Source organism: Stenotrophomonas humi (assembly GCF_001431415.1).
Taxonomy (GTDB): domain Bacteria; phylum Pseudomonadota; class Gammaproteobacteria; order Xanthomonadales; family Xanthomonadaceae; genus Stenotrophomonas; species Stenotrophomonas humi.
The window spans coordinates 1-57,671 of sequence record NZ_LDJI01000012.1; the positions used below are offsets into that span (position 1 = coordinate 1).

Genomic DNA, 57,671 nt, shown 5'->3' on the forward strand with positions numbered 1-57,671 from the left:
CCCCCGCATCCCCTCACCTCAATGCCGTTCCAGAACCTGCAGCACCTGCTCCACCATCGCCGGCACGCTGTCGCTGTCCGCACGCAGGTGCAGCTCCGGGGTTTCCGGGGCTTCGTAAGGCGAGTCGATGCCGGTGAAGTTGGGGATCTGCCCTGCCCGCGCCTTGCGGTACAGGCCCTTCACGTCACGGGCTTCGGCTACTTCCAGCGGCACATCGACGAATACTTCAATGAACTCACCCGGCTCGAAGCGTTCGCGCGCCATCTGCCGCTCCGCCCGGAACGGGGAGATGAAGCTGACCAGCACGATCAGTCCCGCATCGGCCATCAGCCGCGCCACTTCGGCCACGCGGCGGATGTTCTCCACACGGTCCTCGTCGGTGAAGCCCAGGTCCCGATTGAGGCCGTGGCGGACGTTGTCACCGTCCAGCAGGAAAGTATGCCGGCCCTGGGCGTGCAGGCGCTTTTCCACCTGGTTGGCGACGGTGGACTTGCCGGCACCGGACAGACCGGTGAACCACAGCACCTTGGGCTGCTGGCCCTTGATGCGCGAACGCGCGGCCTTGTCCACGTCCAGATGCTGCCAATGCACGTTGCCGGCGCGGCGCAGGGCAAAATCAAGCGTGCCGGCAGCGACCGTGGCATTGGTCTGCCGGTCGATCAGGATGAAGCCACCCAGCGCCCGGTTCTGCGCATACGGGGCGAAGGCTACCGGCTCGTCCAACGCCAGGTTGCAGTAACCCACTTCGTTCAATTCCAGGCGCTTGGCCGCCAACCGCTCCTGCGTGTTCACGTCCACGCGGTGCTTGATCTCGCTGATGCTGGCGGACACGGTGCGGCTGCCGATCTGCAGCCAGTACGGGCGACCCGGCAACAACGCGGCATCGTCCATCCACAGCACATGCGCGGCGAACTGGTCAGCCACTTCCGGCGGATCGTCGGCCGCGGCAATCACGTCACCACGGCTGACATCCACTTCGTCCGCCAGTGTCAGCGTCACCGCCTGACCGGCAGAGGCAACGTCCAACGGGCCGTCCGGCCCCAGCACCTGCTTGACCGTGGAACGACGCGCCGAAGGCAACACCACCACCGCGTCACCCGCGCGCACCTGGCCACCGGCGATGGTGCCGGCAAAGCCGCGGAAATCCTGATTGGGGCGATTGACCCACTGCACCGGCAGGCGCAGGCCGCTTTCTGCATCGCGTGCGCCGAGTTGCACCGTGTCCAGATGCTCGATCAGGCTGGGGCCGGCATACCACGGCATCAACGCCGAGCGGGTGGACAGGTTCTGCCCTTCCAGTGCCGACAACGGAATGGCCTGCACATGGGCGATGCCGAGCTGCCCGGCCAGCGTCTGGTAGTCCTCGCTGATGCGCGCGAACACATCGGCGTCATAGTCGACCAGATCCATCTTGTTCACCGCCAGCACCACCTGATCAATGCCCAGCAGGGAAATGATGTAGCTGTGGCGGCGGGTCTGCGACAGCAGGCCCTTGCGTGCATCCACCAGCACCACTGCCACATCCGCGGTGGAAGCGCCGGTGGCCATGTTGCGGGTGTACTGCTCATGCCCCGGGCAGTCGGCGACGATGTACTTGCGACGGTCGGTATCGAAATAACGATAAGCCACGTCGATGGTGATGCCCTGCTCGCGCTCGGCGGCCAGGCCATCGAGCAGCAACGCGTAATCGATGCGTTCGCCCTGCGTGCCATGGCGACGGCTGTCGGCCTCCAGCGCGGCCAGCTGGTCATCGAACAGACGCTTGCTTTCGTACAGCAGACGGCCGATCAGGGTGCTCTTGCCGTCGTCGACGCTGCCGCAGGTGATGAAGCGCAGCAGCGGCTTGGTTTCATGCTGCTGCAGGTAAGCCGAGATGTCGGAAGAAGTGGCAACCGTGCTCATCAGAAATAGCCCTCCAGCTTCTTCTTTTCCATCGAGGCGGATTGGTCGTGATCGATCAACCGGCCCTGCCGTTCGGAGCTGGTGGACACCAGCATCTCGGCGATGATTTTCTCCAGTGTGTCAGCGTCCGATTCGATGGCTCCGGTCAGCGGGTAGCAGCCCAGCGTGCGGAAGCGCACCCTGCGCAGCTGCGGCACCTCACCCGGACGCAGTGGCAGGCGTTCGTCATCGACCATGATCAGGCTGCCGTCGCGCTCGACCACCGGCCGTTCGGCCGCCAGATACAGCGGCACCACCGGGATCTTCTCGCGATAGATGTAGAGCCAGATATCCAGCTCGGTCCAGTTCGACAGTGGAAACACGCGCACGCTTTCGCCCTGGTGAATGCGGGCGTTGTAGAGATTCCACAGTTCCGGGCGCTGGTTCTTGGGGTCCCAACGGTGACGGTCGTTGCGGAACGAAAACACCCGCTCCTTGGCCCGCGACTTTTCCTCATCGCGCCGCGCACCGCCAATGGCGGCATCGAACTTCCACTTGTCCAGCGCCTGCTTCAGGCCCTGGGTCTTCATCACGTCGGTATGCACGCTGGCACCATGCGTCACCGGGCCGATGTTCTGGGCGATGCCATCCGGGTTGATATGCACCCGCAGCTCGGTGCCGGTCTCGGCCACGCGGCGGTCGCGGAAAGCGATCATCTCGCCGAACTTCCAGCGCGTATCCACATGCAGCAGCGGGATCGGCGGCACGCCGGGGGCGAAGGCCTTCATCAGCAGATGCAGCAGCACCGAGCTGTCCTTGCCCACCGAGTACAGCAACACCGGGTTGTCAAAGGCTGCGGTAACTTCCCGCAGGATGTGGATGCTTTCGGCTTCCAGCCGGTCCAGGTGCGACAGAGGTGCGTTGGCAGTCATTGCGTGGCGATATGGAGGCGGAGCCTGGATGAAGGGTAACAGCGTGGCCGGATGGACCCGGGGTAGGACGGCGAGTGTGGGCCGGTGGCCGGGGGCGTTGAAATAAACGCAGGGCATGAAGCGATAACCGCTGGTCCTTTCCGCTGGACCAAGGAGCTATCTAGCATCCTTCATCCCACCCCAGACCGGACCGGAAATGACCGCCGCCGCCAGCGTTCCACCCAGCCCCTTGCCTGAGGACCGCAAGGTCCTGCTGTCGCGACTGGTGGAAGGCCTGGATGGCAACAGTTTGTGGTGGCTGTCCGGCTTTGCCGCCGGGTTGGCCCAGGGAAACCCTCCCCCGTCCCTGGCCATCATCCCCGGCGGCCAGGCCGCCGCGCAGGCTGCCCAGTCCCGGTTGACCGTGATCTACGGCAGCCAGACCGGCAATGCCCGCCGTGCCGCCGAGCAGCTGGCCGCCGAGGTCGAGGCTACCGGCCTGCCGGTACGCCTGCTGCGCGCCGACGCCTATCCGACCCGCGAACTGGCCAACGAACGCCTGCTGTACATCGTCATCAGCACCCAGGGCGAAGGCGATCCGCCAGACGACGCGATCGGCCTGGTCGAGTTCATCGCCGGCAAGCGCGCGCCCAAGCTGCCGCAACTCAAGTACGCCGTGCTCGGCCTGGGCGATTCCAGCTACGCCGAGTTCTGCGGCATCGCCCGCAAGCTGGACACGCGCCTGGCAGAACTGGGCGCCACCCGTTTGCAGCCAGCCGGCGAAGCCGACCTGGACATCGAGACCGTGGCTGTGCCGTGGCGCAGCCAGGCACTGGCCGATGCCCGTGCCAACATCAGCGAAGCGGCGAGCCCGGCACCCAGCAATGTCACCCCGCTGCGTCACGCCAGCACCTACAACGCGCAGCATCCGTTCACTGCCGAAGTGCTGTCGCGCCAGGCCATCAGCGGTCGCGACTTCAAGGGCCCGGCGTATACGCGCCATGGCGTTGCTGACAAATGGGTGCATCACCTGGAGCTGTCGCTGGAAGGCAGCGGCCTGCATTACGAGCCGGGCGACGCATTGGGCATCATGCACCGCAATCCAGAGGAGCTGGTCGCGGCGGTGCTGAATGCCACTGGCCTGAAGGGCGATGCCGAAGTCACCCTCGATGGTCATGGCCGGCCGCTGTCGCAGTGGCTGGCCGAGCACCGCGAACTCACCCGCATCTCGCGCCCGCTGCTGATCAGCGTCGGCGAGCGCAGCGCACATGCCGAGCTGGCGCGCCTGCTGGAACCGGAACACAAGGCCGAGCTGAGCCGCGTGTTCGAGGATCACCAACTGGTCGATGTGCTGCGCCGTTGGCCGGCTGACTGGAGCGCCGAGGCGCTGATCAGCACCCTGCGTCCTGCCACCCATCGCCTGTATTCCATTGCCTCCAGCCGCAAACGTGTGGGCGAGGAAGTCCACCTCACCGTCGATGAACTGCGCTATGACGCGCATGGCAGCTCGCATCAGGGCGCTGCCAGCAGCTTCCTTGCAGCACTGGAAGAAGGCAGCCAGCTGCCGGTCTTCATCGAGGCAAACGAGCGCTTCCGTGTGCCCGCCGACAGCAGCCGCGACATCATCATGATCGGCCCCGGCACCGGCGTGGCGCCGTTCCGGGGCTTTGTGCAGGAACGTGCGGAGATCGGCGCGACCGGCCGCAACTGGCTGTTCTTCGGCGCACGCCACTTCAACAGCGATTTCCTCTATCAAACCGAATGGCAGGATGCGCTGCGCCGCAAGGAACTGCACCGCCTGGATCTGGCTTTCTCGCGCGACCAGGCCGACAAAATCTATGTACAGCAGCGCCTGCGCACGCGCGGTCGCGATCTGTACACCTGGCTGCAGAACGGCGCGCATCTTTATGTGTGCGGGGCCATCAGCATGGGCAAGGACGTGCATGCGGCATTGCTGGACGTGGTGCGCGAACACGGTGGACTGGATGAAGACGGCGCGCGCGAATACCTGACGCAGCTGCATACGGAGGGGCGCTATGGCCGGGATGTGTATTGACGGTTGAGCGGTGTTGACACCGCACCCGCTTCGCGGCTGAGGCCGCCGCTGCACACCCACCTTCCAGCGAAGAGAACATGAGCACCCACTCCGTCGAATCCATCAAAGCCGAAAGCAACCGCCTGCGTGGTTCGCTACTGGAAAGTCTGGCCGACCCGGTCACCGGCGCATTGCGCGAAGACGACCAGACCCTGATCAAGTACCACGGCAGTTATCAACAAGATGACCGTGACGTGCGCGACGAGCGCCGCCGCCAGAAGCTGGAGCCGGCCTATCAGTTCATGATCCGCACGCGCACGCCCGGCGGCGTCATCAGCCCGGCGCAATGGCTCAAGCTCGACGACATCGCCACCCGCTTCGGCAATCATTCACTGCGCGTCACCACCCGCCAGGCGTTCCAGTTCCATGGCGTGATCAAGCGCGAGCTGAAAGCGACCATGCAGGCGATCAATGCCGCGCTGATCGACACCCTGGCCGCCTGCGGCGACGTCAATCGCAACGTACTGGTGGCAGCGAACCCGCTGCTGTCCAGTGCCCACGCAACACTCTACGCCGATGCCGCGCGCACCTCCGAGCACCTGCTGCCCAATACCCGCGCCTACTACGAAATCTGGCTGGACGAAGAACGCGTGGTCGGCAGCGGCAGCGAAGAAGAGCCGATCTACGGCGAGCGTTACCTGCCGCGCAAATTCAAAATCGGCTTTGCATTGCCGCCGGTCAACGACGTGGACGTGTTCGCCAATGACCTGGGCTTCATCGGCGTGCTGGATGATGCCGGCGAACTGCTGGGCTATGACGTCAGCATCGGCGGCGGCATGGGCGCCACGCACGGTGACGCGGAAACCTATCCGCGCATCGCCAACCTCGTCGGCTTCATTCCGCGCGATGCGTTGCTGGATGTCGCCACGGCCGTGGTCACCACCCAGCGCGACCTCGGCAACCGCAAACTGCGCAAACGCGCGCGCTTCAAATACACCATCGACGACCACGGTCTTGACACGGTGATCGCCGAAATCGAGCGCCGCGCCGGCATCCGTTTCGCGCCAGGCCGCTCGCGGCCGTTCAACCATAACGGCGACCGTTATGGTTGGAACGAGGGTGACGACGGCCGTTGGCACCTGACCTTGTCGCTGCCGGCCGGGCGCATCGCCGACCTGCCGGGTGCGCCGCACCTGACCGCCCTGCGCGAAATCGCCGGCTTCCATGAAGGCGAGTTCCGCATGACCGGCAACCAGAACCTGGTCATCGCCGGCGTACCCGCCGGGCAGCGCGCCCGCGTGGATGCGCTGGTAAAGAGCGCGGGGCTGGATGCCGGCAATCAAGCACCCACGGCACTGGCACGCGCGGCGATGGCCTGCGTGGCCCTGCCCACCTGCGGGCTGGCGATGGCCGAAGCCGAGCGTTACCTGCCGGATTTCAGCGCCAAGCTGCAGCCGCTGCTCGAACAGAACGGGTTGGCCGACGCCCCGATCCTGCTGCGCATCTCCGGTTGCCCGAATGGCTGCTCGCGCCCGTACCTGGGCGAGATCGCGCTCGTCGGCAAGGCGCCCGGCCGCTACAACCTGATGCTCGGCGCCGACCATCGCGGCCAACGCCTGAACACGCTGTACCGCGAAAACATCACCGAGCCGGACATTCTTGCCGCGCTGGCGCCGCTGTTCGCGCGCTATGCCGGGGAGCGTTCGGCTGATGAAGGCTTCGGTGACTTCCTGCATCGCGCCGGCGTCATCGATCTTCCGTCTTACCCCACCCACCGCCAGATTCCCGTGGAACTGCACGCATGAGCGCCCTGCCCCGATCCTTGAACGATTCCGTTACCACGCTGCCGGATGACCTGGGCCCGCTCAACGGCGAACTGGATGCCATGGATGCCCAGGCCCGCGTGCGCTGGGCACTGCAGAACGCGCCCGGTGCGCATGTGCTGTCATCGAGTTTCGGCGCACAGTCGGCCGTGACCCTGCATCTGCTGGCCAGCCAGCACCCGGACATTCCGGTGATCCTGATCGATACCGGCTATCTGTTCCCGGAAACCTATCGCTTCGCCGACGAACTGACCGACCGCCTCAAACTCAATCTCAAGGTTTACCGCCCTCTGGTCAGCCGCGCCTGGATGGAGGCACGCCACGGCCGTCTGTGGGAACAGGGCGTGGTCGGCATCGAGCAGTACAACAACCTGCGCAAGGTCGAGCCGATGAAGCGTGCGCTCGACGAGCTGCAGGTCGGTACCTGGTTCACCGGCCTGCGCCGCAGCCAGTCAGCCAGCCGCGCCAATACGCCGGTGCTGCAGCGTCGCGGCGAGCGCTACAAGGTCAATCCGATCGCCGACTGGAATGATCGCGACGTGTGGAAGTACCTGCAGGAACACCAGCTGCCCTATCACCCGCTGTGGGAACAGGGCTACGTCTCGATCGGTGATTTCCACACCACCCGACGCTGGGAGCCGGGCATGCGCGAGGAAGACACCCGCTTCTTCGGCCTCAAGCGTGAGTGCGGGTTGCACGAGGGAATCTGAGCCGGGAGCACCGTACATCCCGGAAAACGGGCTGCAGAAAGAGCCGGGCTGCAGGAACCCGTCATCCCCGCGCAGGCGGGGTTTCAGCCGACGACAGCCGTGGCATCGCTGTTTGTCGATGATGCGCAGTCCCCCCGGCTGTTCGCTCTGCAATGCCACAGCGGGCTCGGCACGATCTTCCTCGCCCGATATCAACCCCTCGCCGTCAGCTCAATGCGGCTGCTGCTCCCAGAACGCCAGCAACTCACGCAACGCAGGCGAGGCCGCATCCTGCGCAACGTCATCCTGCAGCTGCCCCACTTCATGCTGCCATTGCTGGGTACTGATCTTCTGCAGCACGCTTCCATCGGTCAGGCTGCACCCCATGTGCCAATGGCTGAAATACAGGCTCTCGACCGGGCCGTTGTGCAGTTCCTGCAGTTGCACATGCATGCGCGAATTACGGATGCGCTCGTAGATGCGCTCCATGCCCTCTTCCGGCCCCTCGAAGTACTGGAAAAAATGCTGCCCGTCATACAGCAGCACACCGGTGACGCCGGCCAACTGATTGTGCGCGCGCGCATCCACCAGCAGATGGTCGATCTCGGCCGGGGTCAACCCGGACACGGCGTTGCTCACATAGGCCACTGCACGGTTGCTCATGTGCGGAATCACTTCTTGCCGAGGTGTGGCGAGCATGCCACAGCGCCCCGCTGGCGGTAAGCCGCAACGGGGCGCTGTGGGGAAGCCATCAGTAGCGATAGTCCAGCTTCAACCAGAACGAGCGCCCCGGCTCGTTGATTCGCACCGGGTCGGCCGGAAAACCGAAATCCGCACTACCGGCGAGATTCAGGTGCTCGGCATAGGCGCGGTCGAACAGATTGTCCACGCCGACGCTGGCGCGTAGGCCCTCATTGATGCGATAGGCACCATTGAGCGACAACGTGGCAAACCCCGGGCTCGGGCCAAGGTCGCGGGCAACCACATTGCCTTGATCCAATGCCACGCGGCCTTGCCGGGTAGCCGCCCGCAACAAGGCGCCGGCCGACCAGCGTTTACGCTCATAGCTCGTGCTCAAGCGTGCTTCCAGCGGGGGAATCTGTGGCAATGGGCGGTGCTGGTCGCGGTTCTCACCCCAGGCGTAGGCCAGCGTACTGCCCAGTTTCCAACCAGCCGAGGGCCGCCATTCCATGCCCGCTTCGGCACCGGCGATACGGGCATCGACATTGCTCGCCTGTGTGCTGCTGCCCATCATGCCGCCGCTGCGGTAGTTGAACAGGATGTAGTCCTGCAACTGCCCGGCATACGCCGACACCCACACATCCAACGTCTGGCTGCGGAACTGCAGGCCGAGATCCAGTTGCGTGGTCTTCTCCGGCTTCACTCCCGCAAAGGCATTGGCACTGCCGGTTGGGCCGGTGTCGGCGGAGAACAGCTCCCAGTAGTCGGGCATGCGTTCGCTATGGCCGAGCCCGGCATACCAGGTCCATGCCTGGCCCTGATCACGCTCGTAGCGCAGGAACCCGCTGCCCAGCGTTTCCTTTCGCGTCTGCCCCGCAGTGGGGTTGGGCATGTTCATCATGCCGGTGCGAAGGCGCAGGTCCCTGGCTTCGGCCTTGTCCAGACGCAGACCGCTGAGCCAGCGTTGCGCGGTGCCTTCCCCAAAGGTGAGTTCGGTGAACACGCCCTGCGTGCTGAAGTCGGCATCGCGGCTCCACGGTTGCTGCTGCCAGGTACCGCGACCCATGCCATTGCGCTTCCGGTGCCGGCTTTCCTGCGCATCGACACCGGCGACGATGGCCACGTCCTGCCAACGCCATTCCGACGCCACGCGACCACCGCTGGTACGCCGCTCCACATTCGACGCCATCGCCATCGGCATGCTGCTGTCGGGATTGGGCGTGCGTAACGTGTAGTTGTCCATCACGTGATCGGCGCTGTTGGAGTATAGATTGGCCTGCAGCGTGTCCCACGCGCCGGGCAGATTGTTCTTCTCGAAGCGCAGCCCGTAGCTGCTGCGCTTGAACGATGCCCCATCCATGCCACGACCCGCGTATCGCGCCAGTGCGTCGCCGGTACCGGCACTGAGTTCAAGCACCGTGTCGGCATCCGGTGTCCAACCGATGGCGGCATCGGCATTCCACTTGCGCCATCGCGACGGCACCACGTCCCCATTGCCATCGCGGTAGTCGTCGGACTCGGAACGGTTGCCGTTGACCCGTACGTAGCCCGGCGTGCTACCGAAGCTGGCGTCGAGCATCTGGTCGTTGCGGTTGTTGGAACCGGCCAAAGCGCTCGCCTTCAGCTCCATGCCCGGCGCATCGAAGCGCGGCGTTTCGCGTTCAAAACGCACGGTACCGGCCGAAGCCCCGGCGCCCCAACGCACGCTCTGTGGCCCCTTGATGATGACCAGACGGTCATAGGTTTCCGGGGCGATGTATGACAACGGATTATCCATCCGCGAGGGACAGGCGCCGATCAGATTGCCGTCGTTGCTGAGGATGTTCAGCCGCGAACCGGACATGCCACGCAACACCGGATCACCATTGGTGCCACCGTTGCGGATCGCGGCGAAGCCGGGAACGGTCTTCAGATAGTCAGCCCCATCGCTGGCCGGAACCGGTTGCCGTGGCAGCCGTGGATCGGTCTCCCAGTGCAGCGGGGAAGAAGGCGCGGCAGCCGTGACCACCAACGTGTCCAGGGTTTGCGTGGAACCGTGCTCGTCAGCGTGGGCCAGCACTGGAAACAGCGCCATACAGACGCAGACGGACAAACACGCCGGAACACCCGGCATGCGGGAAGCAAAGTACATAAGGTTCTCCAATACGACATCGTCACGCCCTGCCAATGGGCAGCGCGCGACAGAAGAAAAGATGGGTGTCTTTCAGGAGAACCGCGGTGGCCCGCGTGCCGGATGTGCCGGCCAGCGCAGGCTGGTTGGCAGGTGAACGGTGCGCGGAGAGTCGGGCGCAAGCCGATACAGCAGCGGCGCCAACACCAGCAGAACCGCCAGCCACGGCAGCAGGCGCGAGGCCATGGTGCAGTAATCGCAGGCTTCGCCATGTGCGGCATGCGGATCGGTCGGCATCCGCGGCCCGTTGGTCTCCGCCACCGCAGCCGCCATATGCCGCGCATGTTCCTCGGCACTCATGCCGTGATGACCCGCATGCCCGCTATTCGTCGCCGCAGGCGCACTTTCCATCATCGCCGCATGCTGCGCATGGCCGGCCTGCACCCAGCGGCTGACCACCGGCGCCACCGCCATCAGCAATGCAGCGACGAATGCCAGCAGGAGCAGGAACGATTGGAGACGGGCGGAACGCATGACCGCGCAATTCTATCGGGGCGAGGTCATCGCCCCGCCCCGATGAGGTGCGACCGTTTGACGCATGACGTGGAAATCGAAGCCGGCAGCACACAGGAACGCCATCTCCCTGCACGCGTCATCGCAACCAACGGTTCTCACGCGCCACACGCTTCACTATCTGCGCACAATCCACCGCAGCAGCCTGCAGCAACAGGTGCGGACCGGCGACATCAACCACGGTGCAGGACTCGATTGACGAAGCGACGGAACGGCATGCCGATGATGACAACAACCGATCGCCGACCGCTCTCAGATAGAGCGTGGGAAGCTTCACCCTAGCCAACAGCCCGGAAACATCTACTCGCATCGCGAGACCTGCACGGTGCCGCAACACCTTCGGGCTGACCCTCATCAACGCATGACGCAGGCCCTCTTCAAGCGCAGGCGAATTCCATTGTCCGAGCAGCATCCAGGTCATCATGCTCAGCGGCACGCTCCGTACCGGCAATAACGACGCCATCGGCGCGACCCATCCCGACAGGGGAACCGGCGCTTTGGCGAAAGTCGTGGAGAGAATCAGACCCACCATGTTGGCCGGCGGATCGGCCGCAATGGAGATCGCCAGCGGCCCGGAGAAGGATTCGCCCAGCACAACGACCGGGTTGGCGGCGGGAAATACATCGCGAACCCGCCGCTCCAGCGCGGCGTAGTCGAGCATCTCATCGACGGGGTAGCGCATCACGTGCACTGCATCGAATACATCACCCAGCGCAGCGATGAACGCAGCGTGCAACGTCGCTGTGCCATCCAGGCCGGGAAGAATGACGAGGTCGGTCACGGCGATCTCCCACCGCAAGCGTCTGAGCGTGCAATCACCGCGATGCATACACCTTTCATCGACATGCATGGGCCCACGGAGGTCCGGGAGAGTATGTGTATGAATGATTGCCGCGGGAATGCGAACCAATCAAACGCCGGCATCTTCCACATGTCGACTCTGGAAACCGCTTCCGCAGCAGAAAACGGCAGCGCGCAAACGCGGCCATCCTTAATCAATCATCATTCTGATAGAAGGCGTAGCAACCAGAATCGCGCTGAAAGAACTCCGCAAGGAAGCCCACCTTCCATACATCTTCAATCAGCAATCTTGGCAACGAACCCGTGTTTGCTTCTGCATAGGCTCCCCCGGGCTGCCACTCGGAAAGCACCCTCCGTTTGGCGAGAGTGCCCGCCTCTTCCACACTCCTCGCATGGACCTGCCGCGTGGTGAAGAAGCCAACGATGCTCACAGACCGGTCCTCCATCGGCAAGCAGATCCCCGAACCCGAAAGCCGTACCCGGAAACAAGCCATGCAGAGTGCCTCGACTCAGCTGGTAATCGTCTGCGTCAACGATTCCCACGTCGGCGGCACTGGCCAGTTCGCTTCCTGGTTGCCATCGAGCACGCGGCGCAGGTCGCGCTTGTCGATCTGCGGTGCCAGTACATGCACCAGTTCCAGTGCGTAGTCGCGCAGCACCCGGTCACGTGGCAGGACCGCCCAGGCGATGCACTCGGGAATCGCAGCGGGCGCCGGCCACGCACGCAGGTCGGTGTCGTTGCCGCTGACTGCCATTTCCGCCAGCAGGCCCACGCCGAGCCCCGCGCGTACATAGGTTTTGATCAGGTCCGCATCCAGCGCGGTCAGCGCCAGGTCCGGCTCCAGCTGCTGCGCGGCAAACGCGCGCCGCAGCGATGAACTCGCGCGCGTGGAGGATTCGTAACTGATCAGCGGGTGCTCGGCCAGCGCCGCCATGTCCGGGGTTTTGCCGGCGCGGTCCAGCGGGTGTCCCTTGGGCACCAGCACCAGCCGTCGCCAACGGTACAGCGGAACCGCGATGCCGGTGGTCGGCTCGCTGCCTGCGGTACTGATGATGGCGATGTCTGCATCGCCCTGGCTCAACAGATCCAGTGCATCGCTTTCGGCGGCCTGCTGCAGGTGCACGCTGACCTGCGGATACGCCAACTTGATGCGCGCCACTGCCGGCGGCAGCACGAAGCGTGCCTGTGTATGGGTGGTGGTCAGGATCAACTGACCATGGCTTTCGCGACGCTGGTTGGCGGCATAGGTGCGGATGTTGTTGGCTTCGGCCAGTACAGCGCGCGCGCGGGCAATGACTTCCTCACCAGCCGGCGTCACCGTTTCCAGGCTGCGGCCCTTGCGCACGAACAGCAGGAAGCCCAGTTCGTCCTCCAGCTGTTTGAGCTGCTTGGACAACCCCGGCTGGGTGGCATGCACCCGTGTCGCGGCGAGCGTGATGTTGAGCTCGGCGTCGGCGATGGCAACGAGGTAGCGCAGTTGGGTCAGGGTCATTGCGGCGTCATCGGAAAACGTCGAAAGGAGGTGTCGGCTGACTGTAGGTCAAATCGCCGTTCGTTCTTATAACCGAAAGTTATTTATTGCGCGACGCAAGTCATTTCCGGGGGCCGCGAGCCCGGCGCTACGGTCAGCGGCCCTCCTCCTGAATCCGCCCACCATCTTGGACACCGCCTTGTTCCCCCTGTTTGCCGCCCTCAAAGGCCGGGCTGTGCTGGTGGTAGGCGGTGGCGCGGTGGCCGAGCGCAAGGTGCAGGCGCTGCTGCATGCCGGAGCCCGCCCCCGGGTCGGCTCCCCCGAGCTGTCACCCGCGCTTTCTGATCTGGCCCAGGCGCAGCACGTGCAATGGCTGCCGGGCCGGTTTGATGCGCAATGGCTGGCCGACGATATCTGGCTGGTGATCGCCGCCACCGATGACACCGTCACCAACCGTGCCGTCGCTGAAGCCGCAGAAGCACGCCGTCTGTTCGTGAATGTGGTCGACGACGCGCAACTTTCAACTTTCCATGTGCCGGCCGTGGTCGAACGCGGCCCGCTGCAGATCGCCATTTCCAGCGGCGGCGCGGCACCGATGGTGGCCCGCCACGTGCGTCGCCAGCTGGAACAGCTGTTCGATGGCGCCTGGGGACGTCTGGTGGAATTGATCGGCCAGCACCGCGGCAGCATCCGCAGCCGCTTTCCCGACCTGGGAACCCGCCGCCAGTTCTTCGACCGCCTGATCGAAGGCCCGTTGCTGGGCCTGCTGCGTCGCCGCCAGGACGGCGCGGCACAGGCCCTGCTGTCACAGACGATTGCCGGCCACAGCCCCGCCGGCACCGGTTCGGTGGTGCTGGTCGGTGCCGGTTCGGGCGACCCGGGCCTGCTCACGCTCAGCGCCCTGCGCGCGCTCAACCAGGCCGACGTGATTCTCTATGACCGTCTGGTCAGCATCGAGGTCCTGCAGCTGGCGCGGCGCGATGCCGACTACATCGAAGTCGGCAAATCCGCACAGGGCCGCAGCACCGCGCAGGAACACATCCATGCGCTGATGCTGGAACACGCCCGCGCCGGCCGCCGCGTGGTGCGGCTCAAGGGCGGTGATGCCTTCGTGTTTGGCCGTGGCGGTGAGGAATTGCAGTTCCTGCGCGCCCATGACGTGCCGTACGAAGTCGTCCCGGGCATCACCGCCGCACTGGCCTGCGCGGCGTATGCCGGCATTCCACTCACGCATCGCGACCACGCCCAGCAGCTGCGCCTGGTCACCGCGCACTGCAGGGATTCGATGGACACGCTGGACTGGCCTGAACTGGCCAAGGCCCGGCAGACGCTGGTGTTCTACATGGGCGTGGCCGCGCTGGAACAGATCCGGCAGCGTCTGACCAACGCCGGGCTGGCCGCCAGCACCCCCTTCGCGCTGGTCGAAAACGGCTCACGCAGCAATCAGCGTGTGGTCACCGGCCAGCTGCGCGATCTGCCCGACACCGCCCGTCAGCATCAGGTGCAGTCACCGGCCCTGCTGATCCTGGGCGAGGTCGCGGCGCTGGCCGACGAACTGCATTGGTTCGGCAATGCCCCGCTGCATGCCTTGCCCACCGTTTCCTCACTTCCCGCAAAGACGTCGACGGCCACACTGGCCGATGCCGCCTGATTGCCTTAACCGGAGATCCCAATGGCCATCTACAACAGCATCCTGGACACCATCGGCAACACCCCGGTGGTCAAGCTCAACCGTCTGGCGCCGGCAGGCGTGGATGTCTACGCCAAGGTTGAATCGTTCAACCCGGGCGGCTCGGTGAAGGACCGCCTGGCGCTGGCCATCATCCTCGACGCCGAGAAGAAAGGCCTGCTCAAGCCCGGCGATACCATCATCGAAGCCACCTCCGGCAATACCGGCGTGGCCCTGGCCATGGTCGCCGCCGCCCGTGGCTACAAGTTCGTGGCGACGATGGTGGAAACCTTCTCGATCGAACGCCGCAAGCTGATGCGTGCCTATGGCGCCAAGGTCATCCTGACCCCGGCCGCCGAGCGTGGCACCGGCATGGTGCGCAAAGCCGCGGAACTGGCGCAGCAGCATGGCTGGTTCCTCGCCAGCCAGTTCACCAATCCCGCCAATCCGGCCTTCCATCGCCAGACCACCGCTGCCGAGATCCTGCGCGATTTCGCCGGCAAGCGCCTGGACTACTTCGTCAGTGGCTGGGGCACCGGTGGCACCCTCACCGGCGTGGGCGAAGTGCTGAAACTGGCCCGTCCCGAGACCCGCATCATCGCCACCGAGCCGGCCGGTGCCGCGCTGCTGGCTGGCAAGGAATTCACCCCGCACAAGATTCAGGGCTGGACCCCGGACTTCGTGCCGGAGGTACTCAACCGCGAGGTCTATGACGAGCTGTATTCGATCCAGGATGAGCGGGCGATCGAAACCTCGCGCCGCCTGGCCGCCGAAGAAGGCATCTTCGTTGGCATCTCCGCGGGCGCCACCGTGGCCACCGCGCTGGAAGTGGCGTCCAGGGCGCAGGCCGGTTCGGTGATCCTGGCGGTGTTGCCCGATACCGGAGAACGCTACTTCTCCACGCCGCTGTTCGCCGATATCAACGACGGTTCGGACGACGACTGGCTGGCCGGCATTCCGTAATTCCGACTACCGGTTTTGATCCGCACGAAGGCCGCCACGCGCGGCCTTCGTGCTTTCCGTTGCTGCCAATCGCGCACGGTGAGACGCCGCACAGTCAGGCTTTACCGACGCCGGGCGGGTGCAAGCGCCCGTCACGTTTCTCTCATACACGGCGGCGGAAGATCACAGCATGAGCATCGAAGTCTGGCAGGGCGACATCACCCAATTGGCCGTTGACGCCATCGTCAACGCGGCCAACGAAACCCTGTTGGGCGGCGGCGGCGTGGATGGCGCCATCCATCGTGCAGCCGGACCCGGCCTGCTGGCCGAATGCGAACAGCTGCCGGAGCTTCGTCCCGGTATTCGTTGCCCGACCGGCGAGGTACGCGCCACCTCTGGTCACGCATTGCCGGCCCGGCACGTGTTCCACACCGTCGGCCCGGTGTGGCGCGATGGCCGCCATGACGAAGCCGCGCTGCTGGCCAACTGTTACTGGCAATCGCTGCGACTGGCCGAACAGATGGGCCTGGAATCCATCGCCTTCCCCGCGATCAGCTGCGGCGTATATGGCTATCCCCTGCACCAAGCCGCCCACATCGCCGTCACCGAAACCGTCACCTGGCAGAAGAGCCACGCACGCCCGTTACGGATCATCTTGGTTGCCTACAACGCGGCAGCGTTCAAGATTTACCAGCAGGCGTTGGCGGATGCCGGCGGGACACAGAAAAGCCATTTCCTGGAAGACCTGAAACCGGCGATGGGTTGAACCTGTTGTTGGGTATAGGGCTGCAGCGTTCTTCGTCGCTGCAGTTTTGACGTTCGCCCTCCCCAACCTTCCCTTCCCTACGGCAAAGGGAGGGTGTGGCTGTGCATGAACGGCCTGATTGCAGCGAAAGCGGCGGACGGGGTCGGGGAGGAGCAGCTCTTCAGCTCGAAAAATCAGCGCTCCCAAGCCTCAAACCTCACCCCCAACCCCATAAACCCACATCTCAAAAAACGGCTGCAATGAACGTCCCGCCGCCGCTTCCATTGCCTGCTGGAAATCCGCGCTGACCACGGAGCGGCCGTCATGGGCCTGCGTATAGGCCCGCAGCCCCCGCCAGAACACCTCATCGCCCAGTTCCTGACGCAGCAGATGCAAGACCAGGGCTCCCTTCTGGTACACCACGGTGCGGTCATCCGCCGAGGGCTTGTTCCAATCCGGGAAAACCAGCGCACGATCCGTGCCCTTTTCCCGCAACGCCAATACGCGGGTACGCCACCCCGTCACCATCTGCTGGTAAGCCTCCTCGCCCTGGGCATGCTGCAACCACGCCGCTGTCATGAAATTGGCGAACCCCTCGTTGAGCCAGAAGTGCTCCCAACCCGCGCAGGTCACCCGGTTGCCCCACCATTGGTGCGCCGCCTCATGCGCCATCAGACCCAACTGGGTGGGATCGTCCAGCACGCGCTCTCCATAGGTTTCCGACATCAGCGACAGGCCTGCCATTTCCTGGCCGATGGTGCGTGCCACCAAGGCCTGTTGGTAATCGCCTTCATAGGCAAGCCCGGCGCGGCCGGCGAAGAAATCCAGCATATCGCCAGTGGCGGCGAACACCTGACGCAGTTCCGGCGGGGAACGGTCCACGGCGTAGTAGTGCAACCGGTTGCGACCGTGCGACTGCACCGCGTGCTGGTACGGACCGGCCGCGAAACCATAGACATAGCCCGGCATTGCCGTGCGCAGGTGCCAACGGTGCTCGACGCGGCCATCCTCCAGCCGCCGCGAAGGCAATGCCTGCCCCACTGCGGTTGCCTGAAGCTGCTTTGGCAGGCGCAAGGCCAGTTCCAGCGTGGCGCGCTCGTCCGGCGCATCCACCGATGGCATCCACTGGCTGGTGGAAAAGATCGTGTAGACCTCGTTGCGCTCGGCAGCGAACTCCAGGCCATGTCCGGGCTTGCCGTGGTAACGCAGGGTCACACGGGTTTCGGCGCCGGCGCGCAGCGGTTCGGACAACGTGACGGAGAGCTTTCCATCCGCGCGTTCGAACGCCAATGCCTTGCCGTTCTGCGTGGCCGAATCGATCACCAGCTCGCCGCTGTCCAGCAGCAACCGCGGCAGCGGTGCCTCATCGGCGCGGAAGCGCAGTGTTGCTTCACCACGCACCTCGCCCGCAGGAATATCGAGGTCCAGCGTGGCAGCGTAATGCAGGACATCGAAGCCCCGCGTCGACGCGGCAAATACCGGCGTCGCCAGCGCCATTGTCACGACCATGCACAATCCGCGATTGATCTTCCCTCGCATCGGGCTGCCTTGAACGGAAACACAGATTGTAGGCCTGTCGATCCGCCGACCAGCAGCCAGACATTCCCTTGCGTCCCCCTTTGCAGGCCGAAAAACCACCCCGCGCCTCCGTCGCGCAATCCTGCCGGGGCCGCGCCGTGTCTCTTCACGGTCCATGCGGTGACGGAATGGAGTGCCTGCCCCGCCGCTTGCACCATTCCGATGGTGAGCTCGCGACACACGGACCAGCCCCCCCCCCCCAAAAAAAAAACGCCGGCACGAGGCCGGCGTTCTTCATGCGTTACGCAGGTTGGCGTATCAGCCTTCCCACTTGCCCAGTGCGGCCAGGCCGTTTTCCTTGGCACGCTCGTACACGGTCTTCTGTGCGGCAGCGTAGTTGCCCTTGACGTCCTTGGCCCACAGCTTCAGTGCGGCCTGCTGCATGGCGCGGCCGTAGGAGAAGCTCAGCGGCCACGGCAGGTTGCCCATCTGGTTCATGGCGTTGAGGTGAGCGGTGGACTGCTCGTCGGTCTGGCCACCGGACAGGAACACGATGCCCGGCAGGATCGCCGGCACGGTCGACTTCAGGCACATCACGGTCGACTCAGCCACTTCTTCCACGTCAACCTGCTCGTCGCAGCGCTTGCCCGGGATGACCATCGAAGCCTTCAGGATGGTGCCTTCGAGCACCACGTTCTGCTGGTACAGGGCGTCGAACAGCGAACGCAGGGTGGCTTCGGTGACTTCGTAGCAGGTCTCGATGTCGTGGTCGCCGTCCATGATCACTTCCGGCTCGACCATCGGCACCAGGCCGCATTCCTGGCACAGCGCCGCATAACGGGCCAGCGCGTGCGCGTTGGATTCGATGCAGGTGCCCGACGGAATGCTCTCGCCGATGTTGATCACCGCGCGCCACTTGGCGAAACGGGCACCGAGCTTGTAGTACTCCTGCAGGCGCTCACGCAGGCCGTCCAGGCCTTCGGTCACCAGCTCTTCGGGGCAACCGGCCAGCGGGTGCGCACCCTTGTCGACCTTGATGCCCGGAATCATGCCGTTGTCGGTCATGTACTTGGCGAACGGCACCCCGTCCTTGGTCGACTGGCGGATGGTTTCGTCGTACAGGATCGCGCCGGAAATGTGCTCGTTGAGCTTGGGCGTGGTCAGCAGCAGCTCGCGGTAGGCACGACGATTCTCTTCCGTGTTCTCGATGCCGACGCTGGCAAAGCGCTTGGCAATCGTGCCGGTGGATTCGTCAATGGCGATGATGCCCTTGCCCGGGGCGACCATTGCCTGGGCGGTTTCAGCCAGCAGTTCGATGCTCATGAGATTCCTGTAACCAAGGTGCGGGAAAAACGGGATTATAGCCCGCCCCGCTCGCGGGCTGGCTGCCCGCGAGGTCTGGAACCGCTTTCAAGCTTGGGTTAGGACAATTCCTGTCCGCTCCGATCAGTTTTTGACCGGAGCGGTGGCTTGCCTTGTCCGCTCAGAGCCCGCCCAGGCCGCTGGCACGTCCATCGGCGCCGACTTCCAGCAGGCGCAGGGTGTTGGTGGCGCCATGGGTTTCCATGTGCTCGCCGCTGGTGAACACCACGCGGTCACCGGCCTCCAGCAACCCGGCCTCGACCAGCAGGCGGATGCTGCCGCGTGCCGCTTCACGCGGCGTGAAGCCGCGGCTGTCGAAGTTGATCGGGAACACATCGCGCATCAGCGCCATCTGCCGGCGTGCGCCATCGTGGCGGGTCACCGCGAACACCGGTGCCGAGGCGCGAAAGCGCGACAGGTAACGCGCAGTGCCACCGGATTCGGTCATCGCCACGATCGCGCGCACACCCACGTGCTGGGACAGGAACATGGTCGCCATGGCGATGGCCTGGTCGGCACGTTCCAGGTTGCGCGGCGACGCGCCGAAGTCGGTTTCGGTCTGGAACTGGCGCTCGGCCCCCAGGCAGATGCGCGCCATCGCCTCGACGGCCTTGACCGGGTAGGCACCGGCGGCGGTTTCGGCCGACAGCATTACCGCGTCGGTACCGTCGATGACCGAGTTGGCCACGTCCAGCACTTCGGCACGGGTCGGGATCGGGCTTTCGACCATGGACTGCAGCATCTGCGTGGCGGTGATCACCACCTTGTTCTGCGCCAGCGAGGCCTTGATGATTTTCTTCTGCAGGCCCGGCAGTTCGGCATCGCCGATTTCCACGCCCAGATCGCCACGCGCCACCATCACCACGTCACTGGCGTCGACGATCTCTTCCAGGTTCTCGATGGCCTCGGTGCGCTCGATCTTGGACACCAGCGCGGCGTAGCAGCCATGCGATTCGGCGATCGCGCGGGCATCGTTCATGTCCTGCGCGTTGCGGCAGAACGACACGGCGATGAAGTCCACGCCGATCTTGGCAACGATGCCGATCAGCTCCTTGTCGCGCTCGGTCAGCGCACCCAGCGACAGACCGCCGCCCTGCTTGTTCAGGCCCTTGCGATCGGACAGCACGCCGTCGTTGAGCACGGTATTGATGATGCGTTCGCCCTGCACTTCGACCACCTGCAACTGCATCAGGCCGTCGTCGAGCAGCAGCACGTCGCCCGGGCCCACGTCCTGCGGCAGGCCGAGGTAGCTCACGCCCACCTGGCTGGCGTCACCCGGCGCGGCGGTGCTGCTGGCGATCAGGTCGAAGCGGTCACCGGCCTTGAGCTGCACCTTGCCTTCGGCGAAGCGCTCGATGCGGATCTTCGGGCCCGGCAGGTCGGCCAGGATGCCCACTTCCACACCCACGCGCTGGGCAGCGGCGCGTACATCGGCGGCACGCTTGGCCTGGCCGGCCGGATCGCCATGGGAGAAGTTCAGGCGGACCACGTTGACGCCGGCGCGGAACAACTCATCCAGCACCCCTGGCGCATCGGTAGCCGGTCCGAGGGTGGCAAGAATCTTGGTGCGTCGCTGGCGTTCGGTCATGGTGCTCGGTCTCCCTATGAAGCCATCGAAATTAGCACATCCACTGCATGACAACGATGTCGCATACGATTTCATAAAACACTTTCTGCGCTGTCCCAAAGACAGTCCGGACAGCCTGTCTGGACATACCGTACGGTATGACAACGCGAGTCCTGCAACCAGCCGGCATCGGTCATGGCGATACCGCTGACGGTCCGCGACGGAAGCTGCCGTTACACCGCGATGACGTGAGTGGAGGGGGCGGACACGCAGGGTCGCGCGCCACGGACAGAAGGGACATGGCCAGGCCATGGAACGGAAGGGCGCTGCTCGTTCCTGGTTTGCACGGGCGCCCCACCCCCACCGTGCAGATCCTCACTCCCGCGCAGGCAAGACCTTCAACCGGCTGCGGAAATGACGAATCAAAGAAAATGATGCCGCACAAACAACAAGGGCCCCGGAAACCGGAGCCCTGAATCGATCATGCGTGATCCCGCCGCGCGCTCCCATCAACCGCGCAGCAGCACCGCCAGCTCGCCCGGGGTCGAAGCCAGCGCGCCGACACCCGCCGCTTCCAGCTCTTCACGGCCGCCAAAGCCCCACAGCACGCCGACATTGCGCATGGCGTGATGCCGCGCGCCTTCGATGTCCATGCGACGGTCACCGATCATCCAGCACTGCGTCGGCTGCAATGACAGCCGCTGCAGCGCCTCGGCGATCAACTCCGGCTTGTTGCTGCGCGAGCCATCTTCCGTTGCACCGATCACATTCTCGAAGCAACCACCAAAGGGCAGGTGCTCGACGATGCGGCGCGCATGCGGCTCGTTCTTGGCGGTGACCACGGCCAGCCGATGACCGGCCGCATGCAGGCCCTGCACCACGTCGCCGATCCCGGCGTAGATATCGTGCTCCTGCCAGCCGATCACCTCGAAGCGTTCGCGGTACAACGCCACCGCGTGCTCCACCTGCTGCGCATCACCCAGCAGCGGGGTGAAGCTGGTGCGCAGTGACGGGCCGATCCACTTGCGCAGTTCAGCCATCGGCGGTACCGGCTGCTGCAGTTTCTCCAGCGCATAAGCCACGCAACTGGTGATGCCGACGGCCGAATCAATCAGCGTGCCGTCGAGATCGAAGAAAAAGACATCGCGGCTCATGGAACGTCCTCACGATCCGTCGTGAGCGATGGCCTGTGACCCGTGGCGGAGCGGAGCAAGCGCAACGTATGTGGAATACGTGAGCATTGCGAGCACCGCACGCGGGTCACAGGGCGAGCGCAACAGGTTCGTGAGGACGCTCTCACGAACCGCGGGCCTCCAGCGCTGCGACTGCCGGCAAGGTCTTGCCCTCCAGGAACTCCAGGAACGCGCCACCACCGGTGGAGATGTAGCTGACCTGCTTGGCAATGCCGTACTTGTCGACCGCTGCCAGGGTGTCGCCACCGCCCGCAATGGAGAACGCACTGGAACTTGCGATCGCGCGGGCCAGTGCTTCGGTGCCCTTGCCGAACGCATCAAATTCAAACACGCCAACCGGGCCGTTCCACACCACGGTGCCTGCCTTGGCGATCAGCTCGGCGTACTGCGCGGCCGTCTGCGGGCCGATGTCCAGGATCATGTCGCCCGCATCAACAGCATCCACCGCCTTGACGGTGGCCGGTGCGTCGGCGGCGAAGGCCGGTGCAACGATCACGTCGGTCGGCAGCGGAATTTCAGCACCGCGTGCCTTCGCATCGGCGTCGATCTTGCGGGCGGTGTCGAGCAGATCGTTCTCGACCAGCGACTTGCCCACGCCATGGCCTTCGGCGGCGATGAAGGTATTGGCGATGCCGCCACCGACGATCAGCTGGTCCACCTTGCTCACCAGGCTGGACAGCAGTTCCAGCTTGGTCGAGACCTTGGAGCCGGCGACGATGGCCAGCAGCGGACGTGCCGGGTTGGCCAGCGCCTTGTCCAGTGCATCCAGTTCGGCCATCAGCAGCGGGCCGCCAGCGGCGACCGGCGCGAAGCGGATCACACCATGTGTGGAAGCCTGCGCACGGTGCGCGGTGCCGAAGGCATCCATCACGAACACGTCGCACAGTGCGGCGTACTTCTTCGACAGCGCCTCGTCGTCCTTGCTCTCGCCCACGTTCATGCGGCAGTTTTCCAGCAGCACGATCTTGCCCGGGGCCACTTCAACGCCGTCCACCCAGTCCTTGACCAGCGGCACGTCCACGTCCAGCAGTTCGGACAGGCGCTTGGCCACCGGCGCCAGCGAATCGGCCTCGCTCCAAACACCTTCCTTCGGGCGGCCCAGATGCGAGGTGACCAGCACGGCAGCGCCCTTTTCCAGCGCCAGCTTCAGCGTCGGCAGCGAGGCGGTGATGCGCTGTTCGGAGGTGATCTTGCCGTTGTCGTCGATCGGCACGTTCAGATCCTGGCGGATCAATACACGCTTGCCGGAAAGGTCGAGGTCGGTCATACGAACGATGGACATGGCAGGATCTGCTCCGCTGGGGGTGGGAAACCGCCATTTTCGCCCGCCCCGTCAGCTGGGGGCAAACCCAAGGGTCAATCCGATGCAGACACGTCTTCCCCAACCTGAACTGCGCAGCGACCGGCTGCGCCTGCGCGAAGTCCGCGACAGCGACGCCCCGGCGCTGTTCGCCATCCATTCCAATCCGCAGGTGATGCGCTACTGGAGCTACCCGGCCTGGACCGAACTGGCCCAGGCCGCACAGAAGGTGGCCGACATCCAGCGCCAGCGCCGCGAACTGGACATCCTGGTCTGGGCCATCGCCGATGCCGCCAGCGACCGGCTGATCGGTACCAGTGCGGTATTCGCGCTGGATCTCACGCAGGGCCGCGCCGAGATCGGCTACAGCCTGCACCCGGATTGGCAAGGTCGGGGACTGGCCATCGAGGCACTGCGGCTGATCCTGCAATACGCCTTCAGCGACCTGCACCTGCGTCGTGTGGAAGCCGATGCCGACCCACGCAATGAACCGTCGTGGCGGCTGCTGGAAAAACTGGGCTTCGTCCGTGAAGGCCTGCTGCGCGAGCGCTGGAACGTCAACGATGAAATCTGCGACACCGCGCTTTATGGCTTGCTGCGGCGAGATTTCAAAGCAGGCTGAAGCAGTAGAGCGGAGCCACGCTCCGCTGAGGCGTTACCGGTACAGCCCTTGCCGAGCATGGCTCGGCACTACCTCATGCTTCTTTTTTCTCCACGCGGCTGCTGCGCAACAGACTCAAAGCAAACCCGGCCACCGCCAGTGCGCCGATCACCAGCACCGCCCACAGCAGCACGTTCTTCCAATCGCGTGGCGGCTTTGCCGGCTGATAGGCGGCATCACCCGCGCGCGCGGCACTTCCGCCGAGCGTGGCGATTGCCGGCTGCCACTGCGCGCCATTGCGTGCACGCAAGGCGTCCAGCATCGGATCAAGTGTTACCTGCATCTCACTCACATTCGCGCTGCCCGCAACCAGCAGATACGGCGCACGCCCCTGCGCCAGGAACACCATGCTGCCGGGGCGGTAACCCAGTCGCAGCAACGGTGCTTCCGACGGCACCGAACCCGGCTCGGCCAACAATCGCCACTGCCGGTCGGTAATCACTCCAGAGGTTTCCAATGGTGGCGAATGCTGCAGCTGGCCAGCCTCACTCAAGCTCCAGGCGTTCCAACCACGCCGCAGCAGTTGCCAATCCGGGTTGTTGCCATCCGCGCCAGGGCGATCCGCATCGCGACTGAAGACGCTCCAGCTCACCGCACTGTTGGCCGGCATCCGCACGTCCATGCGCTGGATCGGCGGGCGTCCCTGCAACTGGTACTGATAACCGTCCTTGGCGCTGCCGCCGGCCGCGGCGGTCAGCTCCAGCCATTGCCAGTCACCGCTATCCACCGCATCGACGACTTCACCACGCAGCGCGCGCAGTGCCGGTGCGCTGGTTCGCTGCAGCGGCACCAGGCGCAGGTAACGCAGCGCGCTGTCCACCTTGATGGTGCTGTTGCGCAGCTCGCGGCCCTGGTTGCTCAACTGCACCAACCGCACCTGCGGGTCGAGCACCTGCCAACCACGCAGGTCGTCGCTGCCTTCCAACCGGTAGCCCAGGTCCAGCGACGCACCGGCATCGGCCCAGTCCACCCGCAGTGCACGTACCTTGCCGGCGTCATCGCCCAGATCCACCAGCCATACCGGTGCCGCAGCGCCAGCACTGCCACCGCTACCGACCGAATTGCGGATCGACAGCACCTTGCCGCGCGTGTCGCGCTCGACCACCACGCTCAGATCGTCATCGGCGGTGGCTGCCACCGGCAGCGCGAACCATTGCAGCTCCACCGTGCGCAGCGGCCCGGACAGCGGCATGGCAGCTGCATACACCGCACTCGCTACCTGCTTGCCATCGGCATCGATTACCCGCACATCGCGCAGGTCACGCCAATGCGCAGCGGCATAGACCGATGCATCCAACGGCACGCGATAAGCACCGGCGTCGGGCTGGGACAACTGCAATGGCCACTGTTGGGCGAAATCATCGGCGGCCTGCGCACTCAACGGCAGCAGTGCCAGCCACAGCAAACGCTTGATCATGCCGACGCTTCCTCATTGTTGTTCTTTGCTTCAAACACGCGGCGCGGCGGCGCCGGCGCCAGCCAGCCCACCAAGGTGCACAGCAAGCCGTAGGCGATGAAGGCACCGATGCCGAGAAGGTCGCCCAGGTTGCCGCGGTCAATCAGCAGCAGCTTGGCCAGCACCACGCCCATCAGGATCGCGCCGGCCAGCCACAAGCCCCACTGGCCGCGACGCGAGCCGGACACCCAACCGACCACGCCCAGCAGGCTCCACACCACGGTCAGGCTGGTCTGTGCCAGCTGGGTGCCGAGCAGAGTGTCATTCCACGGCTCGCCGCCCCAGTGGTGCACGGCGCGCAGCGTCATCACCGTGACCAGCACCAGCGCGGCAACCGCCATGCCCACCAGTTGCATGGGCGGAATACGCTCGCCGCGCCCTTCCCACAGGCGCATCGCAGCCAACACCAGCACGGCGATCTCGGCCAGCTCCAACGGATTGATCAGCACGATCCACGGCAGCGGCGCGGCACTGCCCGCGCTTGCCAACGAGGCCAGCCACCACAAGCCCAGCGCGCCGAATACCGCCATCTGCAATGCCGGCCGGTAGCGATCAAACGCCGCGCCCAGCGGCTGCGACAGCAACGTCCAGCGACGCATCGACAGTACCGCCAGCAGCAGCCACGGCAGTACCAGCAGCATGCCTACCCACCCTTCTGCGAGCTTGAATCGATCGCCGATGTGCCAAGCCAGCAGCGACAGCACCGTCGGCCACAACAACAGCCATGCCAACTGCGCCAGGCCGGCAATCGCACCGCTGCCGGCCCGCAGGCACAACAGGCTGCGAAGCCCAAGCACCGCAAACAACGGCCATGCCCAGGCACCATGACCGGCGAACGGCTGGCCATATTCGGACAGCTGCACGAACGCCAGCGGGAAGGCCAGCACCAGGCTGCCCAGCGTGGTCAGTGACAACGCAAATGCAGGCGCACGACGCTGAACTTCGGCCGCCAGCCAGCCGGTCACACCCAGCATCACCAGCAACGCATGCAGACGGCTTCCGGGGGTGACAAAGTCACCGATCTCCATGGTGAGGTTGCCCAGCCACCAGGCCAGGCCCCACACATACGCCACCGTGGCGACCTGCAACCTGCCAACACCGCGATACAACCAGGCCGTCGCGAAGCCGGCCAATGCGATCAACAAGGCGCCCATGAACGCGGCATTGGCAACGGCCATCTCCGCCTGCCAGATCGCGCTGCTGCCGATCAGCAACGCCACCGCGGCAGCCAGTTGCAGGCCAATGCCGCTCCAGCGCGCGAGGCGACGCTCCTGCATCAGGCCCAACCAGACCAGGCCGGCACCTTCCAACGCGAACACCGATGCGGTCGCGCGTGCCGACAAGGCCAGCGGCACTGCTAGCGTGGCGAAACCCACCGCGAGGATGGCGTAACCACGCGCCAATACATCCAGCCGTTCCTTGTTGATCAAGGCACGTGCCAGCACCGTATACAGCACCGCGACACCCAAGGCACACAATGCCAGCGGCATGCGCTCACCCTGCAGCAACCCCGCCTGCAGCGAGAAGGCGATCAACGGCGTACCGAACAGCAGGCAACCATCGATGCGCGCACTGCCCGGGGTGGCCACCTTGCGTGCGTACAGCAGCGGCAGCAGCAGATAGAACACGAAGAACAGCACCAGGAACGGCTCGGTGCTGTTGAACTTGGCTGGCGAATAATCCATCACGCCCCATGCCGTACCAATGCCCCAGGTAAACGCGAAGCCCAGCAGATTGAGGATGCGCCACGGCCGCACCCAGGCAATAGCGAAGATGCCGGCGTTGAGCAGCGCGTAGTACGAGAACAGGCCGACATGATTGCCGCTGTCACTGGACAGCCAGATCGGCGCCATGAAACCGGCCAACACGCCCAGGATGGCCAGCGTGCGCGACTCCTGCAGCACCGCCATCACCGACAAGCCGGCAATCAGCACGACGCTGATCGCGAATGCCGGCCCGGCATCGATCAGGCTGTAGTTCTTGAACGCGGCAAACACGGTCAACAGCAATACGCCGATGGCGCCGCCCTGTAGTGCCAGGGCGAAGGTGCGATGACTCTCGCGCTTACGCCAGGCGAACACCAGCCCGGCCAATGCGGCGGCACTGATTGCCGCCAGACGGAACTCGATCGGCATGCTCAGCCAACCCTGGTCGCTGGCATACTTCAGCAGCGCCGCGACGCCGGCCAGCAACACCAGCATGCCGACCTTGACCGGCACATTGCCGCTGGTGAACCACTGTTTGATGTGCTCGATGCCACGCTCGATGAAGTTCGGCTCGGCCGGGGCGGGCGGCGCCCATTCCTGTGCCGTGCGCTGCACCGGGTCCGGCGCGACGCGGGCGGGGAGTGGCCGGGAGGGTTCCGGTAGCGGCGGCAACGGCGGCGCGCTGACCGGCACTGAAGGCGCTGCCGGCGTTGGCGTCTGCTGATCGTCAAATGATGGGCGGGGCGGCACTGGCGCGACGCGGGGTGCCGGTTCGCGCTCGGCAAACGGCGGCACGGCCGCTTCGGCCGGCACTTCATTGCGCGGGGAATGCACGGCGGCTTCCAGCGCGGATACGCGCCGCTTCAGCGATGCCACCTGTAGCAGGGCCATCACCAGCAGCACGGGCACCAGCAGCGCCACCGCCAGCAGCAACAATCCCCAAAACACCAACGTGTCGTCCATTTCCCGTCCTTGTCCCCAAAGGGGTGCCGCACCACCTTATCCACGCGCGATGGAAACGCAAGGTGCGCGGGGTCAAGGGATGAACTGGGGCAAGACCTGATCGGCGGGGTGGCAGGCAAGGCCCAGCGGAGCGCGGCTTCGCTCTACCGGCTGCCAGGCAAGCGGCGATGCCGGGCCTGTTCCGACTGGCTGGCGGCAAAAGAAAAGGCGCCTTCAAGGCGCCCTTTCTTCATTCATGCAACGTGTGGATCAGGCGGCAACAACGCGCACCATTTCCAGGCACTTGTTGGAATAGCCCCACTCGTTGTCGTACCAGCTGACCAGCTTGACGAAGGTGCCGTCCAGGGCGATGCCGGCGTCGGCGTCGAACACCGAGGTGTGGGTCTCGCCACGGAAATCGGTGGCGACCACCTTGTCTTCGGTGTAGCCCAGGATGCCCTTCAACGCGCCTTCGCTCTGTGCCTTCACTTCGGCGCAGATCTCGGCGTAGGTGGCTTCCTTTTCCAGCTCGACGGTCAGGTCGACCACCGACACGTCCGAGGTCGGCACGCGGAAGCTCATGCCGGTGAGCTTCTTGTTCAGTTCCGGGATCACCACGCCGACCGCCTTGGCTGCACCGGTGGAGGACGGAATGATGTTTTCCAGGATGCCGCGGCCGCCACGCCAGTCCTTGTTGGACGGGCCGTCAACGGTCTTCTGGGTGGCGGTCGCCGCATGCACGGTGGTCATCAGGCCGCGCTTGATGCCCCACTTGTCGTTGATGACCTTGGCCAGCGGGGCCAGGCAGTTGGTGGTGCACGAAGCGTTGGAGATGATCGCCTGGCCGGCGTAGGTCTTGTCGTTGACGCCGAACACGAACATCGGCGTGTCGTCCTTGGACGGGGCCGACAGGATCACCTTCTTGGCGCCCGCATCAATGTGCTTCTGCGCGCTGACCTTGTCCAGGAACAGGCCGGTGGATTCGATGACGACATCGACGCCGACTTCGTCCCACTTCAGGTTGGACGGATCGCGCTCCTGGGTCAGGCGGATCTTCTTGCCGTTGACCAGCAGGTCCTTGCCGTCGACCGCGACATCAGCCTTGAAACGGCCATGCACCGAGTCGTACTTGAGCATGTAGGCCAGGTAGTCCGGCTCCAGCAGATCGTTGATGGCCACGATCTCGATGTCGTTGCCGAAGTTCAACACTGCCGAACGCAGCACGTTGCGCCCGATGCGACCGAAACCGTTGATGCCGACCTTGATTGCCATGTTCACAAGCTCCTGCAGCCGCAAACCCGTTGCGGCGGGGTGGAAAGGGGCCGCCATTCTAGCAGCACAGCCCGCTCCCACCGTCCTTGCCAGGTGTCAGCACGGCTGACTACCGACTGAGCGCAAACGCTTGTTTGATCAGGATCAAAGCGGCTGCCGGGCGCTGCCGGGACACTGGCGCCACCTCCACCACGTAACGGAATCACAACATGCGCAAGACCTCCGCTCTGTTGCTCTCCGGCCTGGCTGCCGCCATGGCCCTGGCCGCCGCTCCCGCCATGGCCCAGTCCAAGGGCGACTGGACCCTGGGCGTCGGCGTGCACGCCGTCGATCCGAAGTCCGATGCGGGCGACCTGAACGGCTCTGCCCTTGGCTTGGGCGCCCTGCCGACCAAGGTCGACAGCAGCGTCCGTCCGACCGTCACTTTCGAGTACTTCGTCGCCGACAACGTGGGCATCGAAGTGCTGGGTGCCCTGCCGTTCAAGCATGAAGTCAGCATCGACGGCGTCGGCAAGGTCGGTGAAACCAAGCAGTTGCCGCCGGTCGTCTCGCTGCAGTACCACTTCGCCAACAGCAGCAAGGTCACCCCGTTCGTCGGCCTGGGCGTGAACTACACCAAGTTCTTCAGCACCGACAGCAAGGGCGCCCTGGCTGGCACCAAGCTGAAGCTGGAAGACTCCTGGGGTCTGGCCGCGCACGCCGGCCTGGACTTCGCACTGAGCGAAAAGGGCGCACTGCGCGTGGACATGCGCTGGGCCGACATCGACACCAAGGTGAAGGTCAACGGCGCCAACCTGGGCACCGCCAAGATCGATCCGCTGGTCTACGGCGTGGCGTACGTTTTCAAGTTCTGAGCCACACGATAGATCCGCAAGGCCATCACACCGCTCCCCCGGGCCTGTCCGGCGGGGGCGGTTTCGCCATATGCGGCATGCAAACAGATGCGCCGGTGCCGCTAGAATGCGGCGATGAAACCGTTTTCTCTCCGCGCATTCCCGCTGCTGCTCGCCGCAGTTGTCACCACCGCGCTCATTCCCGGGCATGCCTGGGCGTGGGGTGCACAAGGCCACCGGCTGGTGGCGCGGGTGGCCGAACCGTTGTTGGACCCGCAGGCGAAAGCCGAAATCCAGCGTCTGCTTGCGACCGAACCCGGCGCCACGCTCGACAGCATCGCCCCCTGGGCTGACCAGCTGCGGGCGCAGGATCCGAGCCTGGGCAAGCGCTCGGCAGGCTGGCACTACATCAACATGGGCGAAGAAGGCTGCACCTATGTGCCGCCCAAGCAGTGCCCGGACGGTAATTGCGTCGTCGAAGCGCTCAAGGCCCAGTCTGCTCTGCTTGCCGATCGCAGCAACGCCGATGCCGCACGCCTGCAGGCATTGAAGTTCGTGGTGCATCTGATGGGTGACATCCACCAGCCGATGCACGCCGGCTACGGTCATGACCGCGGCGGCAACACCTATCAGCTGCAGTTCGATGGCCGCGGTACCAACCTGCACTCACTGTGGGACAGCGGCATGTTCTATGCCCAGCGCCGCGACGATGAGCAGTTCCTACAGCAGCTGCTCGCCCTGCCCGCCCCCGACGGCGTCGGCCGCCCCGAACTGCAACGGGATGCGCCGCGCTGGGCCGTGCAGTCCTGCCATATCGCCATGCGCCCGGGCGTCTATCCGACCACGCGCAAGCTGGACGAGCACTACGCAGACACCTGGCGACCAGTGGCCGAAGCCCAGGTCCGGTTGGCCGGTGAACGCCTGGCAGCGCTGTTGAACACGCTGCTCGACCGCTCCTGAGCCTGGCAGCCGATGGAGCGCCGCGGTGCTTCATCGGCGACACCCTTGCCGCAGCTGATTCAGCGCACACCCGTCTGGCTGCGCACCCGGGCCTCGCCTTTCACCACCTCAAAGGTGAAGGCATACAACAACGTCACCGGCACCTGCTCCACCCGCACCGCACCGGTGCAGTCGCCTTGTGCGATGGGCGTGCTCCCGGGGCTGAAATGGCAGATGGCCGCCGGCCGGAACGTCCACTGCGTTGCCGCCGCAATCGACGCCTGCAGCAGCGAGGCGTGTTCCAACTCTCGCCCCGCCGTGCAGCTGGCATGTTCCAGCAGCGGCTCCACCCGCTCGACCTGCCCTTCCGCAGCAATGATCACGCGGACGCAAAGTGTTGTCGGCGGCAAGGTCTGCCGCGCGTAGTCGGCGGGCATGACCGGTGGCGGTGACTGCACGGGCTCAGGCATGCGGAAGGTCTCGCTCGCGGCCAGCCTATAGGCCTGGACCGCCCCGGCGGCGGCGCCGCTACTTTCTGGCGTGAGCAGGCGCTGGCCGACGTTGTAGCGGTTGTCGGGATCTTCGATCACCGGCATTGTGGTCACGCACCCTGCCAACGCCATGGCAAGAACCGCAGCACATCCCGCACGAGCGCCGAGTCGCGAAGTCACATGTGGCGTGCGGATCAAGAAGTCACTTCCGAGGTTTCCGTCTCGGTCTTGTCCATGTCGAAGCGCACCGGCACCCGCACCTGCCCGGCAACCGCCTCGCCATCTTTGCTGCCGGGATTCAACGTCCAGCCACGCGCGGCTTCCACTGCGGCGGCGTCCAGATCGGCGTGACCGGAACTGCTGTCGACCACCACACCGGTCACCGCGCCATCGGCCGCCACATCGATCTTCAACCACACCTCACCGGTATGCATGCTGGGCGGATAGCGTGGCGGTGACATCGTCGCGAAGCTGGGGATGCTGGCGGGTGTCGACTGCGGTTCCACCGAGATGCGCCCCTTGCCCGCAGCAGTACCCTGGTTGGCGGAAGCCACCCGCGACACCCGCAATGCGACGTCCAGTACCGAGCGACCATCGGCCGTGGACACCTTCACCCCGGCAGGTGCGTCGGCGGCGATCAACAGAACCGGACGCGACACCACCACGCCATCGGCCTTCAACTCACCGCTCAAGCGCAACTGACCAGCATCGGCAGCCTCCAGCGTGAACTCGGCATTCCAGCTCACCCCCTTGCCTGACTGCAGGGCGAAGGCGAACGGCTTGCCGGCATGTTCGCGGATCTGGAACTGCTGACGTTCACCGTCCGCATCCACCTCCAGCGCCACCGCGTGCAGCGCGCCCACCGATGCGATCTCCTGCCTGGTCGGCTGCGCGGCCCACGCCGCATAACCCAGCCCGGACGACACTCCCAACGACAACATCACCATCGTTACCCACTGCTTCACACCGGGAACCGGACGTTTCAACATGGCAATACGCTCCTTCAATGGATGTGGACTCTGCCAGTGGCAACCCACCGGCAGTGGGGATGACGCCAAACCGGTCTTGAGCATGGCGCTGCCATAACTGCGGCGTTCGCCGCCAACGCGGGCGACAACGCGTTCGTCGCACGAAAGCTCCTGGTCATCCCGGCAGCGACGCAAAGCGAACGGCAACAACGGATTGAACCAATGGATGCATTGCATCACCGCCAGCAACGCGTTGACGACGATGTCGCCCCGGCGCACATGCAGTTGCTCATGCAGCAGTACCAGTTGCTGTTCCTGCACTGTGTAACGTTGCTCGAAGCCTGCAGGCAATACGATCCGCGGCCGCCACAGATGCATTGCCGCCGGCAGACCGAGCACCGCCTGCGCCTGCCAGAAACCATCCGCACGGCGTTCGACGCGGCCCAGGCCACGCACGAAACGGCGTTGCTGGCGGATCAATCCCACGGCCGTCAGCAGCACGCCGCAGGCCCAGATGCCGGCCAGCAGCAACGGCCAGATCGGCAACGCCTTCATGGGTGCAACGAAGGCCGTGACGGTGCCTGACGCCGTACCAGCGGCATGCATTGCAGTGGCCACGACACGCGGCGCGGGCAACAGCACCGCCGCTATTGCCACCGGTACCGCCAACCACAGCAGATACGCAGCGCTGGCTCCCAACCAATGACGCACCGGGCGACGCAACAGCATCACCATTGTCATCGCCGCGCTGGATGCCAAGGCTGTCATCAGCACCCCGTAGAGAAGCTCAGTGCTGCTCATCATCAAGCCCCTCCAGCAGTTTGCGCAGTTCGGCCACGTCATCGCGCGTCAGCTTCTGATGCTGGCTGAAATGCGCCACCAGCGGCGCGACACGGCCATCGAAAAGGCGGTCAATCAAACTGCTGCTTTCCTCCAGCACCCAGGCATCACGCTCGACCAGCGGCGAGTAGCGATAGCGACGTCCCTCCTTCTCCGCAGCGATCGCGCCCTTGTTGAGCAAGCGGTTGAGCAGGGTCTTGACCGTCGCCTCGGCCCAGTCGTTGCTGCGCGGCAAGCGCGCCATCACCTCGTCGGCGGACAACGGATGTTGCCCCCACAGAACCTGCATCACGACGGCTTCTGCTTCGCTGATCTGGATCATCGTTTACGCCTGTAATTTTTACCGATTACATAAGTAAACAACCACCCTGTCAAGTCCCTGCACAGGCCCTCGATATGGCCCGTGCTGTAATGCTCAGACGCCGCAGGAGCCGGACCCCATGCCGCACTACGTCACCGATCTTGATGCCGCCGTGGACTGGCTGCTGACCCGCACGCAAGGCCCGTTGCGCATCGCCGCGCCGTTGGCGCTGGGCAAACCGCACCGCCTGCTCAATACCCTGTATTCGCGGCTGGAGGTTGATGCCTCGCGCCCGTTGCAGCTGTACACCGCCCTGTCCCTGAATCCGCCGCAGGCCAAGGGTGATGGCCTGGAAGCGCGCTTCCTGCGGCCCTTCGTCGAACGGCATTTCGGCATCGATTTCCCCCGCCTGGCCTACGCCGATGCCATCGCCCGCGATGCCCTGCCCGCGCACGTACAGGTGGAGGAGTTCTACATGCAATCGGGCGCCCTGCTCGGTTCCGCGCAGGCGCAGCGCAACTACACCAGCCTCAACTACACCCATGCCGCCGATGCGGTGGCGCAACGTGCGCCGCACGCCATCGTGCAGAAAGTCGCCTTCCGCGAAGGCAGCACGCGATTGTCGCTGTCCTGCAACAACGACATCACCCAGGACACGCTGGATGCCATCCACGCGCGTGGCCTGCCACGCCCGCTGCTCATCGCCGAAGTGGACCCGCAGCTGCCCTGGCTTGATGGCAGCGCCACGGTGGAGCCAGACTTCTTCGATCTGGTCGTGGTGCCGCCCGGTCCTTACCCGCATCTGTTCGGCCTGCCGCGACAGCCGGTCAGCGATGCCGACTACGCCATTGGCTTCCATGCGAGCGCACTGGTCCGTGACGGCGGCACGCTGCAGATCGGCATCGGTACGCTGGCTGATGCACTCAGTCATGCACTGGTATTGCGGCATACCGACAACGCGCGTTATCGGCGGATTCTGCGCGCGCTCGACCCACAGCTTGCCGACCATCCGATGGTGCAGGAGGCCGGCGGATTGGGGCCTTTCGAGATCGGCTTGTACGGCTGCAGCGAAATGCTCAACGAGGGCTTCCGCGTCCTGGTGCAGACCGGCGTGATCCGCCGCAAGGTACTTGAAGACCTCGCGGTGATGCAGCGCTTGGCCAATGGCAGTGCCTATGGCTCCGACCACGCCACACTCGCTGCCGAAGGCCAGTACCTGCATGGTGCCTTCTATCTCGGTTCGCCGGAATTCTACGACTGGCTGCGGCACCTGCCCGAGGACGAATCCCGCGCGATCGGGATGCGCCGCATCAGCGAGATCAATCAACTCTATGGCGGCAACGAAAGCCTTGAACGCCTGCAACGCCGCGACGCACGCTTCTTCAACTCGTGCATGATCGCCACCACACTGGGCGCGGCGGCTTCCGATGCGCTGGAAGATGGTCGTGTGGTGTCCGGTGTCGGGGGGCAGTACAACTTCGTGGCCATGGCACATGCGCTGCCGGACGCGCGCAGCATCCTGATGTTCCGCGCACTGCGTGATGATGCCGGCAAGGCGCAATCCAACGTGCGCTGGAGCTACGGGCACACCACCATTCCGCGACACCTGCGCGATATCTTCATCAATGAGTATGGGGTCGCCGACCTGCGTCATCGCACGGATGAAGAATGTGTCGTTGCGATGACCGGCATCGCCGACGCGGCATTTCAGCACGCATTGCTTGAACAGGCGAAGGCCTCCAGGAAGCTCGACCTCTCATTCACCGCACCCGAGGCCTGGCAGCGGAATCGCCCCGACGTACTGCGTGCTGCATTGGCGCCCTTCCGTAGTGATGGCAGCCTGCCCGACTACCCGCTCGGCAGCGACTTCACGCCCCTTGAGCAGGACCTGTTGCGGGCGCTGACCTGGCTCAAGGCAAACACGCGCACATACCGCGACAAGCTGCGCGCAGCGGCGAGTGCGATACGCCAGCCGGCCGGTGAGAATGACGCCATGTACCTGCAGCGGATGGGACTGGAATCCCCGAAGCACCTCAGCGAATGGCTCGAGGCAAAACTGTTGCGTCTGGCGCTGGCAAGAACCGCACACAACTGATCCATCAACGCGAATCGATCCAACTGCGGAGCAATGCTCCGCCCCGCCCGAAGTCGGGCAACGCGATATCACTGAAATTGCGCCGGACCTGATCCCGGACCTGATCCCGGACCACGAAGAAGCATTGCCGGTATTGCCGGCAGACCAACAGAAAGGCCGGGTAATCCCCGGCCTTTCTGCTGTCTCAAACCCACCACAGCGATCAGTTGGCGACGACGGCCTTGGCAGCGGCAACCACGGCTTCGGTGGTGATGCCGAAGTGCTGGTACAGCTTGTCGGCCGGGGCCGAGGCACCGAAGGTATCCAGACCGATCACCGCACCGTCCAGGCCCACGTACTGGCGCCAGAAACCGGTGACACCAGCTTCCACGGCCACGCGTGCACGGATGGCATTGGGCAGCACGGATTCGCGGTAAGCCGCGTCCTGGCGGTCGAACACGTCGGTGCAGGGCATCGATACCACGCGGACCTTGATGCCGGCAGCGTCGAGCTCGGCCTTGGCCGCCATGGCCAGACCAATCTCCGAGCCGGTGCCGATCAGGATCACATCCGGCGTACCAGCCGCGTCGGCCAGCACGTAGCCGCCGCGTTCGATCTGCTTGACCTGCTCGGCGCTGCGCTGCTGCGGGGCCAGGTTCTGGCGACTGAAGATCAGGCAGCTCGGGCCATCCTTGCGCACGATGGCAGCCTTCCAGCTGACCGCCGATTCGGCGGCATCGCACGGGCGCCACACATCGTTGTTGGGGATGTAGCGCAGCGAGGACACATGCTCGACCGGCTGGTGGGTCGGGCCGTCTTCGCCCAGACCGATCGAGTCATGGGTGAACACGTGGATGACGTGCGCCGGGATCAGCGCGCTCATCCGCAGCGCGTTGCGGGCGTAGTCGCTGAACACCAGGAAGGTCGCGTCGAACGGCAGGAAACCGCCGTGCAGGGCCAGACCATTGGCGATGGCGCTCATGCCGAACTCACGCACGCCGTAATGCACGTAGTTGGCGTTAGGGTCTTCGCCGACCACGGTCTGCGCGCCCTTCCACAGGGTCAGGTTGGAACCGGCCAGGTCGGCCGAACCACCGATGATTTCCGGCAGCAGCGGTGCGAAGGCCTGGATCGCGTTCTGCGACGCCTTGCGCGAGGCGATGTTCGGCGCTTCGGCCTGCACCTGGGCGATGTAGGCATCGGCCTTGGCAATGAAGTCGTCCGGCAGCTCACCGTGCGAACGGCGGGTCAGCTCTTCGGCCTGTTCCGGGAACTGGGCGGCGTACTTGTCGAACAGCTGTTCCCACTCAGCCTGGCGCAGCGTGCCGGTACCGCCTGCACGCCAGCCGGCGTAGATGTCTTCCGGAATCTCGAACGGGGCATACGACCAGTCCAGCGCCTTGCGGGTGGCTTCCAGTTCGTCCTTGCCCAGCGGTGCGCCGTGGCTGGATTCCTGGCCGGCCTTGTTCGGCGAACCAAAACCAATCGTGGTCTTGCAGCAGATCAGGGTCGGCTTGTCGAACTGCGACAGCGCCTGCTCGATGCCGGCCTTGATGCTTTCCGGATTGTGGCCGTCGACGCCGCGCACCACGTTCCAGCCATAGGCTTCGAAACGCTCCGGGGTGTTGTCGGTGAACCAGCCTTCCACTTCACCGTCGATGGAGATGTTGTTGTCATCCCAGAAGCACACCAGCTTGCTCAGGCCCCAGGTGCCGGCCAGCGATGCGGCTTCGTGCGAGATGCCTTCCATCAGGCAACCGTCGCCCATGAACACCCAGGTGCGGTGATCGACGACTTCAAATTCCGGGCGGTTGTAACGCTGCGACAGCAGCTTCTCGGCCAGTGCGAAGCCCACGGCGTTCGCCAGACCCTGACCCAGCGGGCCGGTGGTGGTTTCCACGCCCGGGGTTTCGTGACGCTCCGGGTGGCCGGCGGTCTTGCTGCCCAGCTGGCGGAATGCCTTGAGCTGCTCGATCGGCAGGTCGTAGCCGCTCAGGTGCAGCAGCGCGTAGTGCAGCATCGAGCCATGCCCGTTGGACAACACGAAACGGTCACGGTTGAACCAGTTCGGGTTGTTCGGGTTATGGCGGTGGTAATCGTTCCAGAGCACTTCGGCGATATCGGCCATGCCCATCGGCATGCCGGGATGACCGGACTTGGCGGCTTCGACCGCATCAGCGGCAAGAAAACGGATGGCGTTCGCCAACTGGCGGCGGGTGGGCTGCGTCATGGTTTCGTCGGAATCGGGAGGCTCCCGCGGAACTGCGGGCGGCCTATTGTCCCACAAGCCACCGCGCGGTTCAGGCCAGAACGCCCGCCCGAAGCGCCCGCTTTCGCCATCTACACAAAGCAGAACGGCCACCTGTTCAGGTGGCCGTTCCGGCTTGCAGTCAGGCTGAAGACTTACTCGCGGGAAGCCTGCCCGGCCATGCTTTCATCGCTTTCACCACGCGCCACCAGGGTGGTCAGGGCCAGGTCGCCCGTGACATTGAGCGCGGTACGGCACATGTCCAGGAAGTGGTTGACGCCCAGGATCAGGCCAATGCCCACCGGATTTACGCCGACCATCGCGCAGATCAGCGCCACCACCGGCAGCGACCCGGACGGCACGCCCGCAGTGCCAATACCGCCCAGGATGCAGACCACCATCACCATGAACTGTTGGCCGATGCTCAGGTCCACGCCGAAGAACTGCGCCAGGAAGATCACCGTCACACCCTCGAACAGCGCGGTGCCGTTCTGGTTGGCGGTGGCACCCACGGTCAGCACAAAGCGCGACACTTTGTGCGGGAAGCCCATCTGGTCAGCCACCCGCAACGCGGTTGGCAAGGTCGCGTTGGACGAGGCGGTAGAGAACGCCATCAAGGTGGCTTCCTGGGTCTCGCGGAAGAACTTCAACGGCGAGCGCCCGGCCAGCTTCACCGCGATGCCGTAGCTGACAAACATGTGCAGCGCCAGCGCCAGCACCACCACGCCCACGTATGCACCCAGCTTGATCAACAGGCTGAAACCGAAGATGGCCGCCAGGTTGAACATGAAACAGGCCACCGCGTAGGGCGCCAGGCGGATGACCAGATTGATCAGGGTCATCGAGATTTCAAACAGGCCTTCGATGGCCTTGCGCAGCGTGGCGACCTTTTCGGCCGGCGACAGCACCATGCCGACGCCCAGCATCAAGGCGAAGAACATCAGCGACAGGATCTTGCCGTTGTCGGAAGCCGCTTCGAGCACGTTGTTCGGCACGATCGACAACAGCATTTCCAAGCCCTTAGGCTGGGAGCCGACACCGGCCACGATCTCCTTGCTGCGTTCGGCGTTCTCGGCCAGCAACTGCGCGGCCACGGCCGGGTCCACGCCCGCACCGGGCTTGAACAGGTTGACCAGCACCAGCCCGATCAACACCGCCACACCAGACAACACGATGGTGTAGGCCAGCGACTTCCAGCCGATGCGGCCCAGCGAACGGATGTCGCCCATCTCCGACACACCCATCACCAGCGCCGAGAAGATCAGCGGCACGATGAGCATGAAGATCAGGCTCAGGAACAACCCCGATACCGGCGTCGTCAGATACGTCGTCACCGCATGCACCCACGGCGCCCCCGGACTCACCGTGTGCACGATCAGGCCAAGCAGCAGACCGATGCCGAAGCCGATCCCAATCTTCCAGTGGAACGGCATTTTCGTGCGTGGCGTTGCGGCGTTGGCCATCGTGGGTTTCCCTCCAGAGAATTATTCAGCTTAACAGACGGTATACAACCGCCCTTTTCAGCTTTCATCCCGGATATAGAGGGTCGAGCACGGGTTTTTCCGCCATTGCCCGGCCACGCCAATGCGGCCCCTGGCGGAAAACCTCGCGCAGGCGTGCCCTGGCTGCCGCCACATCACCCTCGCCTGCCCAGCGTGCCCGTTGCATGCGCTCCAACGCCTGGCGCTGTGACTCATCGTCAAGTTTGGCCATCACCGCGTCCAGATCATCCACGCCCGCCATCGCCGCAAGAATGTGGACAACCTCATCCAGACCGCCCACATCCAAGGCACGGCGCAGGTCGGCCGAGCTGTAACGCGAACCGTGTGTCCCCACAACGCGGGGTGCTTCACGCTCGCCCTGAGCGCCAGCGGCCCGGCGCGATAATCCCCAGACAAGGGTGACCAGCCACAGCAAGGCGAAGCCCGCTGCCAGGGCTGGCCACACCCATGGACGCACGGCTGCCGACGCGGCCACGGCCAGGGCTTCGTCCGGCACGGCCGCAGCCGCCGCTGCCGGCTGTACCAATGGCGGCGCGGCGATCCCGCCGGCGCCTTGCGTGATCTGCAACTGCAGGTCCGGCAAGGTGGCGGTCCGCGCCTGCCCGGCCTGCACATCCCACCATTCCATGCCGATACCCGGCACGGTCAGCGTGCCCGGCTGCTGCGGCACGATGGAGTACCGTCGTGTCAGCTTCAGCTGTGGACTGCCGCCATTGAAGGTTTCGTCGTACTGCGGCGGCTCGGCAAACACCTGCGCACTATCACCGAGCGAGGGCACCGGTAGTTCGGGGAACTGCGCCTTGGTCACGCCGTTGGCCGTGGCCTCGACCACGATGGTGGTCGCTTCACCGGTACGGCCCTGCCGGGGTGCTGCGGTGTAGCGCAGCTGCAGGCCTTTGAGCGGCAGCCATGGCTGCGGCGCATCGGCCGGTATGGCCCTCACCTGCAGTGTCTGGTCCGGCCCGCGGGCACTGAGCTGGCCGTTGTCACGGCCGAAGAAATCATCGAAGAAGCCACCCACTCCCTGGCCGCTGAAACGTGCACCCGTGACCTGCAGCGGACCGCTGCGTTCGGGCACAAGCAGGAAGCGACGCTCGACCACGTTGTAACGACGGCCGCCGATCTCACGCGTCGAGGTGCGGTCATCACCGACCCGCTGCAGCGAGGCGCCGGCCGGCGTATCCAGCACCAATTCACCGGAGGCCAACTGGGTGGCGAAGAACAAGCGCACCACCACGCCCACGCTCTGCTGCACGTAAGGCTGGGTGACGTCGACATCGGTTTCGATGAAGGCCAGCGCATTGCTGTCACGGCTGGCAACCGGTGCCTGCGTTACCACCAGCTGCATCGGCGCCGTCTGCGCGTTGCCCACACGCAACGCGGGAATGATCAACGTACCGGTTCGCTGCGGCGACAATGCAACCGCAAACAGGGCGGTGTTGCTGACCGCACCGTTGCGCATCTGCATCTGGCGGCTGCTGCTCTGGTTGCTCAATGCGAAATCCGCACGCAACGGCGCGTAATCCGGCACCCCACCCTGGTCGGTTTCGATATTGAGGGTGACGGTTTCGCCCTGGCTGATGCTGTCCCGGTCCAACCAGGCGCGGGTCTGTGCATGCGCCATGCCCACGCTCATGCTCATGCTCATGCTGGCGAGAAGGCACAACAACACCCATCGGTTGAACTTCCGGTACCTGCTACCTGTACTCATCGCCGTTCCCGCATCCGTCGCTCGTACTCGAGCTGGAATTTCGCCTTCAGCAGATCGCCCGGCTCATCCGGTACGCGCTGCATCCATGCTTCCACCGCCTGCTGCTGCTCGCGTTGCTGCGGCGTCATCGCCGCGCGCGCGGCAGCGGCCTCGTCTGTTTCGTTTCCTGCCTGGCCCTGACGCTGACGCTGACGCATCGCTTCCTGCATGCGCTGACGCTGGGCCTGGTCGGCCTGCTGCTGCTTGCCGGCGTCCTCGCCTTCCGGCTCGCCCGATTCCTGACGTGGCTTGCCTTGGTCACCTTGCTGCCCTTGCTGGCCAGCGTCTTTGCTGTCGGACGATTGCGGCTGCCCCTGCTGCGAGGAATCGGATTGCTGCTGGCCTTGTTGCTGTTGGCCCTGCTGCGGATTCGGCGTTTGCTGGCCTTGTGAATCCTGACCCTGCTGCGGTTTCTGCTTGCCCTTGTCGCCCTGTTGCTGATCCTTCTGGTCCTGCTGCGACTTGCGCTTGCGCGCGGCGTCCACGGCTGCACGATTGGCGACGGCATCTTCCATGTCCGGATGCAGCTTCAACGCACGGTCATAGGCATTGATGGCGTCATCCAGACGGCCCTGACGCGCCAGCGCGTTGCCAAGGTTGTACCAACCCTGGTCCGAATCGATGCCCTCGAACCGCTTCTGCGCGGTGGCGAAATCACCTTGCCGGTACGCATCCACGCCTTCGCTCAGCCGCTGATGCTGCAGTTGGTCAGCACGTTGCCACCACCCGCCCTGCTCGGCGGCCGCTGCCGGCTGCATCATCGGCAGCAATGCACACAGTACGAACAGCGGCAACACCCGGCGCGGACGTCGGAAGGCAAACAAGGCCAGCAGCAACAATGGCAGCAGCAGCCAATACCCCTCGTCCTGCCAGGATCTGCCCTGCTCGCTCCGCTGCCGGCTGCTGGCTTGCGCCTGTGGCTGCAGCACGTCCAGTGCCTGCAGGTCGGCATCGGTGCCGGCAAGACGCTGGTAACGCCCCCCCCCGGCAACCGCCAGTGCCCGCAGCGATGTCTCATCCAGATGCGCATGCTCGATACCGCCGCGCGAATCACGATAGGACGCACCCTGCAGACTGCCCAGACCAAGTACCGAAACCTCATGCCCGGCCGCGCGCAGCTGCGCCGCAGCGGTCACGGCTGCGGCATCGGCATGATCGGTCAGCAACAGCACATCCCCGCTGCGCGCGCCGGATTGTTTCAGCAGGTCCCCCGCCCATGCCAGCGCACGGTCTGTTTTCTGCCCATCCAACGGCATGACTTCCGGTGCCAACGCATCCAGAAACAACGCGACATTGGCCGCATCATCGGTCAGCGGTGCCACGGTGAAGGGCTCCCACGCATAGGCAATCAATGCCACTTCGCCGCCTTTGCGTTCACGCAGCAAGCTGGCGAGCTTGGCCCGCACCTGCAGCAGCCGCGATGGCGGCAGATCCGGCGCACGAATGCTGCTGGAAAGATCCAGCACGATCACCAACGGCGTCTTGGTTTCCCACAACGGTTGCTCCACCTGTCGCCAACTTGGACCGGCCAGTGCGAGCACCGCCAGCAGCAAGCCCAGCGACAACGCCACGCGCCCCCACCATCGGCGCTTGCTGGTACCGGTGAGCAGGTGTGGCAACAGGTGTGCATCCACCGCTTCGTGCCAGCGGCTGCGACGCCGCTGCAGGTAACTATTGCCCAGCAATGCCAGCGGCACCAGCAACAGTGCCCACAACCATTCCGGACGCAGAAAATGCAGCTGCTGCCAAAGATTCATGCGCGCAGCCCCCGCCATGCCAGCCCCAGCACGCCGAACAGCAGGGCCATGCTCAATGGCCAGCCGTAGCGTTCGATGCGCGGGCGCACCGCCGGGCCCGCACTCTGCACCGGCTCCAGCCGATCCAGTTCAGCGTAGATGCCGGCCAGTTCGTCGGTATCGCGCGCGCGGAAAAAGCGACCACCGGTTTCGCTGGCGATCTTGGACAGCGTGTCCTCATCAACCGGGTCCTCGCCGCCTGGCAACTGCACGCCGAACAACGACGCCTGCCCGGTGCCCCCAAAAGCCACCGTGTAGACGCGTACGCCTTCGGCCTTGGCCAACTCCGCCGCTTTCAACGGTTCCAGCACACCGGCGGTGTTGAGGCCGTCGGTGAGCATGATCACCACTCGCTGCCCTTCCGGCTGTTCACGCAGGCGCTTTACCGACAGTGCGATCGCATCACCCAGTGCTGTCTCGCGACCGGCCAGGCCCACCACGCTGTCGCGCAACTGTTCGCGCACCGAGGCACGGTCGGCAGTCAGGGGGGTAAGCGCGTAGGCACGTTGACCGAATACGACCAGACCGATGCGATCACCCTCACGGCGATCCAGGAAGTCGGCAAGCACGGCCTTGGCGGCAGTGAGGCGATCCACGATGCGCCCGCCGAGTTGCATGTCGGGCTCTTCCATGCTGCCGGACAGATCCACCGCCAGCATCATCTGCCGCGCTTCATGGGGTGGCTCCACCGGTTCGCCCAGTTGCTGCGGCCGCGCGGCCGCGGCACATAGAAACACCCAGGCCAACCCCAGCAACATCGCGCCCAACCAGGCACCACCGCGTCCCCGGGCTATCTGCAGCTGCAGGCGTGCAGGGTCATAAGGCACGCGCAATGCCGGCGCGTTCTCATCGCGCAACGGCCACCAACGCATCAGTACAGGCAAAGGCAGCAGCAGCCACATCCAAGGCCAGGCAAACTCCGGCCAGCCAACGGGCAGCATGTCGAGCAACGCCTGCATCAGCGCTTCCCCGCCATCAATTCAAGAAAACGTGTCCGCGCCAATCCACACGCGCGCTCGACGGCTTCTGCATCCACCTGCGGGCGGAAGCCACCTTCCAGCAGCACCCGCCCCTCCCCCTTGCTGAAGGCGTCGCCTTTGCGTCCATCCAGAAATCGCAGCCACGCCTCGCCGTGCAGCAACACCGCCTGCGCATCGACGCTGCGTGATGCACGGCGCAATAGTTCTGACGCGGCGGCCAAGCGCGAGGGGCCGCTATCACTGGCAACCAATTGCTGATCAAACACCTGCGCCCAACGCTGCAGCCGTCGTTGCCGGATCAGATACATCGTGGTGATCGCTGACACAACCAGGATCACCACCGCGATCACCAGCCACCAGCCTGGCGCCAACGGCCACCAGCCGGGTGCCGGAGGCAGGTGCACGTCCCGCAGTGGCAGTTGTGCGGCAATCATGCGGACCTCCGAAGACCCGCCGTGCCCAACCAGGCATCACTGGCGTCATTGCTGCACAAGGTACTGACGCGGATACGGCGGCCGGGCAGCTGCCGCAGCAGCGTTTCCACCGGCCCGATCAACGCGTCATGCCAGGCACTGCGCACCGCCTCAGAACTCAGATCAAAGCGCATCCGCCCCGCTGACGTCGCCACCGGCAACACGCATTGCGGCGGCGATATTTCCAACGGATCCACCAGCAACAGCAGCTGCACTTCCACATGCATGGACAATGCCGACCACACCGCAGCAGGCACGGCAGACGCGCTAGCCGGATCGGCCAGCACCACCGCACGCGCACCCGGATGCAACACGCGCGCGGCACGCTCAAGTGCAAACTGCAACCCGGCGTCATCGGCCTGCGGTTCGGCGTACCAGCGGGTGAGTGCATCCAGCACACGCAATGCCCCTCGCGTTCCACCCGCCGGCGGCACCAGCGATTGCTGACGGCTGCCGCGCAACGCGGCGAGGCGATCCCCGTCGCGTAGCGCTGACCAGGTCGCCACCGCGCCAGCGCGAGCAGCCTGCACCGATTTGAAGCGCACGCGTGTTCCGAAGTACAGCGCAGGCGCGGTATCGGCCACCAGCAGGGTGACCCGTTCGCGCTCGGTCTGGAACGTCTTGGTGTGGGTGGCGTCAGTGCGTGCGGTGAGTTTCCAGTCGATATGACGGGCATCATCACCGGCCACGTATTCACGGGACTCGGCGTACTCCATGCCACGTCCGCGCATCGTCGACGCCGCTCGCCCGCTCACCGCGTAATGTCCGCGCCGCGCCTGGCGCCCTTGCATCGCGGTCCGGCGCAGGGCGATCAGTTCGGCCAGCTGCGGCCGGGTACCGGGCTGCAACTCGTCGCCATGTTCAACGCGCGCATGAGCGCTGGAAGCCTGGTTAGTCATCGCAGGCCCCGGGGCGGGAATCAGTTGGATTCAAAGGGGAAATGCCGCACACCGTGCATGCCTCAAGGCAACGGCACGCGATCAAGCAAGGCCGCCACCAGCCGCTCGCCGTCCCAGCCTTCCGCCGCCGCTTCATAGCTGGGCAGCACCCGGTGCCGCAGCACGTCAGGCGCCACCGCGCGGATGTCGTCAGGGGTCACGAAATCGCGTCCAGCCAACCAGGCACGGGCCCGCGCGCAGCGCTCCAGCGCGATCGAGCCGCGCGGGCTTGCGCCCCAGGCGATACGCTTGGCCAGACTGGCGTCATAACCACTGGCATCACGCGAGGCCAGCACCAATGCGACCAGGTAGCGTTCAAGCTGCGGCGCCATGTGCAGTTCCAGCACTGCCCTGCGGGCCTGCCCGATCTTCTCCAGCGACAACTTCTGCAGCGTTGCCGGCTTGTGCTGCATGGCCTGCAGGGCGCGCTCGCGGGCCAGGCGCAGGATTTCGGTTTCCGCGTTGGCATCGGGGTAGCCGATGCGGACATGCATCAGAAAACGGTCCAACTGCGCTTCGGGCAACGGGAACGTACCTTCCTGCTCGATCGGGTTCTGCGTGGCCATCACCAGAAACACCTCCGGCAACGGATAGGTGCTGCGCCCCACCGTCACCTGCCGCTCTCCCATGGCTTCCAGCAGTGCTGACTGCACCTTCGCCGGTGCACGGTTGATCTCGTCGGCCAGCAGGATCGGATGGAAGATCGGCCCGGCCTGGAACTCGAAGCGCCCTTCCTGGGCCCGCCAGATATCAGTACCGGTGAGATCGGCTGGCAGCAGGTCGGGGGTGAACTGGATACGCGCGAAGCTGGCATCCACCCGCGAGGCCAGCGCACGAATTGCGGTGGTCTTGGCCAAGCCCGGCGCGCCCTCGACCAGCAGGTGGCCATCGGCCAGCAGCGCGATCAGCAGGCGCTCGACCAGCAATGACTGGCCAACGATCTCGCTGGACAGCGCATCGCGCAGTGCGGTGAATTCCTGGTGCAGGCCCGCATCGTGGGCAGGCACATCCGTCGGTGAGGGGAACTGGGGAGGCAGGTTCATAGGCGCAGTTTGACCGATCTGCGGTGAAATGGTTCAAACGGCACCGTGACAACGGTAAAGGGCCGCATCAAGCGGCCCTTTACCTGCAAACGTCTATCAGGGATTACTCGGCGGCCTTGGCCACACGCAGGATCTTCGGCGTCACGAACACCAGCAGTTCAGCCTTGTCCTTCTGGCGACCACGCTTCTTGAACAGATTGCCCAAGAACGGGATATCGCCGAGGAACGGCACCTTGGCCACGCTGCTGCGGTCGGTGAACTCGTACACGCCACCGATCACCACCGTCTGACCATCTTCCACCAGAACCGCCGTATTCACTTCACGGCGATTGATGATCGGCACCACACCGAAATCATCCACTTCCAGGTACCTGTCAACCTCATCCTTCTTGACGTTCATGTTCAGGAAGACGCGGTTGTCCTGGGTGATGGTCGGGGTGACTTTCAGCTCCAGCAGCACTTCCTTGAACTGCACGTTCGGCGTGGCCACACCGCCGGCGCCGCTGGCGGTGATGGTGACGTAACCGATTTCCTTACCCTGCTTGATCACGCCTTCGCGCTGGTTGGCGGTGACGATGCGCGGATTGGATACCACTTCGCCACGACCTTCTTCCTGCATCGCAGAAAGTTCGACGTCCAACGAGAAGTTCCTGCCAAGCAGCGTATAGGCAATCGCACCCGCGGCCGTCTCGGTGAAGGTCTTGGCGGGAAGATTGACGTTCAAACCCCGCGTTGTGACCTGACTGTTGTTGATGATGTTTGTATTGCCTTCCAGCGAACCGCTGACGGCCTGCGTGCGATCCCCCACACGACGGCCCTGGATACCAAAGCGCGCACCCAGGTCACGGGCGAAGGTATCGGAAGCGATGACGATACGGCCCTCGATCAGCACCTGGTCGACCGGGCGATCGATCACCTTGATCAGCTCACGCATCTGCGCGACTTTCTTCGGGATGTCGCTGATCATCAGCGTATTGGTGCGCTCGTCGGCGACCAGCATGCCACGCGGTGACAGGAAACCATTCTCCTGCTTGTCGTTGCCGTTGCCGCCACCACCGCCACCGCTGCCGCTGTTGTTGTTGCCGATCCCCTTGGCTTCAGTCAGCGCTTTGAAGATCGCTTCGGCGTTGTGGTAGTTGATCTGCACGTAATCGGTGATCAGATCCTGGCGGTTCTCGATCGCGATACGGGCGTCTTCCTTGTCCTGCTCGAACTTGGCCAGCTCCGGCTGCGGTGCCACCCAGATCACACCACCATCGCGACGCTTGTCCAGGCCCTTGGCCCGCAGCACGATGTCCATGGCCTGGTCCCACGGCACGTTGACCAGGCGCAACGTCACGTTGCCCTGCACCGTATCCGAGGCCACCACGTTGAGGTTGGACTCTTCGGCGATCAGCTGCAGGACGGTACGCACCGGCACGTCCTGGAAGTTGAAGGTCACCGGGCGACCGCTGTAACCGCGAGCCGCAACCGTTGCAGCTGCCTGTGCCACGGTCTTGGCGGTGACTGCTCCCGTCGCCAGCTCCGGCTGCCGCGGCGAGATTTCAACCACATATTCGTTGCCGGTCTGGTAGGCCAGCGAGTCGAACAAGCCCGTGGTGCTCAACACCAGCTGCGCGCCCTGGCCCGAAGGCTTGGCGTCGATGCGCTGCACCGGCGTGGCGAAATCCACCACGTTGAGCGGGCGCTGCAGTTCGGCCGGCAACGTGGCATTGCCCACGTCCACCACCACGCTGTTGCCCTGGTTGCGCAGGTCCGGGCTTGCCCCCTGACCATCAAACTGCAGGATCAAACGGCCGCTGCCGTCGTCTCCCCGCTTGAAGTCGATCTTGGTTACTGAAATCGCGGAAGCGGCCGGCTGGACGCCTGCGGCGGGTGCGCCACCGGCAGCCAGCGGCTGTGCCGCATACGAAGAGCCGCACACCACTGCCAACGCCACTCCCAAGGCGCAGACGTGGACCAGTGCTTTGCGCCGAATGGGACGCCGGCTCAGGGCTTTGGTAAAAGTCATCGTGCTATCCCCTAATCAATCAACGATCGTCCAGCGCCAACGACGCAGGACGTTCCAGCCAGCCGCCAGCGCCATCGGGCACCAGTTCAATCAGTTCAATCCCGTCTTCACGGACACCGGTGACTCGGCCATCGCTCTGGCCCATGTACACCCCGGGGCGCACGCGATAGGTGACCTTGTCCGGCCCCATCACCAGGGCAACGGCACCCGCGCCGCCGCCAATCGTGCCCACCATGTCCAGACTGTCGAGCGGGAACGCCTCCAGCGGCTCCTTGCGACGGTCCGGATCAGGCCGCAGCTGGTTGCCACCATCGGCGGACACCCATGCGTCACTGAACGGATCGCGCATGCCCTGTGCGGCGTACTCGAAAGTCTCGAACTGCTGCATCACCGGCAACGCCGGCAACGCCTCGGCCTCACGCGCACGCACGTCGGCCACGTAGTTTTCCAGGTTGGGGGCTTCACCAGGCGTACTGGTCACTCCGCGCGTGCAGCCGGCAAGCGCCGCCATGCACGCCAATCCCAGGACAAGAGAAGAAGTTCTGCTCATGCTTACTTGCCTCCCTTCTTCTCAGCGATCTTCGCTGCTTCGGCCAGTTGCTCCTGTTCCTCCAACTCGGCGTCATCCAGGTAGCGGTAGGTTTTGACCGTACCAGACAGCTCCAGCGCGCCGCCGCGGGCGATCACGCCCTTGGGGTCCTTCGGCTTGAGGTTGATGTCGTGCATGGTGAGGATCACCACACGTGGCAGCGAAGCCACGCCGCTGACGAATGCACCGAACTGGTGGTAACTGCCCACCAGACGCAATGCGATCGGCTTCTCGGCGTAGAACTCCTTCAGCGATTCGGCCCCCGGCTGGAACAACTCGTTGTTCAGGCCACTGGACAGCGCCGTCTGCGAGACGTCGATGATCAGGTCCGGCATCTCGGTCTTGCTGGGCAGCTGGCGCAGCATCTGCTGCAGCACCTGCTCCATCTGTGCAAGCTGCTGCTTCAACGGCTCCAGGTTGGCGGCACGCTGCTGTTCCCGCTCGAAATCGGCACGCAGCGTGACTTCCTTGCTTTCCAGTGATTCCAGGTCATTCATCTGACCGCGGACCACCAGCAGGAACGACAGCACCACGATCAACAGCGCCAGCAGCGCGCAGAAGACCATCTTGGCCTTCTGCGGCCAATTGCCGATGTTGTTGAAATCCAGTTCTTTGGCGTTGAATTTCTTGCTCACGAGCGAGCCTCCTTCGGCGCGGCTGCCGCCGGCTCCGCTGCGGCCTTGGGTGCTTCAGGCGTCGCCGGCGCAGCCGCAGGTTCGGCAACCGCAGGCGCATCACCTGCCACAGGCTGCGGGGTGAGGCTTTCACCTGGCGTCGGCAATTTCACCTTCAGCGTGAACACGTAGGGCAGCGACTTGATGTCGATCGCCGCACCGCCGGTTTCCTGCGCCTTGGCTTCAATGATCGACAGCTCCGGGCTGCTCATCCAACCCGACCCTTCCAGGTTGCGCATGTAGGTACTGACACGCGCATTGGATTGGGTGCGTCCCTCCAGGGTGAGGATGTCGCCTTCCTGCTTGAGTGCGGTGAGCACGACGCCATCAGGGATGGTGCGCACCAGCGAGTCGAACAGGTGCACCATCTGCGAACGCTTGCCCTGCAGCTCTTCGATCACTTCCTTGCGGGCAAGCAGGCGTGCTTTCTGCTTGTCCAGCCGTTCGATTTCCTTGTTCTGCTCCTTGACCTTGGCAATTTCCGCCTCAAGGAACGCATTGCGGTCGTTCTGGCCGCTGATCTGCTGGCTGTAGTAGAACCACAGCAGACCCGACAGGACCACACCCGCCAGCGCCGCAAACCCCAACATGCCGTAGAACTCGCGCTGCCGCTGTTTGCGGCGCTCTTCACGCCACGGCAGAAGATTGATCCGTGCCATCAGTCAAACCCCCTCATGGCCAGACCCGTAGCGATCATCAAGGCCGGTGCGTCCTGGGCAAGCGCATGCGCCTGCACCTTCGGGCCCAACGTCATCTGCGCCAACGGATTGGCCACCGACGTCGCCACACCCAGTTGCTCTTCCACCATCGTCGGCAGCCCGGTCAAAGCAGCACAGCCACCGGCCAGGACAATGTGATCAACGCGGTTGAATTCGCTGCCGGCATAGAAGAACTGCAACAGGCGGCTGATCTGCTGCACCGTTGCCTCCTTGAACGGCTCCAGCACCTCGACCTCGTAGCTTTCAGGCAAGCCGCCCTGACGCTTGGCCAGCCCAGCTTCTTCGTAGCTCAGGCCATAACGTCGCATCACCTCGTCGGTGAGCTGCTTGCCACCGAACACCTGCTCGCGGCTGTAAAGGCTACGGCCGCCACGCAGCACATTGAGCGTGGTCATGGTTGCGCCGATATCCACCAACGCCACCACCGAATCACTGGCCACCGGCAACTCGCTGGCCACGAGCGCGAATGCGTTCTCGACGGCGAACGCTTCCACGTCCATCACCTTGGCAACCAGGCCGCCCAGCTCCAGCGCCGACTGGCGCAGCTCGACGTTCTCCGAACGCGACGCGGCCAACAGCACCTGCACCATTTCCGGGTTGTTGGGCACCAGACCGAGCACTTCAAAATCGAGGTTCACTTCCTCGATCGGATACGGGATGTAATTCACCGCCTCCAGCTCGACCTGCGCCTCCATGTCGTTCTCGTCCAGGTCCGCAGGCATCGGGATCACCTTGGTGATCACCGCCGAACCGGCCACTGCCGCCGCGGCGCTCTTTGCCTTGGTGCCAGAACGTGCAACAGCGCGTCGGATGGCCTCCCCGACCGCCTCGACTTCGACAATGTTCTTTTCTACCACCGCATTGGGCGGAAGCGGTTCCACGGCGTAATGTTCCACGCGAAACCGATTTCCGGTGCGGGAAAGCTGAAGCAGCTTGACCGCAGTCGAGCTGATGTCGACACCGATGATTGGTGTCTGACTTTTTGGGATAAGCCCCACGGTTTCTCCCCTGCCGACGGGCACTTGGACGCACTTGTTGCGCCCGCGCATTAATAACTGAATTTCAGCAGTTGGCAACCGTTCAGAGCACGAGACGCGATACGCATCACGCACTAGGCGGCCTCCTCCCACTCTCCCCAGGACACGGCCCCAGCCGTTCCCCTGCGTAATCTATACTCTGCGGCCACAAAATCCGCAATTGGGAAGTTTTGGATGCCACGTTTCCGTCGCTGGCTTCGCTGGCTGTTGGCCATCTTCATCGCCCTGGCTCTGGTGGGCGCGATTGCCGCAGGCTCTCTCTATTACGTTGTCTCCTCCAAGCTCCCGGATGTACAGACCCTGCGCGATGTCGAGCTGCAGGAACCCATGTATGTCTATGACAGTGAAGGGAAATTGATGGCGGTGTTCGGCGAGACCCGGCGCTACCCCATCCAGATGAAGGACGTCCCGGAGCGCCTGAAGCAGGCCTTCCTCGCCACCGAGGACGCCCGCTTCTATGAACACGACGGCGTCGACTACAAGGGCGTGGGCCGCGCGATCTGGTTGCTGGCCACCACCGATGCCAAGCGCGTTCCGGGTGGTTCGACCATCACCCAGCAGGTGGCGCGCCAGTTTTTCCTCAGCTCCGAATACAGCTACACCCGCAAGGTGGCCGAGATCCTGCTTGCTCGTAAGATCGAGAAGGAGCTGAGCAAGGACGAGATCTTCGAGCTGTACCTGAACAAAAGCTTCTTCGGCAACCGTGCCTACGGCGTGGGCGCTGCCGCCGAGTACTACTACGGCAAGAAGCTGGACGAACTGGATCTGGACGAAATGGCCTCGCTGGCTGGCATCCCCAAGTTCCCGTCCAGCGGCAACCCGATCAGCAATCCCGAGCGCGCCCGCCAACGCCGCGACAACTACGTCCTGCAGCGCATGGCCGAGCTGAAGTTCATCTCCCAGGCCGAGGCTGACGCTGCCAAGGCGGTGCCGATGCACGCTGCGCCACATGAGCCGCCGGTCGAGATCTACGCACCTTACGTGGCCGAGATGGTGCGCCAGGAGATGATCGCCAAGTACGGCGGCGACGTGCTCAACAAGGGCTACCACGTCACCACCACCATCAACGGCACCTTGCAGGACGCGGCCAACACCGCCATCCGTGACGGCCTGATCCTGTATGACCATCGCCACGGCTGGCACGGCGTGGAGCAGCACTTCGATGTCACCGCCGACGCCGACGCCACCGCGCTGGCGCGGCACATTGCCGGCATTCCAGCGCAGTCCGGGCTGCAACCGGCCGTGGTCTCGGCCACGCATGCCGACGGCAGCGTCACCGTGGTGCTGGCTGACCGCAGTGAGTTGATCCTGCCGGTCGCTTCCAGCCGCTGGACCAACCGCACGCCGGCCAAGCTGCTCACCCGGGGCGACATGATCCGGGTCCGCGCTGGCACGAAAGAAGGCGAATGGTTGATCGACCAGATCCCGCGCGGCCAGGCGTCACTGGTATCGCTGGATGCCGAAACCGGTGCGCTGCGCGCCTTGGTGGGCGGCTTCAGCTTTGCCGGCAACAAGTTCAACCGCGCCACCCAGGCCCGTCGCCAGCCCGGTTCCAGCTTCAAGCCGTTCGTGTATGCGGCCGCGTTCGACAAGGGCTTCAACCCGGCCTCGATCGTGCTCGATGCGCCAGTGGTGTTCCGCGACCGACGCGGCAAGACCTGGCAGCCGCAGAACGATGGCGGCGGCTTCCGCGGCCCGATGCGCCTGCGCGAAGCGCTGGTGCAGTCGCGCAACCTGGTGTCGGTGCGCCTGCTGGACAGCATCGGCGTGGACTACGCGCGCAAGTACATCAGCGAGTTCGGCTTCCAGGAAGCCGAGCTGCCGCCGAACCTGTCGATGTCGCTGGGCACCGCCTCGCTGACCCCGTTGTCGGTGGCACGCGGCTATGCCGTGTTCGCCAACGGTGGTTCGCGCGTGGACACCTGGGTCGTGGATGAGGTCAAGGACCGCGACGGCACCGTCATCTTCAAGGAAAACCCCGCCCTGGCCTGCCGCGGTTGCGGCGGCGCGACCGGTGCCGGCTCGGCGCCGGTGAACCAGGTGGTGGATGGCTTCAACTTTGGCGCCGAGGCCAAGCCGGCTCCCGCCAAGCCCGAATCCGAATCGGTGGCTGACGAACCGGCCAAGCCGGTCAATCCCGATGCACGTATCGCCCCGCGCGCCATCGACGAACGCACCGCCTACCAGCTGGTGTCGATGATGCGCGACGTGGTCCAGCGCGGCACCGGCGCGCAGGCCAAGGTGCTCGGCCGCGAGGACGTGGGCGGCAAGACCGGCTCGACCAACGACCACCGCGACGCCTGGTTCTCGGGATTCGGCGGGCCGTTGGCGACCACCGTCTGGGTGGGCCGCGACGACTTCCGCTCGCTGGGCTACCGCGAGTACGGCGGCAAGGCGGCACTGCCGATCTGGATCGACTACATGCGCGTCGCGCTGAAGGATGCCCCGATCGCAAAGAACGACCCGCCGTCCGGCATGGTCGAGGCCTCCCTCAACGGTGCCACCGAATGGGTCAAGACTGAAGACCTGGAGCGCGTGCAGGAGTTCGATTTCGAACAGAACCACCAGCAGGCGGACGACGCTGCGTTCGATATCTTCTAAGCGGCACTGACCGGCGGCGGGACGCATGCCCCGCCGTCTGCCTACAATCGGCCCGCAACCCCGGGGAGCTGATCGATGCCATCCACACCACAGACCCTCCAGCGCAACGCGCGCGGCCGCCAGCGCATTGCCCAGGAGGCCGCACGGCTCATCGTCGAAAGCGGCATCCAGGACGTCGAGCACGCCCGGCGCAAGGCCGCTGCCCGCTTGGGCATACACCAGGAATCACTGTGGCCGCGCCTGGCCGACATCGAACAGGCGTTGCGCGAGCACCAACGCCTGTTCGCCTCCACCACCCAGCCGGGCGCATTGCAGTTGCGGCGTGAATCCGCCCTGCAGGCGATGCAGTTCCTGCAGGCGTTCCAGCCGCGCCTGAGCGGGCCGGTACTGACCGGCCTGGCTGGCGACAGCAGCCCGGTCATCCTGCATCTGCATTGCGATGACGCCGAGGCGGTGCATCATTTCCTGCACGACCAGCGCATCCCTGCCGAAGCGCGCACGTGGTCACTGCAACTGGCCGGTCACGCGACCAAGCAACACTTCCCCGGTTGGGAATTCGCCGCTGATGGCATCGCCTTCGAGCTGATCATCCTGCCGGGGGACGCGCTGCGGCAGCCACCGGTGTCCGGTGACGATGGCAAGCCCCTGCCCCGGGCTACGCTTACGCAGGTGCGCCAATTGCTGCTGGACCCGTAGGAGTGCCCTCGGGCGCTAAGCCAGGTCCGCATCCGCTGCCGGACGGCACGCAATCGCGGCTTTCTTGTTGCAGGTCGTCGCGTCGCCGGAAACAGAAAGGCCCCGCAGTGCGGGGCCTTTGTCGTGATGGAGCGGCGCATCGCTACGCCGAAACCATTACTTGTAATCGCGCACGTCGTGGCCGGTGTAAACCTGGCGCGGACGGCCGATCTTCATTTCTGGATCGACCTGCTGCTCCAGCCAATGCGACACCCAACCCGCGGTGCGGCCCAGCGCGAACATCACGGTGAACATTTCGGTCGGAATATTCAGCGCCTTGTAGATGATGCCGCTGTAGAAATCGACGTTCGGGTACAGCTTGCGGGCGACGAAGTAATCGTCCTGCAGCGCGGCCTGCTCCAGCTTGATGGCGACATCAAGCAACGGATCCTGCACGCCCAGCTGGCCCAGCACCTGCTTGGTCATCTCACCGATCACCTTGGCGCGCGGGTCGAAGTTCTTGTAGACGCGGTGGCCGAAGCCCATCAGGCGGAAGCCCGAGGTCTTGTCCTTGGCCTTGAGCACGGCAGACTCGACGTTGTCGGCCGAACCGATCTCTTCCAGCATCTTCAGCACGGCTTCGTTGGCACCACCATGCGCCGGGCCCCACAGCGCGGTCACGCCAGCGGCGACCGAAGCGTACGGGTTGGCACCGGTGGAACCGACCAGACGCACGGTCGAGGTCGAAGCGTTCTGCTCGTGGTCGGCATGCAGGATGAACAGCAGATCCAGCGCCTTGACCACGTCCTTGTTCAGATCGTACTTGCCGTCGGCCGACTCGAAGGTCTGCTTCAGGAAGCGGCTGACGTAGTCCAGCGAGGTGTCCGGCGTGTTGGCCGGCAGGCCCTTGCCGTGGCGGTAGATCAGGGCCGACAGGGTCGGCACCTTGGCGATCAGGCGCACCGCAGCCTGGCGGCGCTGTTCGGCGTCGTCCAGATCCAGCGAGGCGTGGTACTTGGCCGACAACTGCGCGATCGAGGCAGCCAGGATCGCCATCGGATGCGCATCCTTGGCGAAGCTGCCGATCAGCGTATTGATCGATTCGTCCACGCCGGCTTCGGCGCTCAATTCGGCTTCGAAGGCCTTCAGCTGCTCGGCGCTCGGACGCTCGCCGTTGATCAGCAGGTAGGCGACTTCGACGAAGCTGGACTTGTCGGCCAGCTGTTCAATCGGGTAACCGCGATACAGCAGCACGCCCTTGTCGCCATCGATGTAGGTGATGGCCGACTTGCAGCTGGCGGTGGCGGTGTAGCCCGAGTCGTAGGTGAAGAGACCGGTTTCCTTGGTCAGCTTCGAGATATCGACGCAGTTATTGCCCAGCACGGGTTTGACGACAGGCAGAACGACCGACGTGTCGCCGGCGTTGAGCGTGACCTGATCAAGATCGGACACAGTGTGCGCTCCTCAAGTGGAAGGCGCCTGTCCAGACAGAGAGGTGATGGGCAGACGCGTGAATGAAATCCGCAGTTTTCCACTACGGTTCGCGCCATTATCGCACAGCAACATTTCCAGATTGCGAAGACGAAAGTCTTATAGATCGCGTACCGATGCGACACAGCGTCGCAACCGTAGCCGGCAATATTTGGAAATGATTCAGATTTATTGCAGATGGCACAAAACAACGGCCGCGAAGATCGCGGCCGTTGCTCTTGCGGACAACAACAGCTCTATTAGCGCGCGTAGCGCTTCTGGAACTTGTCGATACGACCGCTGGTGTCGATGACCTTGTGCTTGCCCGTATAGAACGGATGCGAAGCCGAGGAGATTTCCACCTTGATCAGCGGATACTCTTCGCCATCTTCCCACTTGACCGTGTCCTTGGAGGACATGGTCGAACGGGTCAGGAACTTGAAATCGGAAGTGACGTCATGAAACACGACGTTGTGGTAATCAGGATGGATATCGGCCTTCATGGGCTCGCACCGTATGGGCTGGTGGTCAAGAGCGGCATTATAGTCCCGGCCCGCTCAGGAAGGCAAGCCGGGATTTGGCGCGGACCTCAGAGGCCCAATGCGCCGCGTACCTGGGCCTCGAACCGGCCCTGGTCATAGCCGATCAACAAGGTGGTGTTGTCCGGGGCGCCGGTCTGGCGGTTCCAGTCCACCACCGTGGCGCCACGGCTGCGGTTGCCGGTCAGTTCGATCGACAACGGGCGCTGCTCCACATGGATGCCACCTTCCGGCTGCAGTGCCCAGGCCATCGCCAGGGCGTCGGCGGCGTACCAGTATTCGCCGCGACTGTCTTCCGACCACAGACGGGTCTTGCGCGAAATCAACTCGTAGAAGCGCGCTTTGTCGGTATCGGCCGCCAACCACTTCTCCACGTCACGATGCATCAGGCCGTGGGCGATGGTCGCTTCCCAGTCGGCGACTTCGGTATGCGGGAACGCGCTGAACACGATGTGCGCCGCTTCCGGATCAAAGGCGATGTTGAACTCGGCCACCGGGGTGATGTTGCCGTGACCGTTGATCGCCCCGCCCATCACCAGGAAGCGCTTCAAGCGCTGCGGCAAGGTCGGGTCGAGCTTGAGCGCCAGTGCGATGTTGGTCAGCGGCCCCAGTGCGACCAGGGTCAACTCGCCAGCATGGACATGCGACAGACGCAGGATCGCCAGTGCGGCGTGTTCGGCTTCGGCCTTGCGAGCGCTGGGCGTCAGGTCCACGTCACCGAAGCCATCGCGGCCGTGGACGTGGGCCGCATCTTCGGCCGGATATACCAGCGGATCAGGCGTACCGGCGAACACCGGCACATCGTCGCGGCCGGCCACTTCGCACAGCTTCAATGCGTTGCGCACGGTGTAGTCCAGCCCAACGTTACCTG

At 64.6% G+C, this 57,671-nt stretch carries 46 protein-coding genes and 1 pseudogene (1 of these 47 running past the window's edge); 12 read left to right on the forward strand and 35 right to left on the reverse strand.

Annotated elements, in window-relative coordinates:
* Positions 1-18 precede the first annotated feature (18 nt).
* Together cysN and cysD are read right to left on the reverse strand one after the other, a co-directional pair.
* On the reverse strand, positions 19-1,902 hold the full coding sequence (gene cysN / locus ABB26_RS06325) for a sulfate adenylyltransferase subunit CysN (RefSeq protein WP_057632840.1): 1,884 nt from the start codon (positions 1,900-1,902) through the stop codon (positions 19-21).
* Positions 1,902-2,813 carry a sulfate adenylyltransferase subunit CysD gene (cysD, locus tag ABB26_RS06330; protein WP_057632841.1) on the reverse strand — a complete coding sequence of 304 codons (912 nt, stop codon included), beginning with the start codon at positions 2,811-2,813 and terminating at the stop codon, positions 1,902-1,904. Before cysD ends, cysN begins: the two co-directional genes overlap by 1 nt.
* 196 nt (positions 2,814-3,009) lie before the next feature.
* Between cysD and ABB26_RS06335 the strand changes: the two genes are divergently transcribed.
* The 3 genes and pseudogenes from ABB26_RS06335 to ABB26_RS06345 all read left to right on the forward strand — a co-directional run bounded on the left by ABB26_RS06335 (position 3,010) and on the right by ABB26_RS06345 (position 7,360).
* Positions 3,010-4,848 (forward strand): assimilatory sulfite reductase (NADPH) flavoprotein subunit, encoded by a 1,839-nt coding sequence (locus ABB26_RS06335; RefSeq protein WP_057632842.1) that lies wholly within the window; start codon positions 3,010-3,012, stop codon positions 4,846-4,848.
* A 71-nt stretch (positions 4,849-4,919) separates the two neighbouring features.
* Positions 4,920-6,632, forward strand: a pseudogene (cysI, locus tag ABB26_RS06340) (assimilatory sulfite reductase (NADPH) hemoprotein subunit); the annotation flags it as partial.
* Entirely contained in the window at positions 6,629-7,360 is a 732-nt protein-coding gene (locus ABB26_RS06345) for a phosphoadenylyl-sulfate reductase (protein ID WP_057632844.1), read from the forward strand. The pseudogene cysI and the gene ABB26_RS06345, both read left to right, overlap by 4 nt.
* A 210-nt stretch (positions 7,361-7,570) precedes the next feature.
* Here ABB26_RS06345 and ABB26_RS06350 read toward each other — a convergent pair whose 3' ends face one another.
* The 6 genes from ABB26_RS06350 to ABB26_RS06375 all read right to left on the reverse strand — a co-directional run bounded on the left by ABB26_RS06350 (position 7,571) and on the right by ABB26_RS06375 (position 12,997).
* Complete coding sequence (locus ABB26_RS06350; RefSeq protein WP_057632845.1) at positions 7,571-8,002, reverse strand: BLUF domain-containing protein; 432 nt, start codon at positions 8,000-8,002, stop codon at positions 7,571-7,573.
* 88 nt (positions 8,003-8,090) lie between these two features.
* Complete coding sequence (locus ABB26_RS06355; protein WP_057632846.1) at positions 8,091-10,151, reverse strand: TonB-dependent copper receptor; 2,061 nt, start codon at positions 10,149-10,151, stop codon at positions 8,091-8,093.
* 72 nt (positions 10,152-10,223) lie between these two features.
* Complete coding sequence (locus ABB26_RS06360) at positions 10,224-10,664, reverse strand: DUF2946 family protein (protein WP_057632847.1); 441 nt, start codon at positions 10,662-10,664, stop codon at positions 10,224-10,226.
* Between the two features lie 118 nt (positions 10,665-10,782).
* Positions 10,783-11,484 (reverse strand): alpha/beta fold hydrolase, encoded by a 702-nt coding sequence (locus tag ABB26_RS06365; protein WP_152982577.1) that lies wholly within the window; start codon positions 11,482-11,484, stop codon positions 10,783-10,785.
* Positions 11,485-11,698: 214 nt separating this feature from the next.
* Complete coding sequence (locus ABB26_RS06370; RefSeq protein ID WP_152982578.1) at positions 11,699-11,935, reverse strand: hypothetical protein; 237 nt, start codon at positions 11,933-11,935, stop codon at positions 11,699-11,701.
* 78 nt (positions 11,936-12,013) lie between these two features.
* Positions 12,014-12,997 (reverse strand): LysR family transcriptional regulator, encoded by a 984-nt coding sequence (locus tag ABB26_RS06375; protein WP_057632850.1) that lies wholly within the window; start codon positions 12,995-12,997, stop codon positions 12,014-12,016.
* Positions 12,998-13,175: 178 nt separating this feature from the next.
* Here ABB26_RS06375 and cysG point away from each other — a divergent pair, with 178 nt between their 5' ends.
* The 3 genes from cysG to ABB26_RS06390 all read left to right on the forward strand — a co-directional run bounded on the left by cysG (position 13,176) and on the right by ABB26_RS06390 (position 16,353).
* Complete coding sequence (gene cysG, locus ABB26_RS06380; protein WP_245626151.1) at positions 13,176-14,627, forward strand: siroheme synthase CysG; 1,452 nt, start codon at positions 13,176-13,178, stop codon at positions 14,625-14,627.
* A 21-nt stretch (positions 14,628-14,648) separates the two neighbouring features.
* Entirely contained in the window at positions 14,649-15,608 is a 960-nt protein-coding gene (cysK, locus tag ABB26_RS06385; RefSeq protein WP_057632852.1) for a cysteine synthase A, read from the forward strand.
* Between the two features lie 169 nt (positions 15,609-15,777).
* Positions 15,778-16,353 carry an O-acetyl-ADP-ribose deacetylase gene (locus tag ABB26_RS06390; protein ID WP_057632853.1) on the forward strand — a complete coding sequence of 192 codons (576 nt, stop codon included), beginning with the start codon at positions 15,778-15,780 and terminating at the stop codon, positions 16,351-16,353.
* A 189-nt stretch (positions 16,354-16,542) separates the two neighbouring features.
* Here ABB26_RS06390 and ABB26_RS06395 read toward each other — a convergent pair whose 3' ends face one another.
* From ABB26_RS06395 to ABB26_RS06415, 5 genes are all read right to left on the reverse strand, one after another.
* Positions 16,543-17,841, reverse strand: a complete 1,299-nt coding sequence (locus ABB26_RS06395; RefSeq protein ID WP_245626152.1) for a M1 family metallopeptidase — start codon at positions 17,839-17,841, stop codon at positions 16,543-16,545.
* Between the two features lie 327 nt (positions 17,842-18,168).
* Positions 18,169-19,173: a class I fructose-bisphosphate aldolase gene (locus ABB26_RS06400; protein WP_057632855.1), complete on the reverse strand. Its 1,005-nt coding sequence runs from the start codon at positions 19,171-19,173 to the stop codon at positions 18,169-18,171.
* Positions 19,174-19,333: 160 nt separating this feature from the next.
* Entirely contained in the window at positions 19,334-20,800 is a 1,467-nt protein-coding gene (gene pyk, locus ABB26_RS06405; protein ID WP_057632856.1) for a pyruvate kinase, read from the reverse strand.
* Positions 20,801-21,288: 488 nt separating this feature from the next.
* Positions 21,289-21,933 carry an HAD hydrolase-like protein gene (locus tag ABB26_RS06410; protein ID WP_057632857.1) on the reverse strand — a complete coding sequence of 215 codons (645 nt, stop codon included), beginning with the start codon at positions 21,931-21,933 and terminating at the stop codon, positions 21,289-21,291.
* 142 nt (positions 21,934-22,075) lie between these two features.
* Positions 22,076-23,254 carry a phosphoglycerate kinase gene (locus tag ABB26_RS06415; protein ID WP_057632858.1) on the reverse strand — a complete coding sequence of 393 codons (1,179 nt, stop codon included), beginning with the start codon at positions 23,252-23,254 and terminating at the stop codon, positions 22,076-22,078.
* An 82-nt stretch (positions 23,255-23,336) separates the two neighbouring features.
* On the opposite strand from ABB26_RS06415, the gene ABB26_RS06420 reads away from it, so the two are divergent.
* Positions 23,337-23,894 (forward strand): GNAT family N-acetyltransferase, encoded by a 558-nt coding sequence (locus ABB26_RS06420; RefSeq protein ID WP_057632859.1) that lies wholly within the window; start codon positions 23,337-23,339, stop codon positions 23,892-23,894.
* Between the two features lie 73 nt (positions 23,895-23,967).
* Here ABB26_RS06420 and ABB26_RS06425 read toward each other — a convergent pair whose 3' ends face one another.
* The 3 genes from ABB26_RS06425 to gap all read right to left on the reverse strand — a co-directional run bounded on the left by ABB26_RS06425 (position 23,968) and on the right by gap (position 29,309).
* Positions 23,968-25,350, reverse strand: coding sequence for a DUF3999 family protein (locus ABB26_RS06425; RefSeq protein ID WP_057632860.1), 1,383 nt, complete (start codon positions 25,348-25,350; stop codon positions 23,968-23,970).
* A complete protein-coding gene (locus ABB26_RS06430) occupies positions 25,347-28,058 on the reverse strand; it encodes a DUF2339 domain-containing protein (protein WP_057632861.1) in 2,712 nt (903 codons plus the stop codon). Before ABB26_RS06430 ends, ABB26_RS06425 begins: the two co-directional genes overlap by 4 nt.
* Positions 28,059-28,307: 249 nt before the next feature.
* Complete coding sequence (gap, locus tag ABB26_RS06435; RefSeq protein WP_057632998.1) at positions 28,308-29,309, reverse strand: type I glyceraldehyde-3-phosphate dehydrogenase; 1,002 nt, start codon at positions 29,307-29,309, stop codon at positions 28,308-28,310.
* Positions 29,310-29,518: 209 nt separating this feature from the next.
* On the opposite strand from gap, the gene ABB26_RS06440 reads away from it, so the two are divergent.
* Positions 29,519-30,163 carry an OmpW/AlkL family protein gene (locus ABB26_RS06440; RefSeq protein ID WP_057632862.1) on the forward strand — a complete coding sequence of 215 codons (645 nt, stop codon included), beginning with the start codon at positions 29,519-29,521 and terminating at the stop codon, positions 30,161-30,163.
* A 114-nt stretch (positions 30,164-30,277) separates the two neighbouring features.
* Complete coding sequence (locus tag ABB26_RS06445; protein ID WP_057632863.1) at positions 30,278-31,102, forward strand: S1/P1 nuclease; 825 nt, start codon at positions 30,278-30,280, stop codon at positions 31,100-31,102.
* Between the two features lie 59 nt (positions 31,103-31,161).
* On the opposite strand, the gene ABB26_RS06450 is transcribed toward ABB26_RS06445, so the two are convergent.
* The 3 genes from ABB26_RS06450 to ABB26_RS06460 all read right to left on the reverse strand — a co-directional run bounded on the left by ABB26_RS06450 (position 31,162) and on the right by ABB26_RS06460 (position 33,699).
* Positions 31,162-31,677 (reverse strand): hypothetical protein, encoded by a 516-nt coding sequence (locus tag ABB26_RS06450; RefSeq protein WP_057632864.1) that lies wholly within the window; start codon positions 31,675-31,677, stop codon positions 31,162-31,164.
* Positions 31,678-31,766: 89 nt separating this feature from the next.
* Positions 31,767-33,341, reverse strand: a complete 1,575-nt coding sequence (locus ABB26_RS06455; RefSeq protein ID WP_161809015.1) for a TonB family protein — start codon at positions 33,339-33,341, stop codon at positions 31,767-31,769.
* Complete coding sequence (locus tag ABB26_RS06460; RefSeq protein WP_057632999.1) at positions 33,328-33,699, reverse strand: BlaI/MecI/CopY family transcriptional regulator; 372 nt, start codon at positions 33,697-33,699, stop codon at positions 33,328-33,330. The genes ABB26_RS06455 and ABB26_RS06460 overlap by 14 nt, the downstream gene beginning before the upstream one ends.
* A gap of 121 nt (positions 33,700-33,820) precedes the next feature.
* On the opposite strand from ABB26_RS06460, the gene ABB26_RS06465 reads away from it, so the two are divergent.
* Positions 33,821-35,776: an acetyl-CoA hydrolase/transferase C-terminal domain-containing protein gene (locus tag ABB26_RS06465; protein ID WP_057632866.1), complete on the forward strand. Its 1,956-nt coding sequence runs from the start codon at positions 33,821-33,823 to the stop codon at positions 35,774-35,776.
* A gap of 202 nt (positions 35,777-35,978) precedes the next feature.
* Here ABB26_RS06465 and tkt read toward each other — a convergent pair whose 3' ends face one another.
* The 13 genes from tkt to ABB26_RS06530 form a co-directional block, all read right to left on the reverse strand.
* The gene (gene tkt / locus ABB26_RS06470) at positions 35,979-37,985 is read right to left on the reverse strand and encodes a transketolase (protein ID WP_057632867.1); all 2,007 of its coding nucleotides are present in this window, start codon (positions 37,983-37,985) and stop codon (positions 35,979-35,981) included.
* A 173-nt stretch (positions 37,986-38,158) separates the two neighbouring features.
* Positions 38,159-39,466, reverse strand: a complete 1,308-nt coding sequence (locus tag ABB26_RS06475) for a dicarboxylate/amino acid:cation symporter (RefSeq protein ID WP_057632868.1) — start codon at positions 39,464-39,466, stop codon at positions 38,159-38,161.
* Positions 39,467-39,530: 64 nt separating this feature from the next.
* Complete coding sequence (locus tag ABB26_RS06480) at positions 39,531-41,216, reverse strand: BatD family protein (protein WP_057632869.1); 1,686 nt, start codon at positions 41,214-41,216, stop codon at positions 39,531-39,533.
* Positions 41,213-43,012, reverse strand: coding sequence for a VWA domain-containing protein (locus ABB26_RS06485; RefSeq protein WP_245626153.1), 1,800 nt, complete (start codon positions 43,010-43,012; stop codon positions 41,213-41,215). The genes ABB26_RS06480 and ABB26_RS06485 overlap by 4 nt, the downstream gene beginning before the upstream one ends.
* Positions 43,009-44,010, reverse strand: a complete 1,002-nt coding sequence (locus ABB26_RS06490) for a vWA domain-containing protein (RefSeq protein ID WP_152982580.1) — start codon at positions 44,008-44,010, stop codon at positions 43,009-43,011. Before ABB26_RS06490 ends, ABB26_RS06485 begins: the two co-directional genes overlap by 4 nt.
* Complete coding sequence (locus ABB26_RS06495) at positions 44,010-44,465, reverse strand: DUF4381 domain-containing protein (RefSeq protein ID WP_057632871.1); 456 nt, start codon at positions 44,463-44,465, stop codon at positions 44,010-44,012. The genes ABB26_RS06490 and ABB26_RS06495 overlap by 1 nt, the downstream gene beginning before the upstream one ends.
* Positions 44,462-45,403 carry a DUF58 domain-containing protein gene (locus ABB26_RS06500; protein ID WP_057632872.1) on the reverse strand — a complete coding sequence of 314 codons (942 nt, stop codon included), beginning with the start codon at positions 45,401-45,403 and terminating at the stop codon, positions 44,462-44,464. Before ABB26_RS06500 ends, ABB26_RS06495 begins: the two co-directional genes overlap by 4 nt.
* Before the next feature lie 62 nt (positions 45,404-45,465).
* Positions 45,466-46,485, reverse strand: a complete 1,020-nt coding sequence (locus ABB26_RS06505; RefSeq protein ID WP_057632873.1) for an AAA family ATPase — start codon at positions 46,483-46,485, stop codon at positions 45,466-45,468.
* 103 nt (positions 46,486-46,588) lie between these two features.
* Positions 46,589-48,496, reverse strand: coding sequence for a type IV pilus secretin PilQ (locus ABB26_RS06510; protein ID WP_057632874.1), 1,908 nt, complete (start codon positions 48,494-48,496; stop codon positions 46,589-46,591).
* A gap of 19 nt (positions 48,497-48,515) precedes the next feature.
* On the reverse strand, positions 48,516-49,046 hold the full coding sequence (locus tag ABB26_RS06515; protein ID WP_057632875.1) for a pilus assembly protein PilP: 531 nt from the start codon (positions 49,044-49,046) through the stop codon (positions 48,516-48,518).
* A 2-nt stretch (positions 49,047-49,048) separates the two neighbouring features.
* Positions 49,049-49,720, reverse strand: a complete 672-nt coding sequence (locus tag ABB26_RS06520) for a type IV pilus inner membrane component PilO (protein ID WP_057632876.1) — start codon at positions 49,718-49,720, stop codon at positions 49,049-49,051.
* Positions 49,717-50,418: a PilN domain-containing protein gene (locus ABB26_RS06525; protein WP_057632877.1), complete on the reverse strand. Its 702-nt coding sequence runs from the start codon at positions 50,416-50,418 to the stop codon at positions 49,717-49,719. Before ABB26_RS06525 ends, ABB26_RS06520 begins: the two co-directional genes overlap by 4 nt.
* Entirely contained in the window at positions 50,418-51,476 is a 1,059-nt protein-coding gene (locus tag ABB26_RS06530) for a pilus assembly protein PilM (RefSeq protein WP_057633001.1), read from the reverse strand. Before ABB26_RS06530 ends, ABB26_RS06525 begins: the two co-directional genes overlap by 1 nt.
* Before the next feature lie 213 nt (positions 51,477-51,689).
* Here ABB26_RS06530 and ABB26_RS06535 point away from each other — a divergent pair, with 213 nt between their 5' ends.
* Together ABB26_RS06535 and ABB26_RS06540 are read left to right on the forward strand one after the other, a co-directional pair.
* Positions 51,690-54,116 (forward strand): penicillin-binding protein 1A, encoded by a 2,427-nt coding sequence (locus ABB26_RS06535; RefSeq protein WP_057632878.1) that lies wholly within the window; start codon positions 51,690-51,692, stop codon positions 54,114-54,116.
* Positions 54,117-54,191: 75 nt separating this feature from the next.
* Positions 54,192-54,812, forward strand: coding sequence for a hypothetical protein (locus ABB26_RS06540; protein ID WP_057632879.1), 621 nt, complete (start codon positions 54,192-54,194; stop codon positions 54,810-54,812).
* Positions 54,813-54,968: 156 nt separating this feature from the next.
* Here the strand turns inward: ABB26_RS06540 and ABB26_RS06545 are convergent, their stop codons facing one another.
* The 3 genes from ABB26_RS06545 to ABB26_RS06555 all read right to left on the reverse strand — a co-directional run.
* Positions 54,969-56,243, reverse strand: a complete 1,275-nt coding sequence (locus ABB26_RS06545) for a citrate synthase (protein WP_057632880.1) — start codon at positions 56,241-56,243, stop codon at positions 54,969-54,971.
* 278 nt (positions 56,244-56,521) lie between these two features.
* Positions 56,522-56,764 carry a type B 50S ribosomal protein L31 gene (locus tag ABB26_RS06550; protein WP_054667367.1) on the reverse strand — a complete coding sequence of 81 codons (243 nt, stop codon included), beginning with the start codon at positions 56,762-56,764 and terminating at the stop codon, positions 56,522-56,524.
* Between the two features lie 86 nt (positions 56,765-56,850).
* Positions 56,851-57,671, reverse strand: partial view of a nucleoside hydrolase gene (locus ABB26_RS06555; RefSeq protein ID WP_057632881.1) — the 3' portion only. It continues 115 nt past the right edge of the window; only the last 821 of its 936 coding nucleotides appear in the window; the start codon falls outside the window, past its right edge; it ends in the stop codon at positions 56,851-56,853.

Coding starts and splice junctions, on each gene's coding strand:
- ABB26_RS06415 (WP_057632858.1), bottom strand. CDS start 23,254: ATGTCCATCGTTCGTATGACCGACCTCGACCTTTCCGGCAAGCGTGTA.
- ABB26_RS06345 (WP_057632844.1), top strand. CDS start 6,629: ATGAGCGCCCTGCCCCGATCCTTGAACGATTCCGTTACCACGCTGCCG.
- cysN (WP_057632840.1), bottom strand. CDS start 1,902: ATGAGCACGGTTGCCACTTCTTCCGACATCTCGGCTTACCTGCAGCAG.
- ABB26_RS06475 (WP_057632868.1), bottom strand. CDS start 39,466: ATGGCCAACGCCGCAACGCCACGCACGAAAATGCCGTTCCACTGGAAG.
- ABB26_RS06445 (WP_057632863.1), top strand. CDS start 30,278: ATGAAACCGTTTTCTCTCCGCGCATTCCCGCTGCTGCTCGCCGCAGTT.
- gap (WP_057632998.1), bottom strand. CDS start 29,309: ATGGCAATCAAGGTCGGCATCAACGGTTTCGGTCGCATCGGGCGCAAC.
- ABB26_RS06540 (WP_057632879.1), top strand. CDS start 54,192: ATGCCATCCACACCACAGACCCTCCAGCGCAACGCGCGCGGCCGCCAG.
- ABB26_RS06400 (WP_057632855.1), bottom strand. CDS start 19,173: ATGAGCATCGAACTGCTGGCTGAAACCGCCCAGGCAATGGTCGCCCCG.
- ABB26_RS06395 (WP_245626152.1), bottom strand. CDS start 17,841: ATGGTCGTGACAATGGCGCTGGCGACGCCGGTATTTGCCGCGTCGACG.
- cysK (WP_057632852.1), top strand. CDS start 14,649: ATGGCCATCTACAACAGCATCCTGGACACCATCGGCAACACCCCGGTG.
- ABB26_RS06335 (WP_057632842.1), top strand. CDS start 3,010: ATGACCGCCGCCGCCAGCGTTCCACCCAGCCCCTTGCCTGAGGACCGC.
- ABB26_RS06350 (WP_057632845.1), bottom strand. CDS start 8,002: ATGAGCAACCGTGCAGTGGCCTATGTGAGCAACGCCGTGTCCGGGTTG.
- ABB26_RS06490 (WP_152982580.1), bottom strand. CDS start 44,010: ATGCAGGCGTTGCTCGACATGCTGCCCGTTGGCTGGCCGGAGTTTGCC.
- ABB26_RS06480 (WP_057632869.1), bottom strand. CDS start 41,216: ATGAGTACAGGTAGCAGGTACCGGAAGTTCAACCGATGGGTGTTGTTG.
- ABB26_RS06505 (WP_057632873.1), bottom strand. CDS start 46,485: ATGAACCTGCCTCCCCAGTTCCCCTCACCGACGGATGTGCCTGCCCAC.
- cysD (WP_057632841.1), bottom strand. CDS start 2,813: ATGACTGCCAACGCACCTCTGTCGCACCTGGACCGGCTGGAAGCCGAA.
- ABB26_RS06455 (WP_161809015.1), bottom strand. CDS start 33,341: ATGAGCAGCACTGAGCTTCTCTACGGGGTGCTGATGACAGCCTTGGCA.
- ABB26_RS06430 (WP_057632861.1), bottom strand. CDS start 28,058: ATGGACGACACGTTGGTGTTTTGGGGATTGTTGCTGCTGGCGGTGGCG.
- ABB26_RS06500 (WP_057632872.1), bottom strand. CDS start 45,403: ATGACTAACCAGGCTTCCAGCGCTCATGCGCGCGTTGAACATGGCGAC.
- ABB26_RS06390 (WP_057632853.1), top strand. CDS start 15,778: ATGAGCATCGAAGTCTGGCAGGGCGACATCACCCAATTGGCCGTTGAC.
- ABB26_RS06495 (WP_057632871.1), bottom strand. CDS start 44,465: ATGATTGCCGCACAACTGCCACTGCGGGACGTGCACCTGCCTCCGGCA.
- ABB26_RS06360 (WP_057632847.1), bottom strand. CDS start 10,664: ATGCGTTCCGCCCGTCTCCAATCGTTCCTGCTCCTGCTGGCATTCGTC.
- ABB26_RS06420 (WP_057632859.1), top strand. CDS start 23,337: ATGCAGACACGTCTTCCCCAACCTGAACTGCGCAGCGACCGGCTGCGC.
- tkt (WP_057632867.1), bottom strand. CDS start 37,985: ATGACGCAGCCCACCCGCCGCCAGTTGGCGAACGCCATCCGTTTTCTT.
- ABB26_RS06485 (WP_245626153.1), bottom strand. CDS start 43,012: ATGAATCTTTGGCAGCAGCTGCATTTTCTGCGTCCGGAATGGTTGTGG.
- ABB26_RS06525 (WP_057632877.1), bottom strand. CDS start 50,418: ATGGCACGGATCAATCTTCTGCCGTGGCGTGAAGAGCGCCGCAAACAG.
- ABB26_RS06515 (WP_057632875.1), bottom strand. CDS start 49,046: ATGAGCAGAACTTCTTCTCTTGTCCTGGGATTGGCGTGCATGGCGGCG.
- ABB26_RS06355 (WP_057632846.1), bottom strand. CDS start 10,151: ATGTACTTTGCTTCCCGCATGCCGGGTGTTCCGGCGTGTTTGTCCGTC.
- ABB26_RS06550 (WP_054667367.1), bottom strand. CDS start 56,764: ATGAAGGCCGATATCCATCCTGATTACCACAACGTCGTGTTTCATGAC.
- ABB26_RS06410 (WP_057632857.1), bottom strand. CDS start 21,933: ATGAGCCGCGATGTCTTTTTCTTCGATCTCGACGGCACGCTGATTGAT.
- ABB26_RS06450 (WP_057632864.1), bottom strand. CDS start 31,677: ATGCCGGTGATCGAAGATCCCGACAACCGCTACAACGTCGGCCAGCGC.
- ABB26_RS06440 (WP_057632862.1), top strand. CDS start 29,519: ATGCGCAAGACCTCCGCTCTGTTGCTCTCCGGCCTGGCTGCCGCCATG.
- ABB26_RS06465 (WP_057632866.1), top strand. CDS start 33,821: ATGCCGCACTACGTCACCGATCTTGATGCCGCCGTGGACTGGCTGCTG.
- ABB26_RS06510 (WP_057632874.1), bottom strand. CDS start 48,496: ATGACTTTTACCAAAGCCCTGAGCCGGCGTCCCATTCGGCGCAAAGCA.
- ABB26_RS06425 (WP_057632860.1), bottom strand. CDS start 25,350: ATGATCAAGCGTTTGCTGTGGCTGGCACTGCTGCCGTTGAGTGCGCAG.
- pyk (WP_057632856.1), bottom strand. CDS start 20,800: ATGACCGAACGCCAGCGACGCACCAAGATTCTTGCCACCCTCGGACCG.
- ABB26_RS06535 (WP_057632878.1), top strand. CDS start 51,690: ATGCCACGTTTCCGTCGCTGGCTTCGCTGGCTGTTGGCCATCTTCATC.
- ABB26_RS06375 (WP_057632850.1), bottom strand. CDS start 12,997: ATGACCCTGACCCAACTGCGCTACCTCGTTGCCATCGCCGACGCCGAG.